Genomic DNA, 54656 nt, shown 5'->3' on the forward strand with positions numbered 1-54656 from the left:
GGCTCGACCGCGAGGGGTAAGACGGGCATGTTTATGCAGGTTCATTCGGGGCTCCTGGAAGGCTTGGTTGGTCGCACTTCCAGAATTCCGGGAATGCCCCGGATGAACAACCTACTGAGAGATCACACCTAGCGGCCTGCCAGTTTCCTTGCGGCGCAATGGCGCCGCCACTGCTCAGCGCAGCTCGAGGCGCCCCTCCGTGAACTGCTCCGGCCAGTCGCGGCGGGTGAACACCTGGCCCTGCTCGCGCACGCGTCGTACCCCATCCAGATCCAGCTCGCAGTGCAGCCACTGACTCGCCGCCGGGCACAGTTCGGCGCTCTCGGCGAGCACCCCGTTGGCCGGCAGGCCATAGTCCGGCGGCAGGTACAGGGCGGCGCGACCGATGTTCTCGTCCAGCGCCGGCGACCAGGGCGCCAGGCCGACCGTGGGCGACTGCAGCACGGCGATCTGGTTTTCCAGGGCGCGGGCCTGGGCGCCGATGCGCACCCGGTGGAAGCCGGCCTCGGTGTCGGTGCAGCTGGGCGCCAGGATCAGGTCGACGCCGGCCTCGGCCAGCTGGCGCGCCAGCAGCGGGAATTCGTTGTCGTAGCAGATCAGGATGCCCAGCTTGCCCAGAGCGGTGTCGAACACCCGCAGGCCGCTGCCGGCCTCGATGAGCCACTGCTCGCGCTCGAAACGGGTCATGATCAGCTTGTCCTGGCTGCCCAGATTGCCCTCGGGACCGAACAGCCAGGCGCGATTGCGGTAGCGACCGTCGGCGTCCAGCACCGGCAACGAGCCCGGCTGCAGGTAGATGCCCAGGCGCTTGGCCAGCGCCTCGCAGAGCGCCAGCCAGGCCGGCAGCAGCGGCTGGATGCCGGCGATCGAGGCCTGCAGGTCGCCGCGCTGGGCGGCCGGCAGCTGGCCACTGAGCACCAGGCCGGCGTATTCGGGCAACAGCAGCAGCTGCGCGCCCTGCCCGGCCGCCTCTTCGCACAGGCCGGACAGGTGCTCGACGTAGGCCGGCCAGCTCTCCAGCAGGTCGATATGGTACTGGCAGGCGGCGAGCCGGATCATGGACGAATGTCCTTGACCCAGAACGACATCGGCTTGGCCGACTGGCCAGACTCGTCCAGGTCCTGCCAGCTCAGCTCGGTGCGCAGCTCCGGATGGTGGCTGTAGCCGCGGTGATTCCAGAACGCGTCCAGCGGCTCGTAGTCCGCCGGCCGCCGCGGGTGGTCCAGCGGCCGCTCGACCGATGCGAAGGCACAGAAATCGAAACGGCCCAGGCGCCGGGCATAGCCCTCGCGCTTGGCGAAGAAGCCGACGCCCAGGCCATGGCCGCGGTATTGCGGCAGCAACACCGACTCGCCGTAGTAGAAGACCCGGTCGACATCCCAGCCGGCCTCGGCGAAGGGCCGCTTGAACTCGTCGATCTCATCGCTCAGCGGCAGGCCGGTGGAGGCGCCGACCACCTGGCCCTCCTCCAGCACCAGCACGAACAGGCTGTCGGGTGAGCGGGCGTAGGTCTGCAGGTACTCGGCCTCGTACTCCAGCGAACCGTCGTAGAGGTAGGGAAACTCACGAAAGACTTCGATGCGCAAACGCGCCAAGTCATCGATGTAGGGCGCAATCGCAGCGCCGTGCAGCAGCCGGAGGTCCATAGGCAGGTCGTTCCGTCGCAGGGAGGTGACGCAGGCAGCTAAGCCAGCATGAAGACCCGACCCTATCATGTCGCCTCATTCGGACTTACCCCATTGCGACTGGAGCATTGCCATGACCGCTACCGAACTGGTGCAGGCCTACTACGACGCCTTCAACGCCGGCGACATGCCCGCCTTCCTCGCCCTGCTCAGCGAGGACGTGGTGCACGATATCAACCAGGGCGAGCGCCAAGTCGGCAAGGCCACCTTCGCCGCCTTCATGGACAAGATGAACCGCTGCTACCGCGAACGCCTGAGCGACATCGTGGTCATGCAGAACCAGGACGGCAGCCGCGCCGCCGCCGAGTTCGTGGTGCATGGCGAATACCTGGCCGACGACGAGGGCCTGCCGCCGGCCCAGGGCCAGACCTACCTGCTGCCGGCCGGCGCCTTCTTCGAGATCGAAGCAGGCAAGATCAAGCGCATCAGCAACTACTACAACCTCAACGACTGGATCGCCCAGGTCGCTTGAGCCCTGGCCCTGGCTCGGGCAAGCTGCCGGCAGCGACCCCGAGCGAATCCCGATGTCCGACAGCGACTTTCCCGACGGCCCCGAGCAATCCGCGCTGACCCGCGAGGTGGTGCTGCGCTATCACCAGAGCTGGAAGCAGCGCGACCTCGAGGCAGTGCTGGCGCTGTACCACCCGGACGTCGAGTACCACGACTTCTTCCTCAACCGCTGCCTGCGCCTGGCCGACTTGCGCGACTATGTGCGCAGCAGCATGCCGCGCCAGCCGGACGAAGCCCTGGAACACTGCGACCGCATCCGCGTCGACGGCCACAGCGCCTTCATCCAGTACCGCATCAGCCTGCACGCCGGCGAGGGCCTGACCTCGTTCCGCGCCAGCGAAGCGATCACCGTGCGCGACGGGCTGATCTGGCGCATCCATGAATACGCCTCGCTGCTGCGCGGCGAGTCCACCGCGGCCGCCAGCCGCGCGCCGGCCCTCGGCAAGCTGGGCCTGTCGGCGCGCCAGCTGGGTTTCATGGCCCGCGACCTGCAGGACTACTTCCAGCAGCACCAGCCCTTCCTCGATCCCGAGCTGAGCCTGCAGCAGGTGGCCGATGCCACCGGCTACAGTCGCAACCAGATGTCCTACCTGCTCAACCAGGTGCTCGGCCAGAGCTTCTACCGCTACCTCAACCAGGCGCGCCTGCAGTACCTGCTGGCCGGCCTGGAACAGGGCCACGACCCCAGACGTGACGACGCCCGACGCATCGACGAGCTGGCCTTCGCCGCCGGCTTCAATTCGCTGTCGGCCTTCTACAGTTGTTTTCGCCGCCACACCGGGCTGTCGCCCAAGGCCTACCTCAAGCAGCGTTCCGCGCGGACCCGCACGCACGACAGCGACTGAGCCGAGCGCCTAGGCTGCGCTCATCTTCCGTTTGCCGTGGAGCACCGAGATGAACGACTGGCGCCGCATCAGCCTGTGGATGGAGCAACTGGAGGAACCGCTGCGGCCACGGGCGAGCCTGGCGGCCGAACTGCAGGCCGACGTGGCGATCGTCGGCGCCGGCTACAGTGGCCTGTGGACCGCCTACTACCTCAAGCGCCAGGCGCCGCAGCTGCGCATCGTCATCCTCGAGGCGCAGATCGCAGGCTTTGGCGCCTCCGGGCGCAACGGCGGCTGGCTGATCGGCGACCTGCTCGGTTCCGAGCGCCTGCTCGCCGGCCTGCCCAGCGAACAGCGCCAGGCCAGCCACCAGCTGCTGCACGGCATTCCCGACGAGGTGGCGGCGGTGCTGCGGCGCGAGGCCATCGCCTGCGACTACCGCAAGGGCGGCGTGCTCTATTGCGCGGCGCGCTACCCGGAACAGCGCGAGCGCCTGCAGCAACAGCTGCAGGATCATCGCCAGGCCGGCCTCGGCGAGGACGACTACCGCTGGCTGGAACCGGCCCAGCTGGCCGAGCAGCTGCGCATCGCCGGCGGCCTCGGCGCGCTCTACTCGCCGCACTGCGCGACCATCCAGCCGGCGCGCCTGGCCCGAGGCCTGGCGCGCTGCGTGGAAGACCTGGGCGTGCAGTTGTTCGAGCTCAGCGCCGTGACCGACTGGCAACCGGGCCTGCTGCGCACCGCCGAGGGCAGCGTGCGCGCCGACTGGATAGTGCCGGCGCTGGAAGGCTACGCCGCCAGCCTGCCGCCGCTGGGTCGCCACCAGCTGCCGGTGCAGAGCCTGCTGGTGGCGACCGAGCCGCTGCCGGCCGAGACCTGGGCCGAGCTCGGCCTGGAACGCGGCCAGGCCTTCTGCGAGAACAGCCGCCAGGTCACCTACGGCCAGCGCACGGCCGACGACCGCCTGGTGTTCGGCGCCCGTGGCGGCTACCGCTTCGGCGGCCGCCTGCGCCAGGACTTCAACCTCAGCGAGGCCGAGCGCGACCTGCGCCGCTACCTGTTCGGCGAGCTGTTCCCCCAGCTCAGGAACGTGCGCCTGAGCCACGCCTGGGGCGGCAACCTGGGCATGGCCCGACGCTTCCACCCACACATGCTCGCCGACCGGCGCAGCGGTATCGCCCTGGCCGGCGGCTATGGCGGCGAGGGGGTGGGCGCCAGCAACCTCGGCGGGCGCACCCTGGCCGACCTGATCCTCGGCCGCGACAGCCTGCTGACCCGCCAGCCCTGGGTACTCGCCGATACCGCCCTGGACAGCCTGCCGCGCTGGGAACCGGAGCCCTGCCGCTGGCTCGGCTACAACGCCGTCATCCAGAGCTTCGTCCACGAGGACCGGGTGCTCGCCGACCCGCACAGCCCGCCCTGGCGCCGCCGCCTGGCCGCGCGCCTGGCCGCCGCCATGGAAGGCCTGATGCGCTGACCGGCGCCTTTTAGCAGAGCCAGCAATCCCCCGGGCCGGCCACCGCCGGCCCGGCTTGTCCAGCCCATGCCCAGCCGCTGGGCCCACCGCCCCACCGGAGACGCCATGACCATCAGCCACTTCAAGCACACCGCCAGCTGCCCGCTGGCCGAAGCCAACCCGGTCGCCGTGCCGCTCAGCCAACCGCCGGCGGTCACCCGGGTGACCGCGGTGGAACGCAGCGACGGCGTCGAGACCGGCATCTGGGAATGCAGCCCGGGCCGCTGGCGCCGGCAGATCCTGCAGCAGGAGTTCTGCCACTTCATCAGCGGCCGCTGCACCTTCATTCCCGATGAGGGCGAGCCCCTGGAGATCGAGGCCGGCGACGCCGTGCTGTTCCCGGCCAACACCAGCGGCATCTGGGACATCCAGGAGACCCTGCGCAAGAGCTACGTGCTGATCTTCTGACGGTCGCCGCGCCCGAGGCACCCCGCGCCGGGAGTGCCCGGTTGCATTTATCCAGCGCGCTTAATTCTGCGTTAAGACTCAGCGGCGACACTCACACCCAAGCTAAACGATGAGGTTTTCAAAATGGACCTGGCTTGGGTGCATCAGCACAAACCCTTGGCCCAGATCGGCCGTGAGCGGCCGCTGAGCCTGTTCCTTGCGCCACCCGAGAGCCCGCGCCGGGCCGTCTTCGAGACGTTCATCCGCGAGCGCTTCGCCGCCCAACATGGCGCCCGCGTGCGCCATTTCATGCCCTGCCTGCTGGGTCTGGAGGACAGCGACGGGCAACTGCTCGGCGCCGTCGGCCTGCGCAGCGGGGCGATTCGCCCGCTGTTCCTCGAGCGCTACCTGCAGCAGCCGGTCGAGACGGTGATCGCCGCCCAGCACGGCCTCACCCCGCCGGCCCGCGAGCAGCTGGTCGAGGTCGGCAACCTGGCTGCCGGCAACCCCGGCGCGGCGCGCCTGCTGATAGTCGCGCTGACCGACCTGCTGGTGGCCCTGGGTTATCGCTGGGTGTGCTTCACCGGCACCCTGGGCCTGCTCAACAGCTTCCAGCGCCTGGGCCTGCAGCCGCTGCCACTGGGCGCGGCCGATCCGGCCTGCATGGGCGAGGAGCGGGTCGACTGGGGCCACTACTACGACAACCAGCCGCAGGTGATGGCCGGCGACATCTATGCCGGGCACCAGCGCCTGCTGCAGCTGGGCGTGTACCCGCGCCTGGGCCTGCAAACCTTCTATGCCACGGAGGGCCTGCCGGATGTGGCCTGCCGCTGAAACCCTGTTCAGCGCCCTGCAGCAGCAGGGCGAGCGCCCTGCCTTGAGCGAAGGCGAACGGTGCCTGAGCTATCGCCAACTGCTCGATGCAGTCGACCAGCGCAGCCAGCTGCTGCAGCACCTGGGCGCCCGGCGGGTGGCCCTGGCCCTGGACAACGGCATCGACTGGCTGCTCTGGGACCTGGCGACGCTGCGCGCCGGGCTGGTCTGCGTGCCCGTGCCGGGCTTCTTCTCCGAGGCGCAGCAGCGCCATGTGCTGGACAGCGCCGGCGTCGACTGCCTGATCGGCGCGCCCAGCCCCCGGCTGCAGGCACTGGGCTTCGCCGAGAGCCACAGCGGCCTGCTGCAGCGCCCGCAGCCCCAGGCCGCCGAGCTGCCGAGCGGCACCTGCAAGATCACCTACACCTCGGGCACCACCGGCCAGCCCAAGGGCGTCTGCCTGGACGCCGCAACCCAGCTGCAGGTGGCCCTGAGCCTGGTCCGGGCCAGCGCCAGTTGCGCGGTCGAACGGCACCTGTGCGTGCTGCCGCTGGCCACCCTGCTGGAGAACATCGCCGGGGTCTACGCGCCGCTGCTGGCCGGCGCCCGCATCGACCTGCTGGCGCTGGCCGAGGTCGGCCTGCAGGGCGCCAGCGGCTTCGACCTGGCGCGCTTTCTCGGTGCCCTGAACCGGCTCCAGCCGCACAGCCTGATCCTCCTGCCACAGCTGCTGCTGGCGCTGGTCAGCGCCGCCGAACGCGGCCTGCCGCTGCCCAGATCACTGCGCTTCATCGCAGTCGGCGGCGGCCGGGTGGCGCCGCAACTGCTGCAGCGCGCCGACGCCCTGGGCTTGCCGGTGTTCGAAGGCTATGGCCTGTCCGAGTGCGCCTCGGTGGTCTGCCTGAATACCCCGGAAAACCGCCGCATCGGCACGGTCGGCGCGCCGCTGGAGCACCTCGAGGTGCGCCTGGCCGAGGACGGCGAGGTGCTGGTCAAGGGGCCGCGCATGCTCGGCTATCTGGGTGAACCGGCGCCCGCCGGCGACTGGCTGGGCACCGGCGACCTTGGCCATTTCGACGGCCTGTTCCTGGTCCTGCATGGGCGCAAGAAGCACCAGTTCATCACCGCCTACGGCCGCAACGTCAACCCGGAATGGGTGGAGGCCGAGCTGGTCCAGCAACTGCCGATCGCCCAGGCCTGGCTGCATGGCGAGGCGCTGCCGGCCAATGTCGCGGTGCTGGTGCCGCGCTTCGCCGAGACCGGCGACGAGGAACTGGCCGAGGCGGTCGAGCGGGTCAACCGCCAGCTGCCCGACTACGCCCGGGTGCACCACTGGCTGCGCGCCGAACAGCCGTTCAGCGCCGCCAACGACCTGGCCACCGCCAATGGCCGCCTGCGCCGCGGCGCCCTGCTGCAACACTACCAAACGGCCATCGGCAAGCTGCTGGCCGACGAATCCTGCTACGGAGATGCCCGATGAGTTTCTATGACAGCCTGCTCGAACAGACCCGCGCCGAGCGCGACTACCTGCTCGGCGCCCCGATCATCCAGCAGGCCATGGCCGGCACGGTCGCGCTGCCCAGCTATGTCGCCTTCCTCGGCGAGGCCTACCACCACGTCAAGCACACGGTGCCGCTGCTGATGGCCTGCGGCGCGCGCCTGCCCGAGCGCCTGGAGTGGCTGCGCGAGGCGATCGCCGAGTACATCGAGGAGGAGTACGGCCACCAGGAGTGGGTGCTCAACGACATTCGCGCCTGCGGCGCCGACGCCGAGGCGGTGCGCGCCGGCACGCCGAAACTGGCCACCGAGCTGATGGTCAGCTACGTCTACGACCGCATCGCCCGGCACAATCCGGTGAGCTTCTTCGGCATGGTCCAGGTGCTGGAAGGCACCAGCATCGCCCTGGCCACCCAGGTCGCCGGGATCATCCAGGACAGGCTGCAACTGCCGGCCAAGGCCTTCAGCTACCTGAGCTCCCACGGCAGCCTCGACCTTGAGCACATCGAACTGCTCAAGGGCCTGATGAACCGCCTCGAGGAGCCCGCCGACCAGGCCGCCGTGGTGCACACCGCCAAGGTGGTCTACCGCCTGTATGGCGAGATGTTCCGCAGCCTGCCACTGGCCAGCGGGGAACGCCCATGAAGCTGTCCGACTGCCGGGCCCTGATCACCGGCGCCAGTGGCGGCATCGGCCAGGCGCTGGTCGAACGGCTGGTCGCCGAGGGCGCCCGGCTGCTGCTGGTGGGTCGTCAGCTGCAGCCGCTGCAGGCCCTGGCCCAGCGCTTCCCCGGCCAGGTCGAGGTGCTCCAGGCCGACATCGCCGAGCGCAGCGGACGCGAGGCGGTGGTGACCGCCGCGCAGCGCTTCGGCGGCCTGAACTGCCTGATCAACGGCGCCGGGGTCAACCGCTTCAGCCTGCTCGAGCAGCATGACGAGCAGGCCATCGCCGAGCTGATCGGCCTCAACGTCACCGCCACCCTGCAACTGACCCACCGCCTGCTGCCGCTGCTGCGCCAGCAGGGTCGGGCCCTGGTGATCAACCTCGGCTCGACCTTCGGCTCGATCGGCTACCCCGGCTTTGCCGCCTACTGCGCCAGCAAGTTCGCCCTGCGCGGCTTCTCCGAGGCGCTGCGCCGCGAGCTGGCCGACACTCAGGTCAAGGTCCTCTATTTCGCCCCCCGCGCCACCCGCACGACGATGAACGCGGCCAACGTGGTGGCGATGAACGACGAGCTCAACGTCGCCATGGACGACCCGCAGAGCGTCGCCGGCCAACTGGTCGCGGCGATCAAGCGCGAACAGGACGAGTCCTACCTCGGCTGGCCGGAGAAACTCTTCGTACGCATCAACAGCCTGCTGCCGCGCGTGGTCGATCAGGCACTGCGCAAGCAGCTGCCGATCATCCAGCGCTTCGCCAGGAGCAAGCATTGAGCGGGTCGACCATCGCGCCTGCGCACGCCCCTAACAGCCGCCTGCTGCCGCGCGTGGTTGATCAGGCGCTGCGCAAGCAGTTGCCGATCATCCAGCGCTTCGCCCGCAACAAACACTGACAAGGAGCCTTCCATGAACCTCATTCGTAACGCCCTGTGCAGTCTGCTGTGCCTCGCCAGCCTGCCGTCCTTCGCCTTGAGCGAGCAGGGTCAGCAACAATTGCAGCAGCTGCAGAGCCGCTGGGCCGAGATCAACTACCAGCTGCCGGAGAAGCAGCGCGAGGCCGCCTTCGCCAAGCTCAGCGAGCAGGCCCAGCAGGCGGTCAGCGCCGAGCCCAAGGCCGCCGAGCTGCTGATCTGGCGCGGCATCATTCTCAGCACCTACGCCGGCGCCAAGGGCGGCCTCGGCGCCCTGGGGCTGGTCAAGCAGGCCAAGGCCAGCCTGGAACAGGCGCTGGACGCCGATCCCGAGGCCCTCTCCGGTTCGGCCTATACCAGCCTGGGCAGCCTCTACTATCAGGTGCCGGGCTGGCCGATCGGCTTCGGCGACGACGACAAGGCCGAGGCCCTGCTCAAGCGCGCCCTGAGCATCAACCCCAACGGCATCGACCCCAACTACTTCTACGGCGACTTCCTGCAGCGCAACAAGCGCTACGACGAAGCCAGGGCGGTGCTGCAGAAGGCCCTGCAGGCGCCAGCCCGCCCCGGCCGGGCGCTGGCCGACCAGGGCCGGCGCAAGGAAATCGAGGCCCTGCTGGCCAAGGTGCAGAGCAAGCTGGACTAAGTGCCGGGCGGCGGGCTTGAATAGGGAAAAAAGGGAGTAGCCCGATGCGCATTCTGCTGGTCGAAGACGACAAGGCCCTCGGCGAGGGCATTCGCACCGCCCTCAAGCCCGAGGGCTATACCGTCGACTGGGTCCAGGACGGCGCCAGCGCGCTGCATGCCCTGAGCCACGAAAGCTTCGAGCTGGCGGTGCTCGACCTCGGCCTGCCGCGCATGGATGGCCTGGAGGTGCTCAGGCGCCTGCGCGCCGCCGCCAACCCGGTGCCGGTGCTGGTGCTGACGGCGCGCGACGCCACCAGCGATCGCATCGCCGGACTGGACGCCGGCGCCGACGATTACCTGGTCAAGCCCTTCGATGTGGCCGAACTCAAGGCGCGCCTGCGCGCCCTGCTGCGGCGCAGCTTCAACCGCCCGCAGCCGGCCCTGGAGTACCGCGGCATCAGCCTCGACCCGGTCAGCCAGGCGGTGGCCTTCCAGGGCCAGGCGGTCAACCTGCCGCGCAAGGAGTTTCTCCTGCTGCACGAACTGATCGCCCAGCCGGGCCGGGTGCTGACCCGCGACAAGCTGCAGCAGGCCCTCTACGGCTGGGGCGAGGAAGTCGAGAGCAATGCCCTGGAGGTACACGTGCACCACCTGCGCAAGAAGTTCTTTCCCGAGCTGATCCGCACCGTGCGCGGGGTCGGCTACCTGGTGGACAAGGCCTGATGCGCTCGATCCGCGCACGCACCCTGCTGCTGGTGCTGGGCCTGCTCGGCCTGACCACCAGCCTGATTTCCTACAAGAGCTACCGCGACGCCCAGCACGAGATCGAGGAGCTGTTCGATGCCCAGCTGGCGCAGACCGCGCGTCTGCTCGAGGGCATGGTCAGCCGCGAGATGCCGGCCGATGCGCGCCAGCTCATCCAGGCGGCGCTCGATCAGGCGGTGCAGGCGCCGGTGGACGACGAGGACGACGATGAGGGCAGCCCCGGTGGCCATCCCTACGAAGGCAAGCTGGCCTTCCAGGTGCTCGATGGCCACGGCCAGGTGCTGCTGCAATCGGCCAGCGCCCCGGCCGGGGTGCTCGAGCAGATGGTCGGCGATTTGCAACGCCAGGATCACCAGGCGCCGGTACTGGCCCCCGGCGAGCCACTGGCGAAGATCGCCGAGCACCTGGCCGGCTACCACCGCGTGCGGGTGGGCCAGTACCGCTGGCGCCTGTTCATCCTCCACGACCTGCGCGACAGCCACTGGATTCTGGTCGGCGAACGCGCCGACGTGCGCGGCGAGCTGGTGGCGAAGGTCGCCCTGCGCAGCCTGCTGCCCGACCTGATCGGTCTGCCGCTGCTGGCCCTGCTGGTGTGGCTGGCGGTGGGCTGGGGCCTGCGCCCGCTGCAGCGCATGGCCGAGCTGATCAAGGCGCGGGCGCCGGACAACCTGGCGCCGCTGGTGCTCTCGCCGCTGCCGGTCGAGCTGGAGCCTATGGGCGCCGCGCTCAACCGCCTGCTGTTGCAGGTCAATCAGCTGCTCGACCAGGAAAAGCGCTTTATCGCCGATGCCGCCCATGAGCTGCGCACACCGCTGGCGGTACTGCGCATCCACGCGCAGAACGCCCAGGACGCCCGTGACCCGGCCGACCGCGAAGAAGCCCTGCAGCAGCTGGGCGGCGGCGTCGAGCGCGCCACCAGGGTGGTGACCCAGCTGCTGACCCTGGCGCGCCTCGATCCCAATGTGGCGCCGCTGGCCATGGTCGAACTCGACCTGCTCGGCTACCTGCGCAACGAGCTGGCCGAGCTCACCCCGCTGGCCCTCGAACGTCAGCAGGAGCTGACCCTGGAGGCCGCCGAGCCGGGCGATTATCGCCTGCTCGCCGACGCTCCCAGCCTGGGCACCCTGCTGCAGAACCTGGTGGGCAACGCGCTGCAGTACAGCCCGAGCGGCGGGCGCATCCAGGTGCTGCTCGAGGCCCAGGCCGACGAGCTGGTGCTGCGGGTACAGGACAGCGGTCCCGGGGTGGCCGAGGCGCAGCGCGAGAAACTGTTCGAGCGCTTCTACCGCCAGGGCCAGGGCCAGGGCCAGGGCGCCGGCCTCGGCCTGTCGATCGTGCGGCGGGTGATCGAACTGCACCGTGGCAGCATCCGCCTCGACGACTCGCCGCTGGGCGGGCTGGAGGTCTGCGTGCGCCTGCCACGCAGGCGTTCCGAGCAGCGCTAGCGGCGAGCCAGAGCCGCCGACGACCACCTGGGCTATTCGCCGATTCCTTGACCCACGTTATGACTTGCACTGAAAAGGTGCAGGACAATTCGGCGCGTACCGGCTGCCTGCCCGGCCCATCGCCCCATCACAGCGTCCAAGCGCATGAAACGACTCGTCCTGCAAAGAAAATTCTGGCCACTGCCGCTGCTCCTGTGGAGCGCGCTGGTGCTGGCCTCCTTCATCTGGAACTGGCAAAGCCTGGATAGACACACCCTGGACCTGGCCGCCAGTCAGTCGAGCTTCGTGTTCAAGGTGGTGGAATCGGTGCGCCTGTGGAATGCGCGCCACGGCGGCGTCTACGCCCTGGTCGACGACAACAACCAGCCCAACCCCTACCTGAAGGTTGCCGAGCGCGACCTGACCTCCACCAGCGGCCGTGCCCTGACCCTGCTCAATCCCGCCTACATGACGCGCCAGCTGGCCGAGGTGGTCAACGAGTTGAGTGGCGTGCGCATGCACCTGACCAGCCTCAAGCTGTTGAACCCCGGCAATGCCGCCGACTCCTGGGAAACCGGCGCCCTGCAGGCCTTCGAGCGCGGCGAGCAGAGCCGGCTGGAGCTGGTCGGCGACAGCGACCAGCAGCTGGTGCGCTACATGGCTCCACTGTACGTCGAGCCCGAATGCCTGCAGTGCCATGGGCACCAGGGCTACCGGCTCGGCGATGTCAGCGGCGGCCTCAGCGTCAGCTACTCCGCCGCCCCGCTGTTGCAAAGCGCGCAACCCGGTCGGCGCAACCTGATCTGGGCCCATGGCGGCACCTGGCTGCTGGTGTCGCTGATGCTGCTCCTGGGCCTGGCGCAGGTGCGTCGGCAGATGCGCTCGCTGGAGGCGGCCAGGCAGCAGCTGGATAACCAGGTGCAGCAACGCACCGCCGAGTTGCACACCCTGTCCAAGGCGGTCGAATTCAGCCCGACCTCGACCGTCATCACCGACATACGCGGATGTATCCAGTATGCAAACCCGAAGTTCAGCGAAATCACCGGCTATGCGCTGGCCGAGGTCGTCGGTCGCAACCCACGCCTGCTGCAATCCGGCCAGACCCCGCAGCGCGTCTACCAGGAGCTGTGGCAGACCATCAGCAGCGGGGGGATCTGGCGCGGCGAACTGCTGAACCGCAGGAAGAATGGCCAGCGCTACTGGGAGAACACCTCCATCTCGCCGATTCGCGATGCCCACGGCCAAATCAGCCACTTCGTCGCGCTGCAGGAGGACATCACCGAGAGCAAGGCCCACGCCGAACAGGTCTACCATCAGGCCAACTACGACGACCTGACCGGCCTGCCCAACCGCAAGCAGTTTCGCGAGCGCCTGCAGCAGCAGATCGAGCATGCCGCCCAGACCGGCAGCAGCTTCGCGCTGATGTTCATCGACCTGGACGGCTTCAAGAAGATCAACGACAGCTTCGGCCACGATGCGGGCGACCAACTGCTCCGGGAGTCGGCGCGGCGCATCGCCGACAGCGTGCGCAGCAGTGACTTCCTCGCCCGCCTGGGCGGCGACGAGTTCACCCTGATCCTGCAACACGCCTGTTCTCCGGAGGCGATCGCGCAGATCGCCGAGAAGATACTGCAGCAGTTGACCCGCCCCTTCCAACTGGACGGGCAGCAGGGCCAGGTGGGCGCCTCAATCGGCATCGCGCTCTACCCCGACAACGGTCGCGACGCCGAGCAGCTGACCAAGCGGGCAGACCACGCCATGTACCGGGTGAAGAGCTCGGGGCGGCAGAACTACTGCTTCTATGGCCGCACGCTGATGGCCGTGAATACCGCCATGCCGGCCGCATCGGACAGTGCCCACGCCGAGCCCTCCTGAGGCGCCCCAGCGCCTTCCGGTCGGCGCCCGCGCTATTGGGCCGGCGCCCAGCGGCGCGGTCCTGCCGGGCCACCAGCAGAGGCCGGTGGCGCTCAGGCCTCGGCCAGTTGCGCGCCGCGGGCCAACAGCAGCTCGCGCAGCACCGAACGATGGCAATGCCGCTCATCCTCGCAGTAGCAGCCGATGGCCAGCGAAGTCTGCTGCGACAACGCGGCCAGCAGGTCGAGCAACTGGCTGGGCGCCGGTGCGCTCATCTCGGCCTTGAACTTGCGCAGGAACGCGGCCCAGGCCTTGTCATCGGTCGCCGCCTTGCCTTCGGCCATCAGCGCGGCGCTGGGCGACAGCAGCGGCAGCCAGAGGTCATAGAAATCCCGACGGGCGAATTCGGCCTTGGGCACCCCGCGCGGCGGCCGGCGCACCGTACCCAGGCGCAGGCCTTCGTTGGCCTGGCGCGGCGACCCCAGGCGGACAATATGGATAGCCATGCTCGACTCCTCGCCGGCGTGTTACTTGGGACGGGCGGACCGCCATATCGCCCCGGTCGGCCAGCGACTGGGGCGCGTCCATGCCACGCCCGGGCACTATTTCACTGTAGTCGGCCAGCCGCGGCATTCGCGCGATCCGGGCAAGCCGCTCAGCCGTCCAGGTCGCCATGCGGCGCCGCCAGCCAGCGACGTTGCTTGCGCAACAGGCAGGCGCCCCACAGCAGCGCGGCGCACATGATGCCGATGCCCAGGACGAAGTCGAATCGGGCGAATGCCTGGGCCGAATCCAGACTGCCGGTCATGGACAGCAGATTGCCCCAGTCATGCGACTCCTCCCCGCCACCGCCGACCAGGGGCAGCGCCCGGTAAGGCGCATCGGCGATATAGGGCGCCAGGTCCACCAGGCTTTGCCCGCTCCACCAGAGCGTCACGCTGGCCGCGTAGTTGTCCTGGTGAAAGAAGCTGAAGGCCACCAGCAGGATCAACGGCAGCAGTACCTGGAACAGGCTGCCGCCGAGGATGGCCATGAACCGGCCCAAGGGCGAGAACAGCAGGTGGCCGAACTCATGGAACGGCAGATTGATGTTGTGCATGAACGAGCCACCGATGCTGGCCCAGTCGATGCCGTGCGCCATGAACCACAGCGTCCACAGCGACAAGGCCAGCGACAGCACCGCGCGCCCATACAGGCTGGCCTGGTCGCTGCGCCCCGGCAGCCGCATGAAGTGTTCGCCCAGGCCCATGGGCGGTGCCTCGTCGGCGGCCGGCGAGCCGATCGTGACGGCCGCGGTGCTGCCGCGCGCCAGCCACTTGTTGATCGCAATACCGCAGGCGGGGCAGATATCGGGGTGAACGGGCGCGTCCTTGGCGGTGCGCCGGTAGGCGCATTTGGGGCACTGGCTCATGGCTTCACGGGTCCATTGGCTGAGGCGCGCATTGTTGCGGCTTTTGCCCGCTGGCGCACCTGCGGCGGGCAACAGCCGCAACGGCGTCCCTCGGCCCGCCCGCGGCTGCGCCCATGGCGCAGCGCTCACTCGGGGCCCTGGGCACCTTGCCTTTGCGGGCCGGCGGGACGGTTGCGCCGCGCCAGGGCATGACTGGCGATGGCGATGACCAGTGCAATGACGATCAGCAGCGTGGCGACGCCGAAGGTGCTGCGCATGCCGACGGCGACCGCCTGGGCAGAGGCGCGGGTGATGTCGCTGGTCGCCGCCCCCAGGGCGAACACCGCGCCCATCAGCGATGCCCCGGTGATCAGGCCGAGGTTGCGCGACAGGTTGAGCAGCCCGGCGACCACGCCACGCCGCTCCGGGCGCACATCGGCCATGACCGCGGTATTGTTGGCCGCCTGGAACAGCGCGTAGCCGGCGGTTAGGACGACAAGCGGGGCGACGTAACCCGGGACGCCGAACGCCAGCGGCAGCAATGGCAGGATGCCGGCACCGACCAGCATGGCGCCGAGGCCGACCAGGGTCATGCGCTGGGCGCCGCAGCGATCGACGAGACGGCCGGACGGCACCCCGGCCAGCGCGGACACCATAGGGCCGCAGGACATGGCCAGGCCGACACGGGCCGCATCGAGCCCGAGCGCGGCGCCGAGGTAGAAGGGACCGACCACCAGCGTGGCCATCATCACGGTCATCACCAGGGCGCTCATCGCGAAGCTGGCGCCCAGGCGCGAGTCGCGGAACATCGTCAGGCGGATCAAGGGCGACGCCGCCCGGCTTTCGACCCGCAGGAACAGGCCGGCGGTGCAGGCCGCGCCCAGCAGCAGCGCCGCATTGAGCGGACCGAAGCTGCCGTGCCCCAGCGTCATGGCCAGCGCATAGGCGCCCAGCGTCGCGACGAGCAACAGCGTTCCCGGGTGGTCGAAACCCACGCGCTCGGCCGTCGCTGCCGGCGGGTCGGCGGGCAGGTGGCGAATGGCGAGGATGAAGGCCAGCAGCCCCAGCGGCAGGTTGATGAAGAACAGGGCCCGCCAGCCGAACCCGGCGATCAGCACACCGCCCAGCGTCGGGCCGAGCGCGGTGCCGACCGCCGACAGGGTGCCGAGCAGCCCCATGGCGCTGCCGGTCTTCTCCTGGCTCACGGTCGCGCCTATCGAGGCCATGGTCAGGGCCATCATGATGGCGGCGCCGAGGCCCTGCAGGGCGCGGCCGGCGAGCAGCAGCCAGAGCGTGGAGGCGGCGCCGCACAGGGCCGAGGCGCCGGTGAACAGCAGCATCCCCGCCAGCAACAGGCGCCGGCGACCGAGCAGGTCGCCGAGTCTCCCCACGCTGACGATCAGGGTGGTGATCGCCAGCAGGTAGACGAGGAGCACCCACTGGACGTCCTGGAAACTGGCGCCGAAGGCCTGGGCCAGGGTCGGCAAGCCGATGTTGACGATGCTGCTGGCCAGCGAGGACAGCAGCATGCTGAGTGCGAGGGCGACCAGCGCCCACTGTGACGAGGGCCGGCGTTTGGCCTGTTCGGCGGCCAGCCCGGGCACTCGGAGGTCGATTGGCCTGGATGTACTGCTCATGTTGGCGACTCCCTGGAGGTTGCTGTCAGGAGCCTAATGCGCTATCAGAAGTGGCGGAAGGCGCAGCATTTGCACTTTATTCATGCATCTGACGCCATGTATAAAACAGCGCCTTGCGAGGATTCAGGCATGTCGACACCGGATCTCAATTTACTGATCACCCTGGATGCGCTGCTCGCCGAGGGCTCAGTCGCGCGCGCGGCGCAACGGCTGCGGCTGAGCCCCTCGGCCATGAGCCGCGCCCTGGCGCGACTGCGCGAAACCACCGGCGACCCGCTGCTGGTCAGGGCCGGACGCGGCCTGGTGCCCACGCCGCGGGCGCTGGAGTTGCGCGAGCGGGTCGCTCCGCTGGTGCTGGAGGCGCAAGCGGTGCTGCGCCCCGTCGAGCTGCTCGATCTCGCGCAGCTCGAGCGCACCTTCACCCTGCGCACCGGTGATGGCTTCGTGGAGAACTTCGGCGCGCGCCTGCTGGCCCGCATCGCTGCCGAGGCGCCCGGTGTGCGCCTGCGCTTCGTGCACAAGGCCGACAAGGACAGCACCGCGCTGCGCGACGCAAGCGTCGACCTGGACACCGGTGTGGTCGGCGAGACGACCAGCCCGGAACTGCATATGCGGCCCCTGTTCCACGACCGCTTCATTGGTGTGGTGCGCAGGGGGCATGCGCTGAGCCGGGGCGAGATCACCCTGGCCCGCTACATGGCTGGGCGCCACGTGCTGGTCTCGCGGCGGGGCCAGGACCTGGGGCCGGTCGCCGAGGCGCTGAGCGCGCTCGGCCTGCAACGGCAGATCGTCAGCATGGTCGGCGGCCTGTCGGCCGCCTTGGCCCTGGCACGCGCCTGCGACCTGATCGCCACCGTCCCCGAACGCCATAGCGCCAGCCTGAGCGAGGGCATGTTCAGCTTTGCCCTGCCGTTCAGCACGCCGCCGATCACCGTAGCCCTGTTGTGGCACCCGCGCATGCATGCCGACCCGGCGCATCGATGGCTGCGCGAGTGCGTCCGCCACGCCTGCAGTGAACAGCCGGATACGCCAGTGCCACGCTAAGCCGCTGCCGAGCCCCGGTTGCGCGGCGGCATCGGCCAGCGTCGAGATCGGCCCCTCAAGGCCTGACGCGCGCCCGCACCCGACTCAGCTCGACAACGCGCTCGGGACGCTGGGCCAGGTAGCGGGTGCAACTGACCCGCAGGAAGGAGGCGAAGTTGACCACCTCGCCGCGGTAGTCCATCACTTCCTCGTAGAGCTTGCCGATCAGCTGGTTGGTGCTCATGCCGTCGACTTCGGCAATCTCCCGGAGGATGTCCCAGAACTGGTTTTCCAGGCGCAGGGTGGTCACCACCCCGCGGATGCGCAGCGAGCGCGAGCGGGACTCGTAGAGAATCGGATCGGCTTTGACGTACAGCTCGCACATGGCCCAGTTCCCTTGCAGAAGCGGAGGGACGCTGGGCCCCGTATCCGCGTTGAAATGCTCGTCCTCAGCCTACAGGCTGATCTTGGTGCCCAGCAGGGTGAGGAAGCCGGCCAACCAGATCGGGTGCGCCGGCCAGGCCGGGGCGGTGACCAGGTTGCCCTGCACGTGGGCATGGTCCACGGCGATGTCCATGTACTCGCCGCCGGCCAGGCGTACTTCCGGGGCACAGGCCGGGTAGGCGCTGCACTGGCGGCCCTCGAGCACGCCGGCGGCGGCCAGCAGCTGGGCGCCATGGCAGACCGCGGCGATCGGCTTGTTGGCGGCGTCGAAGGCCCTGACCAGGGCCAGCACCTCCTCGTTCAGGCGCAGGTATTCCGGGGCGCGACCGCCGGGAATCAGCAGGGCATCGTAATGCTCGACCCTGACCTTGGCGAAGTCGAAATTGAGGGCGAAGTTGTGGCCCGGTTTCTCGCTGTAGGTCTGCTCGCCCTCGAAGTCATGGATGGCGGTGCGCACGGTCTGGCCGGCGGTCTTGTCCGGGCAGACCGCATGCACGCAGTGACCGATCATCTGCAGGGCCTGGAACGGCACCATCACCTCGTAGTCTTCGACGTAGTCGCCGACCAGCATCAGAATGTTTTTCGCTGTCATGGGCTTTCTCCGGGCAGTTGGGGACGGGAGGAGTATCGAACGCCTCGTCGGCGCCTAGGTAATAGCCTAGAACTACAGGCGCGGAAAAACCCTGCAGGGCGCCGTGCCGTCCCTAGCGGCGACGATCCAGCAGGTTGACCACCAGCCGATCCAGCCAGCTCCACAGGCGCTGCTGCAGGCGCCGCCACAGTGGCCGCGCGCGCCACTGCGCCCGGGTGATCTCCTCGCTGACGGCGAAGTCGGCCTGAAAGCTGGCCGCCACCGCCGCAGTCAACTGGGGGTCGAGCGCCTCCAGGTTGGCATCGAGGTTGAACTGCAGGTTCCAGCGGTCGAAGTTGCAGGAGCCGAGGCTGATCCAGTCATCGACCAGGGCCATCTTCAGGTGCAGGAAGCGCGGCTGGTATTCGAAGATGCGCACGCCGGCCCTGAGCAGCTTGGGGTAGTAGCGTTCGCCGGCGAAGCGCACCGGCGGGCTGTCGCTGTGTCGACCACTGAGCAGCAGCCGCACGTCGACGCCGCGCTCGGCCGCCTTGCGCAGGGCGCGGCGTACCTTCCAGGTGGGCAGGAAGTAGGGCGTGGCCAGCCAGATGCGGCGGTCGCTGCCGCGCAACGCGCGCATCAGCGACTGCAGGATGTCGCGGTGCTGGCGGGCATCGGCGTAGGCCACCCGCCCCAGCCCCTGGCCCAGCGGCGGCGCGGTCGGCAGGTGCATGAGCCCCAGCACCGGCTGCGGGCGCCAGGCCAGGCGGGTGCGGCAGGCCTGCCACTGGCGATCGAACAACTGTTGCCAGTCGGCCACCAGCGGCCCGCTGACCTCCACCATCACCTCACGCCAGGCGCTGTCGGCGGCGCCCGGCAGCCAGAATGCATCGCTCGAGCCGGAGCCGCCGACGAAGGCGCTCCGGCCATCGACCAGCAGCAGCTTGCGGTGGTCGCGGTAGAGGTTGCGCAGGCCCCGGCGCAGGCGCAACGGGTTGTACCAGCGCAGCTGCACCCCCGCCTGGCTCAGGCGCAGGCGGTCGACCTGGCGCAGGCCGCGGCAACCGAAGTCATCGAACAGGCAGCGCACCGCCACGCCCCGTTGCGCGGCCTCGCACAGGGCCTGGGACAAGGCCTCGGTGCACGCGCCGCTCTCCACCAGGTAGAGCTCCAGTTCGACCCGCTGGCGGGCCGCGGCGATCGACGCGAGCATGCGCGGGAAGAACACCGGCCCGTCATTGAGCAGCTCGAAGCGGTTGCCGGCACGCCAGGGAAAGGTCGCCCCCTGCATCAGCGGCGCCCGGCCCGCGCAGGTCCTGCGCACGGGATGAAGGCACTGCAGCTACTCGACAGGCGGGGGCGCGTTGGCATGGGACCTCGGGCGACAGACGGTTGAGCCGCCACAATAGCCGTCCACCCACGCCTTGCAAACCCGGCGCCGCGCTCAGGGCGCCTCGACGCGCAGCCGGCAGCCCTGGCGCTGCCCCTGCCATTGCGCGACCTGGGTGTTGCCCAGGCCGCGCGCGCTGACGCGGCGGCGCTGCTCATCGTCGACCAACTCGCTGAGCGGCAGGTACTGCTCGACGTAGGCGGCGCAGTAACCGGCCGGGTGGCCCATCACATAGCGGCAGGAGCAGTACTCCTTGGCCGAATAGGCCGCAAGGATCCGGCTGAAGGCCTGCAGGTGTACCCGGTTGGTCCAGGCCAGGGTCGCCAGCAGGAGCCCGAGCAGCACCAGCAGGCAGGCGAACGGATGGCGCCGGATCATGGCTGGGGCGCCTCACCGAAGGCCGCCAGCACCCGTTTGAGCAACTGGTTGTGGCGGAAGCTGGCATCGCGGTCATCGGCGTAGCGCACCACCACCAGGCGCTGGCTGGGCAGCACATAGAGCGCCTGCCCCCAGTGGCCGAGGGCGGCGAAGGCATCGGCCGGCACGTCCGCCCAGGGCCGCGGCGCGCCGGACAGTTCGGCGTTCAGCCACCAGTGCCCGCCCGGCACCGCCTCGCCGGCCTGCTCCGGTTGCGCCCGGTAGTGGGCAAAGGGCATGCGGTTGAACGCGACCCAGGTCCTGGGCAGCAGCTGGCGCTCGCCCCAGCGGCCGTCGCGCTGCATCAGCAGGCCGACACGGGCCAGGTCGCGGGCACTCATATAGGCGTAGGACGAGCCGACGAAGGTGCCGGCGGCATCCGTTTCCCAGACCGCCGAGGCGATCCCCAGCGGCTCGAACAGCGCGTCCCAGGGGTAGTCCGGGTAGGCGTCGGCGCCGACCATGCCGCGCAGCGCCGCGGCCAGCACCGTGCTGTCGCCGCTGGAATAGACGAAGCGCGTGCCCGGCGGTGCGGCCGCCGCGTGGCCGGCGGCGAAGGCGGCCATGTCGCCTCGTCCGCGGGTATAGAGCATGGCCACCACCGAGGACTTGAGCGGCGCGTATTCGTAGTCCTCCTGCCAGTCCAGCCCCGAGGCCCAGTTGAGCAGGTGGCCGAGCCTGATCCGCGGGTGTGCGGCGAAGCCCGGGTAGTAGCGCGCCACCGGCGCATCGAGCTGGAAGCGGCCCTGGGCGTAGGCCACGCCCAGCACGCAGGCGAGCAGGCTCTTGCTCACCGACCAGGTCAGGTGCGGGGTATCGACTCCGGTGGGCCCGGCGTAGCGCTCGTACACCACTCGGCCGTCCTGCACCACCAGCAGGGCATCGGTGCGCACCCCGCGGCGACTGACATCGTCGCGAACCGGAAAGGCGTAGGCCTGCAGCTCGGCCAGCGCCGGGCTGGGGGCCGCGGGTGCCAGGCTCCAGTCGCGCTGCGGCCAGGCTTCGCCGCGGGCCAGGGTGCAGGCGCCGAGACAGGCCAGGGCCAGGGCCAGCGGGCGAACAACGGGAAGTGGCATGGCGGCGCCCCGTGCTGAAAGGTCGACCGGCACGCTAGCACGGCGTCGATGACGCTATGAAGGCAGCCCCAGGACGCCGAGGGCTTTGTCCAGGCGCTTGGCGCGCGCCGTCGCGGCGATGCCCAGCAGCCCCTTGTCGCGCCGCCACAGCGCCGCCCAGGACGCGGGGCCGGCGGCGAAGGCGGCCTCCAGCTCGCCGTCGAGCGCGCTCATCTGGGCGAACAGCCCCGCCAGCAGCACATGGGTCGCGGCCTGCGTCGGCGCTTGCCGGGCGGTTTCCGCGCAGCCGGCGAGCAGGGCCAGCAGGCGCAGCTGCAGTGCCTGCGGCCAGGCCGACTCCTGGCCGACGCCATACAGCCAGGCACCGACCGCGCTCAGCACATGCAGGTCCTCGATGCTGCGGAAGGGTTTGACGTAGGCATCCCAGCCGTCGCCGGGCAGGCGCTCGCAGTGCGCGCCGTCCAGGTGCAGGCGGGCGTGACCGATGTCCGGCATCAATGCCAGGGCCGGCAGCGCCTCGAGGCGCACCCCCGGCGTGCCCTGGCGCACCACCCCGACGGCCAGGCGCGGCGCCTGTTGCGGCGGCTCCTCGCGGGCCGCGACCAGCCACCAGTCGGCGGCCTCGGCAGCGGTGACGAAGTCCTTGCAGCCGCTCAGGCTCAGGCCGCTGAGACGGGTGTGCAGGTCCGCCGGGCGGGTGCTGCGGTTCTCGGTCACGCAGAGCGCCCCCGGCGTCCAGGGTGCCGAGGGCCAGAGCGCGCGCAGGGCCGCCTGGTAACCGGCGAAGAAGGCCAGGCCCGGGCTGCTCGCCAGGCGCCCGCCGAGCATGGCCAGCTCCAGCGGCACCGGGCTGCCGAGACGCGCCAGCAGGGCCGCGTACCAGTCATCCAGGCCGGCGGCGGACAGGCGCGCTTGGGGTTGCAACAGGGGTTGCCAGGACATGCACGGCTCCTCGGTGTTGTTCTAATTGGGGGCTGTCATACAAGCATCACCGAAGCGTCATGGCGGTGACACCGGTGCGACCTAGCCTGAGCTTGCCCAACAAGATCGACCGGCTGCAAGTGACAAAGCCGGCTATTGGAGATGACGGCATGACCCAGATGACGCTTACCCGCGACCGCACCACCCCCGCCCGTCGCCTGCAGGCCGAGCGCCTGATCGGCCCGGCGGCCCTGCGTGAGGCCCAGGCGCTGCGCTTTCGCGTATTCAGCGCGGAGTTCGATGCCAAGCTCAAGGGCGCCGAGTTGGGCCTGGACATGGACGACTACGACGGCCACTGCCAGCACATCGGCGTGCGCGACCTCAACAGTGGCGCGCTGGTCGCCACTACCCGCCTGCTCGACCATCGCGCCGCCGCCGACCTGGGCCGCTACTACAGCGAAGAGGAGTTCAGCCTGCACGGCCTGCCGCACCTCGAGGGGCCGCTGCTGGAGATCGGTCGCACCTGCGTCGACGCCGCCTACCGCAACGGCGCGACCATCGCCGTGCTCTGGGGCGAACTGGCCGAAGTGCTCAACCAGGGCGGCTACCGCTACCTGATGGGCTGCGCCAGCATCCCCATGCAGGATGGCGGCATCCAGGCCCAGGCGATCATGCAGCGCCTGCGCGAGCGCTACCTGTGCACCGAGCACCTGCGCGCCGAACCGAGGACTCCGCTGCCGGCCCTGGACGTGCCGGGCAACGTGATCGCCGAGCTGCCGCCGCTGCTCAAGGCCTATATGCGCCTGGGCGCGAAAATCTGTGGCGAGCCGTGCTGGGACCCGGACTTCCAGGTCGCCGACGTGTTCATCCTGCTCAAGCGCGACGAACTCTGCCCGCGCTATGCGCGGCACTTCAAGGCCGCCGTCTGACCTGGGGGGCATTGCCCCCTGCGCACAACGCAGTTGCGCGCGGTGCCGGCACTCGGTAAACAGTGCCGGCGTCTTGTCCTCTGCCCGCCGCTGGAGCCTCCGATGAACAAACTGCGCCTGTCCCTGCGCCTGCTGCGCCTGCTCGCCGTGCTTGCCCTGGGAGCCCTGCTCGGCGCCGCCGTGGGCGTGCTCGAACGCCTGGTGCGGCACGACCTGATGGCCACCCGGCAACGCCTGACCCGCTGGTTCCTGGCCCGCCTGGCCGCCGCCCTGCCGTTCCGCCTGCAGGTGCAGGGCGAGCTGCCGCGGGCGCCCATGCTGTGGGTCAGCAATCATGTGTCCTGGACCGACATCCCGCTGCTGGGCATGCTCACCCCGCTGTCGTTCCTGTCCAAGGCCGAGGTGCGCACCTGGCCCCTGGCCGGCTGGCTGGCGCACAAGGCCGGCACCCTGTTCATCCGCCGCGGCTCGGGCGACAGCAGCCTGCTCAGTCAGCAGCTCGGCCGCCACCTGCGCGGCGGCCGCTCGCTGCTGATCTTCCCCGAGGGCACCACCAGTGACGGGCAGAGCCTGCGCACCTTCCACGGCCGCCTGCTGAGCAGTGCGATCGACAGCGGCGTGGCCGTGCAGCCCGTCGCCATCCGCTACCTGCGCGATGGCCAGATGTGCCCGGTGGCGCCCTTCGTCGGCGACGACGACATGCTCTCGCACCTGCTGCGCCTGCTGCGCAGCGACCTCGCCGAGGTGCAGATCCAGCTGCTGGCGCCCATCGCCAGCGGCGAACTGAACCGCAACCAGCTGGCCCGGCGCGCCCAGGCCGCCGTCGCTGGTGCACTCTACGGCGAGGCCGATCTGCAGCGCGCCGCCTGAGTCATGCCTGCGGCGGCACGCACAGGATGTCGCCCTGCAGGTCGTTCAGCAGGCCGCTGGCGACGCTGCCCAGCACCAGCCGCGACAGGCCCTTGCGGGCATGGCTGCCGATCACCAGCAGATCGGCCTGGGACTGCTTGAACACATCGGCGATGACCTGGCGCGGCTGGCCCTGCTCCACCCGCACCTGCGCATCGGGCAGCCCCAGCCCGGCCTCCTTCAGTTCGCCGCGCAGCATCTGCAACACCTCGCCGGCCTTCAGCTCGAGCTGCCGATAATCGATCCCGGCTTCGGCCAGCGTGCCCATCGGCACAGGCTCGAGCACCCGCAAGGCGTGGCACTGCTCGGGCTCGACCAGGCCCAGTTTGCGCACGCTGGCCAGCGCGTGCAGCGAGGTCGATGAGGCGTCCAGGGCCACCAGGGCCTTGTGGTAGTCGCCGTTGACCGGCGCCGCGACCCGCAGTACCGGCCGCTGGCTGCTGCGGATCAGGCGCTCCACGCTGCGGCCGACGAAGAAGTCGCGCAACGCCGAGCGGCGCTGGGCGCCGACCAGTATCAGGTCGATGCCCTGCTCTTCGGCCGCCTTGGCGACCACCTCCTCGACTTCGCCACTGCCGACCAGCACCTGCGGCCGGCTGCCCGCGTCCTCGGCCAGCTGCGGCGCCTCCTCCTCGAGCAGGGCCTGCACCCGCTGCACGTGCTCGGCGACATAGGCCTGCGGCGCCTGATCGTCGACCACGTGCAGCAGGCACCAGTCGCCGCCGCCCTGCTGCCTGATCAGGCGCACGGCACGCTGCAGGGCAAGCGCCGAGCGGTCGGACAGGTCGGTCGCCACCATGATCTTGATCATCTCGTTCACCTCCACCGGCTGACTGACTTCCATTGAATACCCGACAAACGCCTGCCGGCCTTGATGCATATCAGTCCGCCGGCGATCAATCGCGCTACCGTTGCAACAGCAGATCCATGGAGGCGCCGCGATGGACCAGTCAACGCCTGCCGCGCCGGCGACCGCCTGGCACGCCCTGGAACCCCAGCAGGCCATCGACCTGCTGCGCAGCGCCGCCGACGGCCTGAGCCAGGGCGAGGCCGGCGCCCGCCTGCAACGCCATGGTGCCAACCGCCTGCCCGCACCCAGACGGCGCGGCCCGCTGCGGCGTCTGCTGCTGCAACTGCACAACCTGTTGCTGTACCTGATGCTCGCCGCCGCCGGGGTCACCGCACTGCTCGAACACTGGGTGGATACCGCGGTGATCCTCGCCGTGGTGGTGATCAATGCGCTGATCGGCTTCATCCAGGAGGGCAAGGCCGAGCATGCCCTGGATGCCATTCGCCAGCTGCTGTCGCCCCAGGCCATGGTCCTGCGCGACGGCGAGCGGCGCGAGATCGCCGCCGCGCAACTGGTGCCCGGCGATGTCGTCATGCTGGTCGCGGGCGACAAGGTGCCGGCCGACCTGCGCCTGCTGCAGGTGAAGAACCTGTACATCGACGAGGCGGCACTGACCGGCGAATCGCTGCCGGTGGAGAAGTCGATTGCCCGCGACGGCGTCGACGCGGTGCTCGCCGACCGCCGCAGCATGGCCTATTCCGGCACCCTGGTGAGCAGCGGCCAGGGCCTCGGCCTGGTGGTGGCCACCGGTGCGGCCAGCGAACTGGGCCGCATCGGCGCCCTGCTCGAGCAGGTGCACAGCCTGACCACCCCGCTGCTGCGGCAGATGGATGCGTTCAGCCGCGGCCTGAGCCTGGCCCTGCTGCTGTTCGCCCTGGCCACCTTCGCCCTCGGCACCCTGTGGCGCGGCCAGGACGCCGCGGAGATGTTCATGCTGGTGGTGGCGCTGACCGTCGCGGCGATTCCCGAGGGGCTGCCGGCGATCATGACCGTGATCCTCGCCCTCGGCGTGCAGCGCATGGCCCGCCAGAACGCCATCGTCCGTCGCCTGCCGGCGGTCGAGACGCTCGGCTCGGTGACCCTGATCTGCACCGACAAGACCGGCACCCTGACCCGTAACGAGATGACCGTGCAGCGCCTGGTCAGCGCCGCGCGGGTGCTGGAGGTGAGCGGTGTCGGCTACGCCCCCGAGGGCGGCTTCCACCTGGACGGCGCGCACCTGGAGGTCGACCCGGCCCTGCGCGAAGTCGCCCGCGCCGCCCTGCTGTGCAACGACGCCCGCCTGGAGCAGCAGGCCGATGGCAGCTGGCGCCTGCACGGCGACCCCACCGAGGGCGCGCTGCATACCCTGGCGCTCAAGGCCGGCCTCGAGCCCTCCAGCGAACAGGCGCAGCGGCCGCGCAGCGATGTGATCCCCTTCGAGTCCGAGCACCGCTTCATGGCCACCCTGCACCATGACCACCGCGGCCATGGCCTGATCTACCTCAAGGGCGCCCCCGAGCGCATCCTCGAGATGTGCAGCCAGCAGCGCGGCCCGCTCGGCGACCAGCCGCTGGACCCGGACTACTGGCGCCGCCAGGCCAGCGACCTGGCCGCCCGCGGCCTGCGCCTGCTGGCCATCGCCAGCCGCCCGGCCGATCCCGAGCGGCGCACCCTCAGCTATGCCGACGTGGAGAGCGGCTGCACCCTGCTGGCCTTGCTCGGGCTGATCGACCCGCCGCGCGAGGAGGCCATTGCCGCCGTCGCCGAATGCCGCCGCGCCGGCATCGCGGTGAAGATGATCACCGGCGACCACGTCGAGACCGCCCGCGCCATCGGTGCGCGCCTGGGCATCGGCCTCGCCCGCCCGGCCCTGACCGGCGCCGAGATCGAGCTGCTCGACGAGCGCCGCCTGCGTGAGCTGCTGCCGCAGGTCGAGGTCTTCGCCCGCGCCAGCCCGGCGCACAAGCTGCGCCTGGTCGAGGCCCTGCAGGCCGGCGGCGAAGTGGTGGCGATGACCGGCGACGGGGTCAACGATGCGCCGGCCCTGAAGCGCGCGGACGTCGGCGTGGCCATGGGTCGCAAGGGCACCGAGGCGGCCAAGGAAGCCGCCGAGGTGGTGCTCGCCGACGACAACTTCGCCAGCATCGCCACGGCCGTGCGCGAGGGCCGGGCGATCTACGACAACCTGCAGAAGTTCATCCTGTTCGTGCTGCCGACCAACGGCGGCGAGGCGCTGATCGTGCTGGCGGCGATCCTGTTCCAGCTGACCCTGCCGCTGACCCCGGTGCAGGTGCTGTGGATCAACATGGTGACCTCCATCACCCTCGGCCTGGCGCTGGCCTTCGAGCCCGCCGAACGCGGCCTGATGAGCCGCCCGCCAAGGCCGCCGGGCCAGGCCATGCTCTCGCCGCTGTTCGTCTGGCGGGTGCTGATGGTCTCGCTGCTGATGATGATCTGCGCCCTCGGCCTGTTCCTCTGGGAGCTGCAGCGCGGCACCAGCCTGGAGAGCGCGCGGACCATGGCGGTCAACACCGTGGTGATCTGCGAGATGGCCTACCTGCTCAGCAGCCGGCATATCTATGCCTCGGTGCTCGACCGCGAGGGCCTGCTGGGCAACCCCCTGGTGCTGCTGGCGATCGCCGCCTGCCTGGGCCTGCAATTGCTCTACACCTATGCCCCGCCACTGCAGCGGCTGTTCGGCTCCACCGCCCTGGCGGCCGGCGAATGGCTGCGGGTGCTGCTGGCCGGTGTGCTGCTGCTCGCCGCGGCGGAGCTGGAAAAGCGCCTGATCCGCCGCTGGCGCCTGCATCCCGGAAAACCCGCCCGGCAGCAGTCGGCCTCGGGCTAGGCCTCGGCCCGCAGTCGCCGGGCGAACTCGACCAGCTCGGGGTAGAACTGGCGAAAATCCTCGCTCAGCGGCTGGTACAGGCGCTCCAGCTCGATCAGGCTGCCGTCCAGCAGGCCGGGACGCGACAGGCGCCGACCGATGCCCGCCAGCACCTGCTCGAGCACGGCGAACTCGCGGTAGCTGCCCAGCCAGTCCTGGGCGGCCATGCGCGGAGCTATCAGCGCCAGGCGCCCGGGCAGGGCCGGCTCGGCGTCCAGCACCCGGTAGACCCGGCCGGTGAACTGCTCCAGCGGCTCGGCGGCGTAGTCGCTCCAATGCAGGGCCAGGCAGTGGTCGAAGAACAGGTCGAGGAGAATCCCGGCGTAGCGCCGCCGTTCGACGGCAAAGCGCGCCCGCGCCTGGGCCTGCAGCGGATGGCTGTCGGTGAAGGCATCGATGCGCCGGTGCAGGCGGATGGCCGCCTCGATATCCGCCGGCCACTGCCCGGCCAGCGGCCCCTTGACGAAGTCGCCATAGAGGCTGCCGAGCAGTTGCGCCGGCGCGTCGCCGCCGAGGTGCAGGTGGGCGAGATAGTTCATACCCCGCAGCTTACACATCAGGCGGGTCGATGATCACTATCGGCGCGAACGATCTGTATATCGCCAGGCATCGATATACAGTTCGTCCCATCGCGATTTGGCGCGACAGCAACCCTGGAACCCGAACGTGCAAACACCCGACCTGCCCCTGGACATCGACGAAGTGATCAAGGCCCTGGCCCACCCGGTGCGCCGCGACATCCTGCACTGGCTGAAGACCCCGGAAGCCTTCTTCGCCGACCAGGAGCACCCGCTGGAATTCGGCGTCTGCGCCGGCAAGATCGACCAGCGCACCGGCCTGTCGCAATCGACAGTATCGGCGCACCTGGCGACCCTGCAGCGCGCCGGCCTGGTGACCAGCAGGAAGGTCGGCCAGTGGCACTTCTTCCAGCGCAACGAAGCGACCATCCAGGCGTTTGTGCGCCATATCAGCCAGCAACTCTAGCCCCGCAACCCCCTGACCGAGGATTACCCGATGCCTAGCCTTTTCGACCCGATCAAGATCGGCGAGCTGGAACTCGCCAACCGCATCATCATGGCGCCGCTGACCCGCACCCGGGCCGACGCCGGCCGCGTGCCCAACGCGCTGATGGCCGAGTACTACGTGCAGCGCGCCTCGGCCGGGCTGATCATCAGCGAGGCCACCGCGGTCACGCCGATGGGCGTCGGCTACCCGGACACCCCCGGCATCTGGTCGGACGAGCAGGTGCGCGGCTGGAGCAACATCACCAAGGCGGTGCACGCCCACGGCGGCAAGATCGTCCTGCAACTGTGGCACGTCGGCCGCATCTCCGACCCCATCTATCTCGATGGCGAGCTGCCGGTCGCGCCCAGCGCCATCGCCGCCAAGGGCCACGTCAGCCTGGTGCGGCCGCTGAAGGACTACGTCACCCCGCGCGCCCTGGAAACCGAGGAGATTGCGGACATCGTCGAGGCCTATCGCCAGGGTGCAGAGAATGCCAAGGCCGCCGGTTTCGACGGCGTGGAGATCCACGGCGCCAACGGCTACCTGCTCGACCAGTTCCTCCAGGACAGCACCAACCAGCGCAGCGACCGCTACGGCGGCTCCATCGAGAACCGCGCACGCCTGCTGCTGGAAGTCACCGATGCGGCCATCTCCGTATGGGGTGCCGGCCGGGTTGGCGTGCACCTGGCACCGCGCGCCGATGCCCACGACATGGGCGACAGCAACCGCGCCGAGACCTTCACCTACGTCGCCCGGGAACTGGGCAAGCGTGGCATCGCCTTCATCTTCGCCCGCGAGAAGGAAGCCGACGACAGCCTGTCGCCAAGCCTGAAGGAGGCCTTCGGCGGCGTCTTCATCGCCAACGAGCGCTTCACCAAGGACCAGGCCAACGCCTGGCTGGCCGCGGGCAAGGCCGATGCGGTGGGCTTCGGCATCCCCTTCATCGCCAACCCCGACCTGCCGGCGCGCCTGGCCCAGGACGCCGCGCTCAACGAGCCGCGCCCGGAGAGCTTCTACGGCGCAGGCCCGGTGGGCTATATCGACTACCCGCAGCTGTAACTTCCGAACGCCTCGAAGCGGTCGACAAGCCCCAGTGCCTCGCTCCTCGCGGGGCACTGGGGCTCACGCCATGGCCCCTCTCGATCACCGGCGGTTTTCTGCTACTGTCAGCGCCCCGCGGAACCACTCAATAGACAAGGATTTCCCCCGTGAAGCTGACCGCCCCCCTGCTGTGCACGCTTGCCCTGAGCATCAGTCCATTCACCCTGGCCGGCGCGGCCGGCCCGCTGGTGATCGACCGCGTTCAGTTTGCCGAAAACGTGGAGTTCAAGAAGGCGCAAAGCGAATGCGCCCTGCAGCAGCGCTTCGCCACCGCCCTGGACAAACACCTGCGCAAGCAGGGCTTCGATCCGCTGGAGGTCGACGCCGCCGGCGCTACACCAGCACCGCGCCTGTCGGTCGTCATCGAGAGCATCTGGGCCCCTGGCGGCGGCGCCTGGAGCGGTCCGAAACGGGTCAACATCAGCGGCGAGCTGAAAAACCAGGGCGAAGTCCTTGGCAGCTTCGTCGGCCAGCGCAGCTCCACCGGCGGCGTCTTCGGCGGCTTCAAAGGCACCTGCGGGATTCTCGCGCGGGATGTGGAGGCGTTGTCCCGGGATATTGCCCGCTGGATCGACAAACCAACCCGGGACGCTCGACTGGGCGAGCGCTAGCAGCCCTCGCACAGAGCACACCCGGATAAAAAAAGCCCGCAGTCGCTGCGGGCTTTTTTCTTGGCCGGTGGCGAATCAGCGGGCGTCTATCTGCGCCTGCAGGTTCTGGATCTGCGCCTGCAGGGTATTGATATTGCGGGTCATCTGAGCACGGAAGGCGTCGAACTCGGCGGTGTTGCTCTTCGCCGCCGGGCGATTCTCCAGATCGCTTTTCAGCACCAGCACGTCCTGTTCCAGGCGGGCGATGGCCGGGTTGGGATTGCCGATCTTCTTCAGAGCGTCCACTTCGGCGGCCAGACTCTTGAGCTGAGCGTCGAACTTGGCGGCTTCGCCCTGGGCACTCTTGAGCGCGGCCTGAGCGGTTTTCAATGCCGCCTGCTCGCCGCTCAGGCTCTTCAGCTGGCCCGCAACCTCGCCGCTCGTTGCCTGCTGGGCCTTCAGTCCGCTGGCCAGCTGCTCGAGCTGCTTGGCCTGGCCGGCCTGCTGAGCGGCGACAGCCTGCTGCTGCTTGGTCAACTCGGCCAGCTTGTTCTCCAGCTGCTTGACCTGCAGTTTCAGTGCTTCGCTGCCGCTGACCACCGTCGACTCGGTGGCCACCACCTTGCCGGAGATGTCCTGCAGACGGCCGGCGGCCTCCTCGCTGATTCGGGCGAAGCTTTCCTGGGTGGCGACCAGCTGCTGCTCCATCAGGCCGATCTGCTGGAAGCTCCACCAGCCCAGGCCGCCGAGGGCGATGGTCAGGGCGCCGACCAGCGCCCACAAGGGCCCGGTGCTGGCGCTCTTGGCCGGGGCGGCGGCGGCACGGCCGTAGGCTGGAACACGCGAGTGATCGCCATCGAACTCATCGCGATCACGCACGTCGGGCGTCAGGCTGGGCACATGATCGACTTCGTCGTAGGCATCGTTACGCATGGGTAAACCTTCAAGAAACGCATCGGGGGCTGGGTGCCGCGCAGTATACCGGTTCGCGCGCAGCGCATCAGTGACGGGCGCCGCCGCTCGAGCATGCACCGCAGCGGCGCGCGATCGCCAAGGTTGGACCCACTGCAGGCCGCACAGTTGCGCATTTGGTGAACTGGTATGCACTTTGCAGCTGACTCCGGGCGCCGCCCGCACCACGCCTCGCAAGCCGACCCGGGCGGCGCCCCGCCTGGCCAGCCGCCGGCGGGACGGGCCGAAGGCGTGCTAGCCGGCCCACTTCCACTCACCGGAGGATGGCCCATGGAACTGACCCGAGAAGTGTTGGACTGCATGAAGACCCTGCGGCGCAAGATCCGCGAGGAACAGGCGCTGGATATCCGCATGAGCCAGCCGGACGCGATCACTGCCATGCTCAGCGCCTGCCTGGCCTCGAGCGACGAGGAAATCCGCCGACTCGGTCAGCGCCTCGCCCAGTTCAGCGAGCGTCCCTTCGAGCGCGGCGAAGAGCGAGCGGCCAAGGTCCTGCAGCCTGCCCAGCCGCCGGCGGCGCCAGCCGGCGGTTCGGTACGTATCTACCGCGGCCAGCGGGTCTACGCCTGAGGTTGACCCTCACCCCGGGTGATGGGCCCGCCACCACTGGCTGAACTCATCCAGCGCCGTCCACAGGCTGACCTGGGGGTCGTAATCCAGGTACTGCCGGGCACGGCTGATATCCAGGGAAAAGTCCTTGGCCATCATCGCCACCCCCAGGCGGAACAGGGTCGGCTCCGGCTGGCCGGGCAGCACCTTGCATACCGCCTCGTTGAGCGTCGCCGCAGTGTAGGCCAGGGCGAAGGGCAGGTGGCGGGTCACCGGCGGCAGCTCCAGCTGGCGCAGCACATAGTTGATCGCATCCCAGATCGGCACAGGCGCGCCGTTGCTGATGTTGTAGGCCTTGCCCAGCGCCGGCCCGCCGGCCAGCAGTGCGGCGAACAGGGCGTCGTTGAGGTTGTGCACGCTGGTGAAGTCGACCCGGTTCAAGCCGTTGCCGATGATCGACAGGCGGCCCTTGCGCTGCATGTTGATCAGCCGCGGAAAGATGCTCACGTCGCCGGCGCCGGTGACCGAGCGCGGACGCAGCGCCAGCACCTCGAGGCCGAACTCCTGGGCACCGAACACCTGCTGCTCGGCCAGGTACTTGGTCTTGCCGTAATGATCGAAGAAGCGCTTGGGCACCTGTTCTTCCTTGATCCCCACGTGCGAGCGGCCGTCGAAGTAGATCGACGGCGAGGACAGGTGCACCAGGCGCCGTACCTTCTGCTTCAGGCAGGCCTCGATGACGTTCTCGGTGACCACCACATTGGCCTGGTGGAAATCCTGGTAGCGGCCCCACACGCCCACCGCACCGGCGCAGTGCACCACCGCCTCGACGTCGTGACACAAGCGCTGCACCAGTTCGGCATCGCCCAGGTCACCCTGAACGAATTCGGCACCGCGCCTGACCAGATGCTCGACGCCCTCGGCCCGCCGCCCGTTGACCCGCACCACCAGGCCCTGTTCCAGGGCGAAGCGGGCAAAGCGTCCGCCGATAAAGCCGCTGGCCCCGGTCACCAGAATCTTCATTGCGCGCCTTCCTCGATCGTCTGTGATGCGCCCACTCTAGCAGCGCCTGTGCCGCGCCACCGTGGCGCAACACGCCAGAACAGCGACCCTGCGTCCCTGGGCGAGCGGAAAAAAAGCGACCAACGGTACCCTGGCGGCGAGAGCGACTACGCTGTTATCCACCGCCCCCGACAGGAATCGACCATGGCCAAGCGACACTGGATGATTTACGGCGCCAACGGTTATACCGGCCACCTGCTGGCTGCCGAGGCTCAGCGTCAGGGCCTCAGGCCGCTCCTGGCCGGACGCAATCCGGCCGCGGTGCATGCCCTGGGCAGCCTGCTCGGCCTGGAGTGCCGGGTCTTCGACCTGCACCAGCGTGAAGCAGTCGTCGAGGCGCTGGCCGATGTGGCGGTGCTTGCCCATTGCGCCGGCCCCTTCTCCGCCACCAGTGCGCCGATGCTCGAGGCCTGCCTGGCCAGCGCCACCCACTACCTGGACATCAGCGGCGAGATCGACGTGTTCGAGGCCGCCCATGGCTACCACCACAAGGCCCATCAACTGGGCCTGGTGGTCTGTCCCGGAGTCGGCTTCGACGTGATCCCCAGCGACTGCCTGGCCGCCTGCCTGCACCAGGCGCTGCCGGATGCCTGCGAGCTGGCGCTGGGCTTCGACAGCGCCGGCGGCCTGTCGCCGGGCACCGCCAAGACCCTGGTCGAGGGCCTCGCCCTTGGCGGCAGGGTGCGCCGGCGCAGCATGCTCGACCCGGTGCCGCTGGGCTACAAGCGCCAGCGCATCGACTTCGGCCGAGGTGCCAAGCCGGCGATGACCATTCCCTGGGGCGATGTGGCCACCGCCTATTTCTCCACCGGCATCGGCAATGTCGAGGTCTATGTGCCGGCGCCCCCGGCCTTGGCCATCGGCCTGCGCCTGCTCGACCCGCTGCGCCCGCTGCTCGGCCTGGATGCCGTGCAGCGCTGGCTCAAACACCTGGTCGACAAACGCGTGCAAGGGCCCGATCAGGCCAGCCGTGAGCGCCAGCGCACCTGGCTGTGGGGCGAGGCGCGCAACGCCGCCGGCAGCCGCAGGACCGCGCGCCTGGAGACCGCCAATGGTTACCAGGTAACAGTGCATGGCGTGTTGCTGGCGGTGGGGCATCTGCTCGACTACAGCGGCCCCGGCGGCTACTTCACGCCGTCGCGGCTGCTCGGCGAGCGCTGTGTGGAACAGTTGCCCGGCTCGGGCAAGATCGTCATTTCCTGAGCCCAAGGCGGCGCCGGCGCGGGACCTATTTCTCGACCCAGTCGCCGGCGTCGTTCTTCTCGTAAACCGCCTTCACCGCCGCCCAGGCGACCTTGTGCGCCACCGCCTCGCGGCTGTCCTCGCCGCGCCTGTCGTCGGCATCGCGGTACTGCTCCCAGGCGCTGTTGAAGGCCTTGCGATAGATCTCCTGGGCGTGTCGCGGCAGGTTGTCCCGGACCGGCGCCGGCAATTCTTCGCAGCTGCCATAGGGCATCTGGCCACCTCCTTCAGGGGCGCCGTGACCAAGCCGTCGGCTGACGGCCCGGACGCGCCCATGCCTACCTCCTCAACTATAGGTCGCACGCTCCGGGTCTCCGCCCCGGCGATCTTTATTTTTAACGACTCGTCAATTTATTTGCACGAATCTTGCAGAATATTCAACAGCCCTTCCCCTGTGTAACCCTTCTACCCGCGGAGCCACCTCGATGCCGCTACGTCTCAAACTCGCGCTCAGCTATCTGGCCATCGGCCTGATCCCGGTTCTGGCGATGGCCTTTACCGCCTATCACCAGGCCAGCCAGGCGCTGCAGGAGCAGACCCTCAACGCCCTGGAAGCCGTGGCAAATATCAAACAGCGGCAATTGCTGGACAACTGGCAATCGCGGCACAACCAGCTCAGCACCCTGGCCAGCAACCTGGCCACCAGCTACCAGGGCCTGAACGGCGCGCCCCTGGTCAGCGCCGCCAACTACGACCGGCCGATCTTCGAGAACTTCATCAAGACCTTCGGCTTCAGCGAGCTGAAACTGATCGACGGCAAGGCCGACGTGATCTTCAGCGTGCAGCGCGGCGCCGACTACCAGCACAACCTCAACGATGCGCAATGGCGCGACACGCCCATGGCCCGCCTGGCCAACGCCGCCCTGAGCAGCCAGCAGGTGCAGATCGGCGACCTGCGGGTCAACCCACAGACCGGCGAGCCCAGCCAGTTCCTGGCCGCCCCCATCATCGCCGATGGCGAATTGCTCGCCCTGCTGATGCTGGAGCTGCCAATCGCCCCGCTCAACGACGTGATGCAGACCCGCCAGGGCCTGGGTGAAGCCGGGGAAACCTATCTGGTCGGGGCCGATGGCCTGCTGCGTTCCGACTCGGTGCGCTTCGCCGAGCAGCGGGTCAGCCGCGGCGAACAGCCAGGCGCGGCGCTGGCCGGCGAGGCCATCGCCCAAGCCCTGCAGGGCCAGCAGGGCCGCCTGGCCGAGCCGGGCCTGGACGGCCAGCCGGCGCTCAAGGCCTTCGTGCCCCTGGAGTTCGGTGGCCAGCACTGGGCGCTGATCGCCGAGATGGACCAGGCCCAGGCCTTTGCCGCGGTGCGTCAATTGATGCTGCAGATGCTCCTGCTCGGCCTGCTAACCGTTGCCGCGGTAGCCCTGGCGACCTGGCTGGTCAGCCGTAGCGTGATGCGCCCCCTGGGCGGCGAACCGAGCAGCATGGCCGCCCTGGCCCGGCGCCTGGCCGCTGGCGAACTGCGCCTGGCGGCCAGCGAGGGCACGCCCAGCGGCCTGATGCAGGCGCTGCACGAGATGGCCGGCGCCTGGCGCGAGGTGATCGAGCGGCTGCGCCAGGCCAGCCAGGCAGTGGGCGACGCCAGCGGCGACATCCTCGGCGCCGCCGGCCAGACCAGCAGTCGCCTCGATCAGCAGCAGCAGGCGCTGGAGATGGTGGTCAGCGCGGTCGACCAGATGGCCGCCACCGTGCAGGAGATCGCCGCCAACGCCAGCCAGAGCGCCGACGGCAGCGCCGCGGCGCGCGAGGCCTTCACCCGCATGCAGGACACCCTGCAGCGCATGATCGGCCGCCAGGACCAGCTGCTCGCCGGTCTGCGCCAGGCCGACGGGGTGGTGCGCACCCTGGCCGACAGCAGCCAGCAGGTCGGCTCGGTGCTGGCGGTGATTCGCGGCATCGCCGAGCAGACCAACCTGCTCGCCCTCAATGCCGCGATCGAAGCGGCCCGCGCCGGCGAGCAGGGTCGCGGCTTCGCCGTGGTCGCCGACGAGGTGCGCAGCCTGGCCCTGCGTACCCGCAGCGCCACCGAGGAGATCGAACAGACCATCGCCAGCATCGGCGCCTCCTCCAGCGAGGCGCAGAGCTGCATGCAGGGCTCCACCGAACAGGCCCATACCCTGGAAGAGCAGACCCAGGCCGTACTCGGCTCGCTGGCCCACCTCGACGACTCGCTGCAGGGCGTGCACGCCCTGGCCTTCCAGATCGCCGCGGCCGCCGAGCAGCAGGCGGCCACCACCCAGGAGGTCAACCAGCACATGCACCAGCTGCACCAGATGACCGGAGAAAACCGCCAGACCGCGGCCCACACCCGTGAATGCGGCGAACACCTGCAGCAGGTCGCCGGCAGCCAGCAGCAGCTGGTGGCGCACTTCCAGCTCTAATCGGCGGGCGCCACCAGCCAGGCCCGCGCCGCGCGCTGCAGGTGGCGGGTCAGGGTCGCCATCAGCTCGCCGCCATTGCGCCAGTGATGCCAGTACAGCGGCACGTCCAACGGCTGGCCGGGCAGCATCTCCTGCAGGGCGCCGCTGGCCAGCGCCTGCTCGACCTGCAGCTCGGGCACCAGGCCCCAGCCGAAGCCGGCACAGGCCAGGCGCACGAAACCCTCGGATGACGGGCACAGGTGGTGGGCGAAGCCGCCGGCCACGCCCAGCGCGGCCAGGTAGCGGTGCTGCAACTGGTCGTCCGGACCGAACACGATCGCCGGCACCCGCGCCAGTTCCTGCGCCGCGACGCCATTCGGGAAGTGCCGGGCGATAAAGGCCGGGCTGGCCAGCGCCCGGTAACGCATGGCGCCCAGCGCCAGCGAGCGGGCGCCGGCCAGGGGACGCTCGGCGGCGCACACGCAGCCCGCCACCTCACCGGCGCGCATGCGCTTGAGGCCGACTTCCTGGTCCTCCACCAGCAGGTCCAGCAGCACCCGCTGCTCGGCGCAGAACTCGCCCACCGCCGGAGCCCACCAGGTCGCCAGGCTGTCGGCATTGAGGGCGATGCGCAGGCGCTCGGGCGCACCGCCCTCGTCCAGCGCCGGCACCTGATCCTGCAGGTCGCGCTCGAGCAGACGCACCTGCTGTACGTGATTGAGCAGGCGTCGGCCGATTTCCGTCGCCGTCGGCGGCGTCGCCCGCACCAGCACCGGCTGGCCGACCCGCGCCTCGAGCAGCTTGATCCGCTGCGACACCGCCGACTGCGACAGGCCCAGCACCTGGGCGGCGCGCTCGAAGCCGGCCTGCTCCACCACGGCAGCCAGCGCGGCCAGCAACTTGTAGTCGAACAAATCACTTCTCCTAATGGGTGATAAGCAATATTGCTTTTTCTTATACAACCAAAGCCAGCAGACTGGCCACATCCAAACCCATCACCCAAGGACATCCCCATGGCCGGCGAAACCGCGTTACCCACCCTGCTACGTCAGCTGCAACCGCTGCTCAATCCCGGCGAGTACGTGTTCTGCAGCATCGGCGACCCGAGCCGACTGCAGGGCGTGCAGCCCCTGGGCAGCTTCCGCGAACGCGAGGGGTTGACGGTGATAGTGGCGCGTGATGAAGCTGAGCGCCTGGGCCTGGACTTCGACTACGTCGCCGCCTGGCTGACCCTCCAGGTGCACTCGGCGCTCAGCGCGGTGGGCCTGACCGCCGCGGTGGCCGGCGCCCTGGCCGAGGCCGGGATCAGCTGCAACCTGATCGCCGGCTACTACCACGACCACCTGTTCGTCGCCACCGCCGACGGCCCGCGGGCCCAGGCGGTGCTGCGCCGGCTGGCCGAGCAGGGAGCCTGAACGCCATGTGGCAGAGCTATAGCAACGGTCTGTTGATCGCCGCCGGACTGATCATCGCCCTCGGCGCGCAGAACGCCTTCGTCCTGGCGCAGAGCCTGCGCCGCGAACACCACCTGCCGGTAGCCGCGCTCTGCGTGCTCTGCGATGCCCTGCTGGTCAGCGCCGGGGTATTCGGCCTGGCCGCCCTGCTGGCGCAAGACCCGCTGCTGCTGGGCATCGCCCGCTGGGGCGGCGCCAGCTTCCTGCTCTGGTACGGCGGCCGGGCGCTGTGGCGCGCCTGCCGGCCCCAGGGGCTGAGCAAGGCCGGCGAGAACGCTCCGCGCTCGCGCCGTGCCGTATTGCTGGCCGCCCTGGCGGTGACCCTGCTCAACCCCCACGTGTACCTGGACACCGTGCTGCTGATCGGTTCGCTCGGCGCCCAGCAGAGCGAGCCCGGCGCCTATGCCTTGGGCGCCGCCAGCGCCTCGCTGCTGTGGTTCTTCAGCCTGGCCCTGGGCGCCGCCTGGCTGGCGCCCTGGCTCGCGCGGCCGACGACCTGGCGCCTGATCGACCTGGCGGTGGCCCTGATGATGCTCAGCATCGCCTGGCAGCTGATGATGCCAGGCACGCCCTCGGCCGTTCTCGCAGCGACCGGCGAGGGCCCTGGAGCCGGCTTTTCCACACAGTTGGCGCGTGGTTATGGTGCGGGGGCGGTGCTATGATTCCGGGTCTGCGGCCCGAGGAGGACAAACTCCCGCCGCTAGTCTGGCCGCCCGTGATCGGCCTTGCGCTCACCGCACCTGACCCTTAGTAGGAGATAAACCATGGCTTTCGAATTGCCGCCGCTGCCATACGAGAAGAACGCCCTCGAGCCGCACATTTCCGCCGAGACCCTCGAATACCACCACGACAAGCACCACAACACCTATGTCGTGAACCTGAACAACCTGGTGCCGGGCACCGAGTTCGAAGGCAAGACCCTGGAAGAGATCGTCAAGACCTCGTCGGGCGGCATCTTCAACAACGCCGCTCAGGTGTGGAACCACACCTTCTACTGGAACTGCATGAGCCCCAACGGCGGCGGCCAGCCGACTGGCGCCCTGGCTGACGCGATCAACGCGGCCTTCGGCTCCTTCGACAAGTTCAAGGAAGAGTTCAGCAAGGTTTCCATCGGCACCTTCGGTTCCGGCTGGGGCTGGCTGGTGAAGAAGGCCGACGGTTCCCTGGCCCTGGCCAGCACCATCGGCGCCGGCAACCCGCTGACCAGCGGCGACACCCCGCTGCTGACCTGCGACGTGTGGGAACACGCCTACTACATCGACTACCGCAACCTGCGTCCGAAGTACGTCGAGGCGTTCTGGAACCTGGTCAACTGGGACTTCGTGGCGAGCAACTACGCCGCCTAAGACCGCGTCCCCGTACACAAGAAACCCGGCCGATGCCGGGTTTCTTGGTTTTCCAGGCGCCAAAAGCCCGGACGCGGCCCGGTTCACGGGCCGATGCACGCGCCGCCAGCCTTAGCCGCACGTCACCTCAGGCACCACAAGCGGCGCCGATCGTCGAGCCGGCGTCGCCAAATCCGCCCGCCTGAAGCACAGTAGCCAGCCGATAAATCGCGCCAATCGCGCTCAAGTCCCGGGGCCCTCGCACCGATACAGTGACAGGTAACGCCGAAGCCAAGCTCAGACGTACTCCTTGTGTTCACCGCAAACATCGATAATGGCCCTTTGACGGCAACTGCGAGTTTGCCAATACTCTCAATCGGTCTGACGCCTCCAGCATCGAACAAGGAATCGCCACTTGAAGTTGGAACTCAAGAACAGTCTGTCCCTGAAGTTGCTGCGCGTCGTGCTGCTCTCGGCACTGGTGGTCGGCGTGGTATTGAGCTGCGCCCAGATCGTCTTCGACATCTACAAGACCCGCCAGGCGGTGAGCAACGATGCCCATCGCATCCTCGGCATGTTCCGCGACCCCTCCACGCAGGCAGTCTACAGCCTGGATCGGGAGATGGGCATGCAGGTCATCGAGGGCCTGTTCCAGCACGAGTCGGTGCGTGAAGCGGCCATCGGCCACCCCAACGAACCCATGCTGGCCGAGAAGAGCCGCGAACTGGCGCAGCTGCCGACGCGCTGGCTGACCGACCTGATTCTCGGCCAGCAGCAGCACTTTTCCACCCAGCTGGTCGGCCGCGGCCCCTACAGCGAATACTACGGCGACCTCAGCATCACCCTCGATACCGCCCCCTATGGCCAGGAATTCGTCACCAGCTCGGTGATCATCTTCATCGCCGGGGTCCTGCGCGCCCTGGCCATGGCCCTGGTGCTGTACCTGGTCTACCACTGGCTGCTGACCAAGCCGCTGTCGAAGATCATCGAACACCTCAGCCAGATCAACCCGGACCGGCCCAGCGCGCACAAGCTGCCGATGCTCGTGGGCAACGAGAAGAACGAACTGGGGCTGTGGATCAACACCGCCAACCAGCTGCTGTCCTCCATAGAGCGCAACACCCACCTGCGCCGTGAAGCGGAGAACAGCCTGCTGCGCATGGCCCAGTACGACTTCCTCACCGGCCTGCCCAACCGCCAGCAACTGCAGCAGCAACTCGACCATATTCTCGAGGACGCCGGTCGCCTGCAGCGCCGCGTCGCCGTGCTCTGCGTGGGCCTGGATGACTTCAAGGGCATCAACGAACAGTTCAGCTACCAGACCGGCGACCAGCTGCTGCTGGCCCTGTCCGATCGTCTGCGCAGCCACAGCGGCCGCCTCGGCGCCCTGGCCCGGCTCGGCGGCGACCAGTTCGCCCTGGTTCAGGCCGACATCGAGCAGCCCTACGAGGCGGCCGAGCTGGCGCAGAGCGTACTCGACGACCTGGAGATCCCGTTCAGTCTCGACCAGCAGGAGGTGCGCCTGCGCGCCACCATCGGCATCACTCTGTTCCCGGAAGACGGCGACAGCACCGAGAAGTTGCTGCAGAAGGCCGAGCAGACCATGACCCTGGCCAAGAGCCGCTCGCGAAACCGCTACCAGTTCTATATCGCCAGTGTCGACAGCGAGATGCGCCGGCGCCGCGAGCTGGAGAAGGACCTGCGCGACGCCCTGGCGCTGAACCAGTTCCATTTGGTCTATCAGCCCCAGGTGGACTACCGCGACCACAGCGTGGTGGGTGTCGAGGCCCTGCTGCGCTGGCAGCACCCCGAGCACGGCTTCGTGCCGCCGGACCTGTTCATCCCCCTGGCCGAACAGAACGGCACCATCATCCCGATCGGCGAATGGATTCTCGACCAGGCCTGCCGGCAGCTGCGCGAATGGCATGACCAGGGCTTCGACGAGCTGCGCATGGCGGTCAACCTGTCTACCGTGCAACTGCACCACGCCGAATTGCCGCGGGTGGTCAACAACCTGATGCAGGTCTATCGCCTGCCATCGCGCAGTCTGGAGCTGGAAGTCACCGAGACCGGCCTGATGGAGGACATCAGCACCGCCGCCCAGCACCTGCTCAGCCTGCGCCGCTCGGGGGCGCTGATCGCCATCGACGACTTCGGCACCGGCTACTCCTCGCTGAGCTACCTGAAGAGCCTGCCGCTGGACAAGATCAAGATCGACAAGAGCTTCGTCCAGGACCTCCTGGAGGACGAGGACGACGCCACCATCGTGCGGGCCATCATCCAGTTGGGCAAGAGCCTGGGCATGCAGGTGATCGCCGAAGGGGTGGAGACCATCGAGCAGGAGGCCTACATCATCGCCGAGGGCTGTCACGAGGGGCAGGGCTACTTCTACAGCAAGCCGCTGCCGGCCCGCGAGCTGACCCTCTACCTCAAGCAGGCCCGACGCCTGAGCGGCGCGGCCAGCAATCCGGCAACCCTCTGAGTCACCACCGCAGCCCCCGCCGATCGGCGGGCAGACCGTTCGACCTGCCGCCCCACACGCCCCAGCGCCGGGTCCTCGCGAAGCCCCGCCCCTGCTAGAAAGTACCGACGCCCAGCAGCCAGGCCGTGGCCAGGGCACCGCCCAGGCACAGGCATGCGCCGGCGGCCGCCTGCCAGTAGAAGCTGCGGGCCAACTCGTCCTCGCCGGCGCAGGAGAGGATGAAGGGCTGTGATGCTTGTGGCGCGGCCATGTGATGCCGGGCCGGTTGCACGCTTTGCTGGCGATGCCGGTCCTCGGCCTCCAGTTGCGCGGCCAGACGCACCCGATTCCACTCCTGCTCGTCCAGCTGGCCATTGCCGTCGCCGTCGAAGCGCTGCAGCAACCCGGCGAAGTCGCCCTTCCACTGGCGAATCACCGCGCTCTGCGCCGTCGCCAGGTCGAGCCCCTGGCGACCGCCTCCGCTGCTGCGAAAGTCGCCAATCGCATACAGTGGCTGACCGGCGTGCAGGCGCTCCTCGCTGTAGCGATAGTTCTTGCCGGCCGAGAATAACCCCGCCCAGCCTGCCGGCTGCGGACCGCGCGGATGGCGCAGGTTGCCCCGCCAGACCTCGCGGGTGGCCGGGCGCACCTCGGCGCCGCGCGGATTGATCAGGCACTGACCGGTGCCATCGTCCAGCAACAGCCAGGCTTCGCTGCTACCGCTCTCGATCGGACGCCAGCTGCGCGTCTTGTCGTCGGACTGGTACTCCTCGATGCTGTAGCGCCACCACAGGCAGGGCTTGCCGGTCAGCGGGCCGGCGATGGCGGTCCCGGCTTGCGCCGCCAGCACGCCATAGAACTCGGCGTAGCCCTGCGCCGCCGAGCGGATCTTCGAGGTCGGCGTATCCAGCAGGTGACGGGCCTGGGCCAGGCGACGCAGGCCCCACCAGCCACCGCCCAGGGTGGCGGCGACGCTGAACGCCAGGCCGACCAGTTGTTCCTCGAGCACCATGACTCAGCCGAACAGCGACTTGAGGTCGACGTCGGCCTTCTGCGCCTCGCTGAACTGCAGCAGCGGCGCCGCGCCGAAGGCGAAGGCCCGCGCGATCAGCACATCGGGAAACTGCTCGATACGCACGTTGTTCAGGTTGACCGCCTCGTTGTACAGCTCGCGGCGGTCGGCGATGCCGTTTTCCAGGCCGCTGATGCGCTGTTGCAGATGCTGGAAGCTGTCATTGGCCTTCAGCTCCGGGTAGTTCTCGGCCAGGGCGAACAACTGGCCAAGACCGGCGCGCAGACCGCTTTCGGCTCGGCCCAGGGCACCGACGTCGCCCTGCTCGCGGGCGCTGGATACGGCCTGGCGCGCGGCGATGACCCGCTCCAGGGTGGTGCGCTCGTGCTGCATGTACTGCTTGCAGGTCTCCACCAGCTTGGGCAGCTCCTCATGACGCTGCCTGAGCAGCACGTCGATGTTGGCCCAGGCCTTGCTAACCCCGTGCTTGAGGCGCACCAGGCCGTTGTACAGGATCACCGCGAAGGCGGCGACGAGCAGCAGGATGACGATCAGGGCGACACTGGCAAGACTCATGAGCTGTTCTCCATAACGACGAGCCTGTACGACTGCAGGCAGTAGGCGAGCCGGCATTCTAACGGCATCACGCAGCCGTTGCGCAGACCCGGCGCACGGCGACGATGGCAGTCGGTGGCAATTACCCTTTGCGCTTAATGCAAATCTTTCGCATTATACTCACCTTTCCGGTCGACTCCGCTCACCGCTTTCCACCTCTAATACGCAAAGGACTCGTCATGATTCGTATGCCCCTGGCTTCCGCCAGCCTGCTGGCCATCGCCATCTCCCTCGCCGGTTGCGGCGACGACCAGGCCACCGTCAGCCAAGCAGCTACGCCCGCCGCCACTGCAGCCAGCGTAGCGACCACCCGCTTCGACGACGCCGCCGGCAAGGCCGTGGTGGCCCACTATGCGGACCTGGCCCTGGCCGTGTTCAGCGACGCCGCCAGCACCGGCAAGTCCCTGCAGAGCGCCATCGATGCGCTGCTGGCCAATCCCGACGAACAGACGCTGCAAGCCGCTCGCCAGGCCTGGCTGGCGGCACGCGTGCCCTACATGCAGAGTGAAGTGTTCCGCTTCGGCAACAGCGTGGTCGACGACTGGGAAGGCCAGTTGAATGCCTGGCCGCTGGACGAAGGCCTGATCGACTACGTCGCCGCCGATTACCAGCACGCCCTGGGCAACCCCGGCGCCGCCGCCAACATCATCGCCAACACCCAGATCCAGGTCGGCGAAGACCAGCTCGACGTTTCCACGATCACCCCACAGACCCTGGCCAGCCTGAACGAACTGGGTGGCTCCGAGGCCAACGTCGCCACCGGCTACCACGCCATCGAGTTCCTCCTCTGGGGCCAGGACCTCAATGGCAGCAACCCGGGTGCCGGCGAGCGTCCTGCCAGCGACTTCGTGGTCGGCGAAGGCGCCACCGGTGGCCACAACGAACGCCGCCGGGCCTACCTCAAGGCCGCCGCCGACCTGCTGGTCAGCGATCTGGACGAGATGGTCGGCCAGTGGCAGGCCGGGGTAAACGACAACTACCGCGCCAGCCTGCTGGCCGACACGGCCGAGAACGGCCTGCGCAAGATGCTGTTCGGCATGGGCAGCCTGTCGCTCGGCGAACTGGCCGGCGAGCGCATGAAGGTCGCCCTGGAGGCCAACTCCACCGAAGACGAGCAGGATTGCTTCAGCGACAACACCCACAACTCGCACTTCTATGACGGCAAGGGCGTGCGCAACGTCTACCTGGGCGAGTACCAGAAAGTCGACGGCAGCGTACTGAGTGGCCCGAGCCTGTCCGCGCTGGTGGCGCAGACCGACGCCGAGGCCGACAGCACCCTCAAGGCCAACCTGGCGACCACCGAGACCAAGCTGCAGGCCCTGGTCGACAGCGCCAACAACGGCCAGCATTTCGATCAGCTGATCGCCGCCGACAACGCCGCCGGCCAGCAGATCGTGCGCGACGCCATCGCCGCCCTGGTGGTGCAGACCGGCGCCATCGAGCAGGCCGCCGGCAAGCTGGGGATCGACGACCTGAACCCGGATAGCGCCGACCACAGCTTCTGATTCGACGTCGGCTTGCCCGAGCCGGTGTTCCCTCCAGGGGCGCCGGCTTTTTTTCGCCTGCGACCTTCGGTCACCACGCTAACGCTAATCGGTCTTATTTGAATTCACACAATCTGCTAAGATCCCTCGCCTCTCCCGACCTGGACCCGGATCGCCTGTGATGCTGCCGCCCCTTCGTCTGCTGCTGCCCGTGCTGGCCCTGACCCTGAGCGCCTGCGACCAGGGGCCGCGCTTCACCCGGGCCGAGCCTGGCGAGGCCCTCTCGGCCGGCAGCGCCACGGTGTTCAAGCGCGATCACAATGCCTTTTCCCAGCCCTCGGCCAACCTCTCGCCATCGCGGCGCCTGGACTTCAGCGTCGGCAACAGTTTCTTTCGCAATCCCTGGGTGCCGGCCCCCGCTACCACCACGGCGCGCGACGGCCTGGGGCCTCTGCTCAACACCAATGCCTGCCAGAACTGCCACATCAAGGACGGCCGCGGCCACCCGCCCGCGGCACAGGCGCCCAGCGCCGCCTCGATGCTGGTGCGCCTGTCGTTGCCGGCCAGCGCCGAGCAGGCCGAGACCCTAAAGCGCCTGGGCGTGATACCGGAGCCGACCTACGGCGGCCAGCTGCAGGACATGGCCAATCCCGGCAGCGTCCCCGAGGGCAAGGTGCGCATCGCCTACCGCCCGCTGCCGGTGACCTTCGCCGACGGCTATCGGGTCGAACTGCGCCAACCCAGTCTGGAAATCAGCCAGCTGGGGTACGGCCCCATGCACCCGGACACGCTGTTTTCCGCCCGCGTGGCCCCACCGATGATCGGCCTGGGCCTGCTCGAGGCCATTGCCGAGGACGCCATCCTGGCCAACGCCGACCCGCAGGACGCCGACGGCGATGGCATCTCCGGCCGCGCCAACCGGGTCTGGGACGATGCCCGCGGCCAGACCGTGCTTGGCCGCTTCGGCTGGAAGGCCGGGCAACCTACGCTCAACCAGCAGAATGCCCACGCCTTCGCCGGCGACATGGGCCTGACCAGCAGCCTGTTACCCGCCGACGACTGCACGGCCGCGCAGAGCGCCTGTCGCGCGGCGAGCCAGGCCGACGAGCCGGAGGTCAGCGACAACATTCTCGCCAGCGTGTTGTTCTACAGCCGCAACCTCGGCGTGCCGGCACGCCGTGATGTCGACTCGGCGCAGGTGCTGCAAGGCAAGGGCCTGTTTCACCAGGCCGGCTGCCAGGGCTGTCACACCCCCCGCTTCACCACCGCCGCCGATGCCGCCGAAGCGGAGCTGGCCAACCAGCTCATTCGCCCCTACAGCGACCTGCTGCTACATGACATGGGCGCCGGCCTGGCCGACAATCGCGGCGAGTTTCTCGCCGACGGTCGCGAATGGCGCACCCCGCCGCTGTGGGGGATCGGCCTGACCGAGGCGGTCAACGGCCATACCCAGTTCCTCCATGACGGCCGCGCGCGCAACCTGCTCGAGGCCATCCTCTGGCATGGCGGCGAAGCCGAGACGGCCAAGCAACAGGTCCTGACTTTCAACGCCGACGAGCGCGCCGCGCTCCTGGCCTTCCTGAACTCGCTGTAAGGAGATGCGCATGCTTCGCTCCCCCGTTTCCCTGGCCGTACTGGGCCTGGCGCTCAGCGCCTGCACCGCCGCCGACCCGCGGCAGCAGGTGGCAACCGCCCTCACCGACGGCGTGCTGCTGCCCGCCTATAGCGCCTGGGCCGAAACCGACCGCCAGTTGGCCAGCAGCGGCCAGGCCTTCTGCAGCGGCGAACAGATCCTGGCCGAGGCGCGCCAGGCCTTCCTCGGCGCACAGAGCGCCTGGGCGGGCTTGCAGCCCCTGCTGGTCGGCCCCATGGCCGAGGGCAACCGCGCCTGGCAGGTGCAGTTCTGGCCAGACAAGAAGAACCTGGTGGCCCGCCAGGTGACCGCCCTGCTGGCCAGCAAGCCGCAGCTGAGCGCCGCCGACCTGGACAAGTCCAGCGTGGTGGTCCAGGGCCTGACGGCCTACGAGTACCTGCTGTACGACGCCGACATCGACCTCAACGATGCCGCGCAGAAGGCCCGCTACTGCCCGCTGCTCACCGCCATCGGCCAGCATCAGCAGCAGCTGGCCGCCGACGTGCTGGGTCTCTGGCAAGCCGATGAGGGCATGGCCGCCCAGCTCAAGCACTTCCCCAATGCCCGCTATGCCGACGCCAACGAGGCGGTCACCGAACTGCTGCGCGCCCAGGTCAGTGCGCTGGAGGTGATGAAGAAGAAACTCGGCACCCCGCTCGGCCGGCAAAGCAAAGGCCAACCACAGCCCTACCAGGCCGAAGCCTGGCGCAGCAACAGCAGCCTGGCCAACCTGGCGGACGCCCTGGCCAGCGCCGAGCGCAGCTGGCACGGTGCGGCGCAGGACGGCTTCCAGGCGCTGCTGGGCGACCAGCAGCAAGAGCTGAAACGGCGTATCGACGACGCCTTCTCCGCCACCCGCCAGCAACTCGCCGCCCTGCAGCGCCCGCTCGGCGAGCTGCTCGGTGACGAGGCCGGACGCGCCGAGCTGAATGCGCTGTACGACAGCCTCGGCGCCCTGCACCGCCTGCATGAAAGCGAGCTGGCCAAGGCCCTGGGCGTTCAACTGGGCTTCAACGCCCACGATGGTGACTAGATGCAACGCAGAGCCTTTCTCGGCCTCGGCGCCGCCCTGGCCGCCACAGCCGCCGCCGCCACCCTGGGCGGCTGGACCCTGAGCGCCGGCGGTCCGCAGCCGCTGCTGCTGTCGGCGCGCAACGGGGCCGATGGCCAGCATTTCGCCGTCGGCTACCGGCTGGACGGCAGCCAGGTGTTCGCCACCCCCGTCACCGAGCGCTGCCACGACGTGGTGCCGCACCCCAGCCTGCCCCTGGCGCTGTTCGTCGGCCGCCGGCCAAGCACCCAGAGCTACCTGATCGACACCCGCGACGGCCACCTGCTGCAGACCCTGGAGTCGCAGGCACAGCGACACTTCTATGGCCATGCGCTGTTCCACCGCAGCGGCGCCTGGCTGTACGCCACGGAGAACGACACCCGCGAGCCGGGCCGCGGGGTCATCGGCGTCTACCGCCTCGAAGGCGATCAGCTGCAGCGCGACGGCGAGCTGTCCAGCCACGGCATAGGCCCGCACCAGCTGCTCTGGCTGGCGGACGGCGAAACCCTGGTGGTGGCCAATGGCGGCATCCGCACCGAGGCCGACAGCCGGGTCGAGATGAACCTCGACAGCATGCAGCCCAGCCTGGTGCTGCTCAGGCGCGACGGCAGCCTGGTCAGCCAGGAGCAGTTGCCGCAGCCGCAGAACAGCGTGCGCCACCTGGCCGTGGCCGCCGACGGCACCATCGTCAGCGGCCAGCAGTACATGGGCGACGCCAGCGACGCCGTGCCGCTGCTGGCGATCAAGCGCCCCGGCCAGGCCTTCCAGGCCTTTCCCCTGGGCGAGCCCCAGCGCCTGGCGATGAACCAGTACACCGCCAGCCTGGCGATCCACGATGAACTGCGCCTGCTGGCCGTCACCGCCCCGCGCGGCAACCGCCTGTTCATCTGGGACCTGGATAGCGCCGAGCTGCGCCTGGACACGGCCCTGGCCGATTGCGCCGGCGTCGGCGCGGTGGCCGAAGGCTTCGTGGTCAGCGCCGGCATCGGCCGCTGCCGCCTGTATGACTGCCGCCAGCGGCGCATCCTCAGTCAGCCGCTGCAACTGCCCGCCGGCCTCTGGGACAATCACCTGCGCCTGGCCTAGGCGCCCACCCGCGACACTCAAGATCGGCGGCACGCTGCCGATCTCTTATTCACCTGGTCTCAACGCCTGGTTTTCGCCACAGGGATGTAACAGCCGGCTGCCAGCCTGGATTGGTGCTTCAGCCAACCTCCATCCGCTCACTCGAGGCGTCGAACATGCCCCTTCAAAGCTCATTGCGCGCGCAGCTTCTCGGCCTGCTCGGTGGCAGCCTGGCGCTGATCCTGATCATCGCCGCCGCCTGCTTCAACTTCCTGTCCAATGACATCCAGGCCTATCGCGGCCTGATCGACGGTCCGCTGCAGACCTCGCGCCTGGGCGAGCAGGCCAACCTGGAGTTCAAGGTCCAGGTGCAGGAATGGAAAAACGTCCTGTTGCGCGGCCAGGATGCAGAGAACCTGAGCAAGTACTGGGCTCAGTTCGAAGCCCAGGAGCGCAAGGTTCAGGAGCTGCTCGGCCAGATGGCCAGCCAGGCCAAGGGCGATGCCGGCCTGCGCAGCGAGATCGAGAGCCTGCGTAGCGAACACCTGAAACTGGGCCAGAACTACCGCAAGGGCCGCGATGCCTTCCTCGCCGCGGGGGCCGACGCCAAGGCCGGCGACGCCGCCGTCAAGGGCATCGACCGCGCCGCCAGCGAACAGATGAGCAAGCTGGTCGAGCGGCTGCGCGACAGCGGCAACGCCCAGGCCCAGCAGATCAGCGCCAGCGCCGACAGCACTGTGCTCTACGGCAGCCTGGTGATGCTGGCGTCGGGCCTGCTGATCGGCTGGTTCAGCCTGATGCTGGTCAACCGCAACCTGATCGCGCCGATCCGCCAATTGATCGAACACATCGGCCAGCTCAGCCGCGGCAACTTCGGCCAGCATGTCGATACCAGCCGCCGCGACGAACTCGGCCACCTGGCCCAAGCCGCCAACACCCTGCGCGACTTCCTCGCCGACACCTTCAGCCGCCTGCAGCAGAGCACCGCCAATCTGGACAGCGCCAGCAGCGAGCTGGGCTCGATCGCCAGCCAGATGTCCCAGGGCACCCGCGATCAGTTCTCGCGCACCGACCAGGTGGCCACGGCCATGCACGAGATGTCCGCCACCGCTCAGGAAGTCGCCCGCCACGCCGCCGAGGCGGCAAACGCCGCCGACGATGCGGACAAGTCCGCCCAGCAGGGCGAACAGGTGATGCAGGCGACCATCCACACCATCACCGGCATGCGTGGCGAGATCGCCAACACTGCCGAGGTGATCCGCCGCCTCGAAAGCGACAGCGGACGCATCGGCAAGGTCCTCGAGGTGATTCGCGGCATCGCCGAGCAGACCAACCTGCTGGCCCTCAACGCGGCCATCGAGGCGGCCCGTGCCGGCGATGCCGGCCGTGGCTTCGCCGTGGTCGCCGACGAGGTACGCACCCTGGCCCAGCGCACCGCCGAATCCACCGCCGAGATCCACCAGATCATCGATACCGTGCAGACCGGCGCGGTCAACGCGGTGCGCGCCATCGAAAGCGGCCAGCAGCGCAGCGACGAGGGCGTCGAGCAGGTCACCCAGGCCGGCGCCATGCTGCAGCGCATCACCGGCGCGGTGGAGGCCATCCGCGACATGAACCGGCAGATCGCCACCGCCGCCGAAGAGCAGACCTCGGTGGCCGAGGACATCTCGCGCAACCTCACCGAGATCACCGCGATCGCCACCACCAACCAGGAAAACGTGCAGCGCACCGAAACCGCCAGCCAGAGCCTGAATGCGCTATCCGGCCAGCTCGGCCAGGTGACCCAGCGCCTCAACGGCTGAGCCCCGCAGACGTCCAGGCCAGGCTGCCACGCCCGTGGCCGGCCTGGCACCTGGCCAGGCTGGCCTGACGGCAGATCGCCGATCGTCGGACGCCCAGGCGGCGAGCGGAAAAACCCGCCACCCTCTGTCTAATCTCGAAACCTGAAGCGCTTTGACTTGCCCCCGGCAAGGGTACTAAGGTGCCTGTCTGCCTATTCCCAGGCCCCATTCGCCTTGCCAAGGAACCGGAATATGTTGCTCCGCCGCATGTTGATCATGCTGGGCGTGGTCGCCCTCGTGGTACTCGCCCTCGCCGCCTACAAAGGCTGGACCATCTACCAGCAGGTCCAGCAGTTCTCTGCCCCCCAACCCGCCATCAGTGTCTCCGCCGCCGTCGCCCAGCAGCGTCCCTGGCAGAGCCGCCTGCCGGCCATCGGCACGCTCAAGGCATTCCTCGGCGTCGACCTGGCCGCCGAAGTCGACGGCATCGTACGCGACGTGCTGTTCGAGTCCGGGGAGAAGGTCGCACTCGGCCAGCCGCTGATCCAGCTCGACAATGAAGTCGAGCGCGCCAGCCTGGCCACCGCCGAAGCCGAGCGCGGCCTGGCCCGGGTCGAGTTCGAGCGCGGGCGCAGCCTGGTGCGCCGCTCGAACATCTCCAAGAGCGAGTTCGACCGGCTCTCGGCCGAACTGCAGAAAGCCACGGCCAGCGTCGCCCAGCTCAAGGCCACCCTGGACAAGAAACGCATCCTCGCCCCGTTCGCCGGCACCATCGGCATCCGCCAGGTGGATCCCGGCGACTACCTGTCGCCCGGCGCGACCATCGCCACCCTGCAGGACCTGTCCCGGCTGCACGTCGACTTCTTCCTGCCCGAGCAGAACGCGCCGCAGGTGGCGCTCGGCCAGCGGGTCAGGGTCAGCGTGGCGGCCTACCCGGGCGAGTGGTTCGAGGGCAGCATCAGTGCGATCAACCCCAAGGTCGAGGATCAAACCCGCAACCTGCAGGTGCGCGCCACCCTGGCCAACCCCGAGGAAAAACTCCTGCCGGGCATGTTCGCCAACCTCAACCTGATCCTGCCCGGCGATCAGCCGCAGGTGCTGGTACCGGAAACCGCGATTACCTACACCCTGTACGGCAACTCGGTGTACGTGGTCGACGAACGCAAGGATCAGGACGGCCAGGTCGAAAAGGACGCCAAGGGCCAGGCGCAACTGGTGGTCGAACGACGCTTCGTCGAGACCGGCGAGCGTCGCGACGGCCTGGTGGTGGTGCTCAAGGGCCTGGAGGCCGGCGAACGGGTGGTCACCGCCGGCCAGCTCAAGCTGGACAACGGCGCCCACGTCACCCTCGTCGATGACCGGGCCCTCACGCCCCAAGCCAACGCCGCCCAATAGGCGCGGCCGCCAAGGAATTGCACATGGCTTTTACCGATCCCTTTATCCGCCGCCCGGTGCTGGCCACCGTGGTCAGCCTGCTGATCGTGCTGCTCGGCCTGCAGGCGTTCAACAAGCTGGTGATCCGCCAGTACCCGCAAATGGAGAACGCCCTGATCAAGGTGACCACCGCCTACCCGGGGGCCAACGCCGAGACCATCCAGGGCTACATCACCCAGCCGATGCAGCAGAGCCTGGCCAGCGCCGAAGGCATCGACTACATGACCTCGGCCAGCCAGCAGAACCTGTCGGTCATCTCCATCTATGCACGCATCGGTGCCGACAGCGACCGCCTGTTCACCGAGCTGCTGGCCAAGGCCAACGAGGTCAAGAACCAGCTGCCGCAGGACGCCGAAGACCCGGTGCTGTCCAAGGAGGCCGCCGACGCCTCGGCGCTGATGTACATCAGCTTCTTCAGCGACGAGCTGTCCAACCCGCAGATTACCGACTACCTGTCCCGGGTCATCCAGCCCAAGCTGGCCACCCTGCCGGGCATGGCCGAGGCGCAGATCCTCGGCAACCAGGTGTTCGCCATGCGCCTGTGGCTGGACCCGGTGAAGATGGCGGCCTATGGCGTCACCGCCAGGGACCTCGACGACGCGGTGCGCCAGTACAACTTCCTCGCTGCCGCCGGCGAGGTGAAGGGCCAGTACGTGGTCACCAGCATCAATGCCGACACCGACCTCAAGTCGGCCGAGGCCTTCGCCGCCATTCCGGTGAAGACCGACGGCGATCGCCGGGTGCTGGTGAGCGATATCGCCCGGGTCGAGATGGGCGCGGCCAACTACGACTCGATCAGCTCCTTCGACGGCACCCCCTCGGTCTACATCGCCATCAAGGGCACCCCCAGTGCCAACCCGCTGGATGTGATCAAGGAAGTGCGCGGCCTGCTGCCGGAGCTCGAGGCGCAACTGCCACCTAACCTCAAGGTGGCCATCGCCTATGACGCCACCCAGTTCATCCAGGCCTCGATCGACGAGGTGATCAAGACCCTGCTCGAAGCCGTGCTGATCGTCATCGTGGTGGTGTTCCTGTTCCTCGGCGCCCTGCGCTCGGTGCTGATCCCGGTGATCACCATCCCGCTGTCGATGATCGGCGTGCTGTTCTTCATGCAGCTGATGGGCTACTCGATCAACCTGCTGACCCTGCTGGCCATGGTTTTGGCCATCGGCCTGGTGGTAGACGATGCGATCGTGGTGGTGGAGAACATTCACCGCCATATCGAGGAAGGCAAGACGCCCTTCGACGCCGCCATCGAGGGCGCGCGCGAGATCGCCGTGCCGGTGGTGTCGATGACCATCACCCTGGCCGCGGTCTACGCCCCCATCGGCTTCCTCGAGGGCCTGACCGGTGCCCTGTTCCGCGAGTTCGCCCTGACCCTGGCCGGGGCGGTGATCATCTCCGGGATAGTCGCGCTGACCCTGTCGCCGATGATGTGCGCCAAGCTGCTGCGCCACGACGAGAACCCCAGCGGCCTGGCCCACCGCCTCGATGTGCTGTTCGAGCGCCTCAAGCAGCGCTACCAGAAGGCCCTGCACGGCACCCTGAACACCCGCCCGGTGGTGGTGGTGTTCGCCCTCATCGTCATGGCGCTGATCCCGGCCTTGCTCAGCTTCAGCCAGAGCGAACTGGCGCCCGAAGAAGACCAGGGCATCGTCTTCCTCTTCGCCAATGCGCCGCAGCCGACCAACCTCGACTACCTGAACGCCTACACCGACCAGTTCGTGCCGATCTTCAAGTCCTTCCCGGAGTACTACCGGTCGTTCCAGATCAACGGCTTTGACGGCGTGCAATCGGGCATCGGCGGCTTCCTGCTGAAACCCTGGGACGAGCGCGAGCGCACCCAGATGGAGCTGCTGCCGCAGGTCCAGGCCAAACTCGATCAGATCCCCGGCCTGCAGGTGTTCGGCTTCAACCTGCCGTCGCTGCCAGGCACCGGCGAGGGCCTGCCGTTCCAGTTCGTGATCAACACGCCGAACGACTACGAGTCGCTGCTGCAGGTGGCCGAGCGGATCAAGCAGCGCGCCCTGGAGTCAGGCAAATTCGCCTTCCTCAACATCGACCTGGCGTTCGACAAGCCCGAGGTGGTGGTGGAGATCGACCGCGAGAAGGCCGCGCAGATGGGCGTGTCCATGGAAGACCTGGGCGCCACCCTGGCCAGCCTGCTCGGCGAGGGCGAGATCAACCGCTTCACCATCGACGGGCGCAGCTACAAGGTGATCGCCCAGGTCGAGCGCGCCTACCGCGACAACCCGGGCTGGCTGAACAACTACTACGTGAAGAGCGACAGCGGCGCCATGGTCGCCCTGGGCACCCTGATCCGCCTCAGCGACCGCGCCCGGCCGACCAGGCTCAAGCAGTTCCAGCAGCTCAACTCGGCGATCATCGAGGGCGTGACCATCGTCAGTCAGGGCGAGGCGATCGACACCATCGGCCAGATCGCCGACGAGGAGGCGCCGCGCGGCTATGCCTTCGACTATGCCGGCGCCTCGCGCCAGTACATCCAGGAAGGCAGTGCGCTCTACGTCACCTTCGGCCTGGCCCTGGCGATCATCTTCC

General features: G+C 68.8%; 52 protein-coding genes and 3 pseudogenes (1 of these 55 running past the window's edge). 36 read left to right on the top strand and 19 right to left on the bottom strand.

What is annotated here, in order from left to right; translation table 11 throughout:
- Nucleotides 1–174: 174 nt before the first annotated feature.
- Together AB5S05_RS09300 and AB5S05_RS09305 are read right to left on the bottom strand one after the other, a co-directional pair.
- Nucleotides 175–1059, bottom strand: a complete 885-nt coding sequence (locus AB5S05_RS09300) for a carbon-nitrogen hydrolase family protein (protein WP_369287229.1) — start codon at nucleotides 1057–1059, stop codon at nucleotides 175–177.
- The gene (locus tag AB5S05_RS09305; RefSeq protein WP_369287230.1) at nucleotides 1056–1646 is read right to left on the bottom strand and encodes a GNAT family N-acetyltransferase; all 591 of its coding nucleotides are present in this window, start codon (nucleotides 1644–1646) and stop codon (nucleotides 1056–1058) included. Before AB5S05_RS09305 ends, AB5S05_RS09300 begins: the two co-directional genes overlap by 4 nt.
- A 112-nt stretch (nucleotides 1647–1758) precedes the next feature.
- Here AB5S05_RS09305 and AB5S05_RS09310 point away from each other — a divergent pair, with 112 nt between their 5' ends.
- The 13 genes from AB5S05_RS09310 (at nucleotide 1759) to AB5S05_RS09370 (ending at nucleotide 13493) form a co-directional block, all read left to right on the top strand.
- A complete protein-coding gene (locus AB5S05_RS09310; protein ID WP_369287231.1) occupies nucleotides 1759–2157 on the top strand; it encodes a nuclear transport factor 2 family protein in 399 nt (132 codons plus the stop codon).
- A gap of 52 nt (nucleotides 2158–2209) precedes the next feature.
- On the top strand, nucleotides 2210–3040 hold the full coding sequence (locus tag AB5S05_RS09315; protein ID WP_369287232.1) for a helix-turn-helix transcriptional regulator: 831 nt from the start codon (nucleotides 2210–2212) through the stop codon (nucleotides 3038–3040).
- Nucleotides 3041–3089: 49 nt separating this feature from the next.
- Entirely contained in the window at nucleotides 3090–4496 is a 1407-nt protein-coding gene (locus tag AB5S05_RS09320) for an NAD(P)/FAD-dependent oxidoreductase (protein ID WP_369287233.1), read from the top strand.
- Nucleotides 4497–4601: 105 nt separating this feature from the next.
- Nucleotides 4602–4943, top strand: coding sequence for a cupin domain-containing protein (locus AB5S05_RS09325; protein WP_369287234.1), 342 nt, complete (start codon nucleotides 4602–4604; stop codon nucleotides 4941–4943).
- Nucleotides 4944–5066: 123 nt separating this feature from the next.
- Nucleotides 5067–5756, top strand: a complete 690-nt coding sequence (locus tag AB5S05_RS09330) for a thermostable hemolysin (protein WP_369287235.1) — start codon at nucleotides 5067–5069, stop codon at nucleotides 5754–5756.
- The gene (locus AB5S05_RS09335; protein ID WP_369287236.1) at nucleotides 5740–7215 is read left to right on the top strand and encodes an AMP-binding protein; all 1476 of its coding nucleotides are present in this window, start codon (nucleotides 5740–5742) and stop codon (nucleotides 7213–7215) included. Before AB5S05_RS09330 ends, AB5S05_RS09335 begins: the two co-directional genes overlap by 17 nt.
- Nucleotides 7212–7877, top strand: a complete 666-nt coding sequence (locus tag AB5S05_RS09340) for an iron-containing redox enzyme family protein (protein WP_369287237.1) — start codon at nucleotides 7212–7214, stop codon at nucleotides 7875–7877. The genes AB5S05_RS09335 and AB5S05_RS09340 overlap by 4 nt, the downstream gene beginning before the upstream one ends.
- Nucleotides 7874–8665 (top strand): SDR family oxidoreductase, encoded by a 792-nt coding sequence (locus AB5S05_RS09345; RefSeq protein WP_369287238.1) that lies wholly within the window; start codon nucleotides 7874–7876, stop codon nucleotides 8663–8665. The genes AB5S05_RS09340 and AB5S05_RS09345 overlap by 4 nt, the downstream gene beginning before the upstream one ends.
- Nucleotides 8662–8784, top strand: a complete 123-nt coding sequence (locus AB5S05_RS09350) for a hypothetical protein (protein ID WP_369287239.1) — start codon at nucleotides 8662–8664, stop codon at nucleotides 8782–8784. Before AB5S05_RS09345 ends, AB5S05_RS09350 begins: the two co-directional genes overlap by 4 nt.
- A 13-nt stretch (nucleotides 8785–8797) precedes the next feature.
- Nucleotides 8798–9448 (top strand): tetratricopeptide repeat protein, encoded by a 651-nt coding sequence (locus tag AB5S05_RS09355; RefSeq protein ID WP_369287240.1) that lies wholly within the window; start codon nucleotides 8798–8800, stop codon nucleotides 9446–9448.
- 44 nt (nucleotides 9449–9492) lie between these two features.
- Nucleotides 9493–10152: a response regulator gene (locus AB5S05_RS09360; protein WP_369287241.1), complete on the top strand. Its 660-nt coding sequence runs from the start codon at nucleotides 9493–9495 to the stop codon at nucleotides 10150–10152.
- Nucleotides 10152–11639, top strand: a complete 1488-nt coding sequence (locus AB5S05_RS09365) for an ATP-binding protein (protein WP_369287242.1) — start codon at nucleotides 10152–10154, stop codon at nucleotides 11637–11639. The genes AB5S05_RS09360 and AB5S05_RS09365 overlap by 1 nt, the downstream gene beginning before the upstream one ends.
- 144 nt (nucleotides 11640–11783) lie before the next feature.
- Nucleotides 11784–13493: a diguanylate cyclase domain-containing protein gene (locus tag AB5S05_RS09370; RefSeq protein WP_369287243.1), complete on the top strand. Its 1710-nt coding sequence runs from the start codon at nucleotides 11784–11786 to the stop codon at nucleotides 13491–13493.
- A 92-nt stretch (nucleotides 13494–13585) separates the two neighbouring features.
- On the opposite strand, the gene AB5S05_RS09375 is transcribed toward AB5S05_RS09370, so the two are convergent.
- The 3 genes from AB5S05_RS09375 to AB5S05_RS09385 form a co-directional block, all read right to left on the bottom strand.
- Nucleotides 13586–13978, bottom strand: a complete 393-nt coding sequence (locus AB5S05_RS09375) for a DUF488 domain-containing protein (RefSeq protein ID WP_369287244.1) — start codon at nucleotides 13976–13978, stop codon at nucleotides 13586–13588.
- Nucleotides 13979–14127: 149 nt separating this feature from the next.
- Nucleotides 14128–14883, bottom strand: a complete 756-nt coding sequence (locus AB5S05_RS09380) for a hypothetical protein (RefSeq protein WP_369287245.1) — start codon at nucleotides 14881–14883, stop codon at nucleotides 14128–14130.
- Nucleotides 14884–15008: 125 nt separating this feature from the next.
- Nucleotides 15009–16499: an MFS transporter gene (locus tag AB5S05_RS09385; RefSeq protein WP_369287246.1), complete on the bottom strand. Its 1491-nt coding sequence runs from the start codon at nucleotides 16497–16499 to the stop codon at nucleotides 15009–15011.
- Nucleotides 16500–16628: 129 nt separating this feature from the next.
- Between AB5S05_RS09385 and AB5S05_RS09390 the strand changes: the two genes are divergently transcribed.
- The gene (locus AB5S05_RS09390; protein WP_369287247.1) at nucleotides 16629–17543 is read left to right on the top strand and encodes a LysR family transcriptional regulator; all 915 of its coding nucleotides are present in this window, start codon (nucleotides 16629–16631) and stop codon (nucleotides 17541–17543) included.
- A gap of 55 nt (nucleotides 17544–17598) precedes the next feature.
- On the opposite strand, the gene AB5S05_RS09395 is transcribed toward AB5S05_RS09390, so the two are convergent.
- From AB5S05_RS09395 to AB5S05_RS09420, 6 genes are all read right to left on the bottom strand, one after another.
- Nucleotides 17599–17907 (bottom strand): ribbon-helix-helix domain-containing protein, encoded by a 309-nt coding sequence (locus AB5S05_RS09395; RefSeq protein ID WP_369287248.1) that lies wholly within the window; start codon nucleotides 17905–17907, stop codon nucleotides 17599–17601.
- Between the two features lie 69 nt (nucleotides 17908–17976).
- Entirely contained in the window at nucleotides 17977–18558 is a 582-nt protein-coding gene (locus AB5S05_RS09400; RefSeq protein WP_369287249.1) for a DJ-1/PfpI family protein, read from the bottom strand.
- 112 nt (nucleotides 18559–18670) lie between these two features.
- Complete coding sequence (locus tag AB5S05_RS09405) at nucleotides 18671–19828, bottom strand: phospholipase D-like domain-containing protein (protein ID WP_369287250.1); 1158 nt, start codon at nucleotides 19826–19828, stop codon at nucleotides 18671–18673.
- 153 nt (nucleotides 19829–19981) lie between these two features.
- Complete coding sequence (locus AB5S05_RS09410; RefSeq protein ID WP_369287251.1) at nucleotides 19982–20305, bottom strand: amidase; 324 nt, start codon at nucleotides 20303–20305, stop codon at nucleotides 19982–19984.
- On the bottom strand, nucleotides 20302–21420 hold the full coding sequence (locus AB5S05_RS09415) for a serine hydrolase domain-containing protein (RefSeq protein WP_369287252.1): 1119 nt from the start codon (nucleotides 21418–21420) through the stop codon (nucleotides 20302–20304). Before AB5S05_RS09415 ends, AB5S05_RS09410 begins: the two co-directional genes overlap by 4 nt.
- A gap of 54 nt (nucleotides 21421–21474) precedes the next feature.
- Nucleotides 21475–22362 (bottom strand): acyl-CoA dehydrogenase, encoded by an 888-nt coding sequence (locus tag AB5S05_RS09420; protein ID WP_369287253.1) that lies wholly within the window; start codon nucleotides 22360–22362, stop codon nucleotides 21475–21477.
- A gap of 149 nt (nucleotides 22363–22511) precedes the next feature.
- Here AB5S05_RS09420 and olsB point away from each other — a divergent pair, with 149 nt between their 5' ends.
- Nucleotides 22512–23270 (top strand): L-ornithine N(alpha)-acyltransferase, encoded by a 759-nt coding sequence (gene olsB, locus AB5S05_RS09425; RefSeq protein ID WP_369287254.1) that lies wholly within the window; start codon nucleotides 22512–22514, stop codon nucleotides 23268–23270.
- Between the two features lie 102 nt (nucleotides 23271–23372).
- Complete coding sequence (locus AB5S05_RS09430) at nucleotides 23373–24140, top strand: lysophospholipid acyltransferase family protein (RefSeq protein ID WP_369287255.1); 768 nt, start codon at nucleotides 23373–23375, stop codon at nucleotides 24138–24140.
- A gap of 1 nt (nucleotide 24141) precedes the next feature.
- Here the strand turns inward: AB5S05_RS09430 and AB5S05_RS09435 are convergent, their stop codons facing one another.
- Nucleotides 24142–24990 (bottom strand): universal stress protein, encoded by an 849-nt coding sequence (locus tag AB5S05_RS09435; protein WP_369287256.1) that lies wholly within the window; start codon nucleotides 24988–24990, stop codon nucleotides 24142–24144.
- Between the two features lie 130 nt (nucleotides 24991–25120).
- On the opposite strand from AB5S05_RS09435, the gene AB5S05_RS09440 reads away from it, so the two are divergent.
- A complete protein-coding gene (locus tag AB5S05_RS09440; protein ID WP_369287257.1) occupies nucleotides 25121–27859 on the top strand; it encodes a cation-transporting P-type ATPase in 2739 nt (912 codons plus the stop codon).
- On the opposite strand, the gene AB5S05_RS09445 is transcribed toward AB5S05_RS09440, so the two are convergent.
- Nucleotides 27856–28437, bottom strand: a complete 582-nt coding sequence (locus AB5S05_RS09445) for an acyl carrier protein phosphodiesterase (protein ID WP_369287258.1) — start codon at nucleotides 28435–28437, stop codon at nucleotides 27856–27858. The two genes, AB5S05_RS09440 and AB5S05_RS09445, sit on opposite strands and share 4 nt — an antisense overlap.
- 142 nt (nucleotides 28438–28579) lie before the next feature.
- Here AB5S05_RS09445 and AB5S05_RS09450 point away from each other — a divergent pair, with 142 nt between their 5' ends.
- The 3 genes from AB5S05_RS09450 to AB5S05_RS09460 all read left to right on the top strand — a co-directional run bounded on the left by AB5S05_RS09450 (nucleotide 28580) and on the right by AB5S05_RS09460 (nucleotide 30615).
- Entirely contained in the window at nucleotides 28580–28882 is a 303-nt protein-coding gene (locus AB5S05_RS09450) for an ArsR/SmtB family transcription factor (protein WP_369287430.1), read from the top strand.
- A 30-nt stretch (nucleotides 28883–28912) separates the two neighbouring features.
- On the top strand, nucleotides 28913–29962 hold the full coding sequence (locus AB5S05_RS09455) for an alkene reductase (protein ID WP_369287259.1): 1050 nt from the start codon (nucleotides 28913–28915) through the stop codon (nucleotides 29960–29962).
- A gap of 149 nt (nucleotides 29963–30111) precedes the next feature.
- Nucleotides 30112–30615, top strand: coding sequence for a hypothetical protein (locus tag AB5S05_RS09460; RefSeq protein ID WP_369287260.1), 504 nt, complete (start codon nucleotides 30112–30114; stop codon nucleotides 30613–30615).
- Between the two features lie 75 nt (nucleotides 30616–30690).
- On the opposite strand, the gene AB5S05_RS09465 is transcribed toward AB5S05_RS09460, so the two are convergent.
- Complete coding sequence (locus tag AB5S05_RS09465) at nucleotides 30691–31527, bottom strand: ATPase (RefSeq protein WP_369287261.1); 837 nt, start codon at nucleotides 31525–31527, stop codon at nucleotides 30691–30693.
- A 309-nt stretch (nucleotides 31528–31836) separates the two neighbouring features.
- Between AB5S05_RS09465 and AB5S05_RS09470 the strand changes: the two genes are divergently transcribed.
- Nucleotides 31837–32136: a hypothetical protein gene (locus AB5S05_RS09470; protein ID WP_369287262.1), complete on the top strand. Its 300-nt coding sequence runs from the start codon at nucleotides 31837–31839 to the stop codon at nucleotides 32134–32136.
- Nucleotides 32137–32145: 9 nt separating this feature from the next.
- Here the strand turns inward: AB5S05_RS09470 and AB5S05_RS09475 are convergent, their stop codons facing one another.
- Nucleotides 32146–33138 (bottom strand): NAD-dependent epimerase/dehydratase family protein, encoded by a 993-nt coding sequence (locus AB5S05_RS09475; protein WP_369287263.1) that lies wholly within the window; start codon nucleotides 33136–33138, stop codon nucleotides 32146–32148.
- 183 nt (nucleotides 33139–33321) lie between these two features.
- Between AB5S05_RS09475 and AB5S05_RS09480 the strand changes: the two genes are divergently transcribed.
- On the top strand, nucleotides 33322–34380 hold the full coding sequence (locus AB5S05_RS09480) for a saccharopine dehydrogenase family protein (RefSeq protein WP_369287264.1): 1059 nt from the start codon (nucleotides 33322–33324) through the stop codon (nucleotides 34378–34380).
- Nucleotides 34381–34405: 25 nt separating this feature from the next.
- On the opposite strand, the gene AB5S05_RS09485 is transcribed toward AB5S05_RS09480, so the two are convergent.
- Nucleotides 34406–34633, bottom strand: coding sequence for a ChaB family protein (locus AB5S05_RS09485; RefSeq protein WP_369287265.1), 228 nt, complete (start codon nucleotides 34631–34633; stop codon nucleotides 34406–34408).
- A gap of 274 nt (nucleotides 34634–34907) precedes the next feature.
- On the opposite strand from AB5S05_RS09485, the pseudogene AB5S05_RS22150 reads away from it, so the two are divergent.
- Together AB5S05_RS22150 and AB5S05_RS22155 are read left to right on the top strand one after the other, a co-directional pair.
- Nucleotides 34908–35717, top strand: a pseudogene (locus AB5S05_RS22150) (cache domain-containing protein); the annotation flags it as partial.
- A gap of 486 nt (nucleotides 35718–36203) precedes the next feature.
- Nucleotides 36204–36803 (top strand): methyl-accepting chemotaxis protein, encoded by a 600-nt coding sequence (locus tag AB5S05_RS22155; protein WP_438943563.1) that lies wholly within the window; start codon nucleotides 36204–36206, stop codon nucleotides 36801–36803.
- Here the strand turns inward: AB5S05_RS22155 and AB5S05_RS09495 are convergent.
- A complete protein-coding gene (locus tag AB5S05_RS09495) occupies nucleotides 36800–37696 on the bottom strand; it encodes a LysR family transcriptional regulator ArgP (protein WP_369287267.1) in 897 nt (298 codons plus the stop codon). The two genes, AB5S05_RS22155 and AB5S05_RS09495, sit on opposite strands and share 4 nt — an antisense overlap.
- Nucleotides 37697–37795: 99 nt before the next feature.
- On the opposite strand from AB5S05_RS09495, the gene AB5S05_RS09500 reads away from it, so the two are divergent.
- From AB5S05_RS09500 to AB5S05_RS09515, 4 genes and pseudogenes are all read left to right on the top strand, one after another.
- Complete coding sequence (locus AB5S05_RS09500; RefSeq protein ID WP_369287268.1) at nucleotides 37796–38197, top strand: ACT domain-containing protein; 402 nt, start codon at nucleotides 37796–37798, stop codon at nucleotides 38195–38197.
- Nucleotides 38198–38202: 5 nt separating this feature from the next.
- Nucleotides 38203–38802 (top strand): annotated as a pseudogene (locus AB5S05_RS09505) (LysE/ArgO family amino acid transporter); the annotation flags it as partial.
- Nucleotides 38803–39000: 198 nt separating this feature from the next.
- Nucleotides 39001–39582, top strand: coding sequence for a superoxide dismutase (locus AB5S05_RS09510; RefSeq protein WP_369287269.1), 582 nt, complete (start codon nucleotides 39001–39003; stop codon nucleotides 39580–39582).
- Between the two features lie 394 nt (nucleotides 39583–39976).
- Complete coding sequence (locus tag AB5S05_RS09515) at nucleotides 39977–42043, top strand: putative bifunctional diguanylate cyclase/phosphodiesterase (protein WP_369287270.1); 2067 nt, start codon at nucleotides 39977–39979, stop codon at nucleotides 42041–42043.
- 94 nt (nucleotides 42044–42137) lie between these two features.
- Here AB5S05_RS09515 and AB5S05_RS09520 read toward each other — a convergent pair whose 3' ends face one another.
- Together AB5S05_RS09520 and AB5S05_RS09525 are read right to left on the bottom strand one after the other, a co-directional pair.
- Nucleotides 42138–43031, bottom strand: coding sequence for a GIDE domain-containing protein (locus AB5S05_RS09520; protein ID WP_369287271.1), 894 nt, complete (start codon nucleotides 43029–43031; stop codon nucleotides 42138–42140).
- A gap of 6 nt (nucleotides 43032–43037) precedes the next feature.
- Nucleotides 43038–43610: a LemA family protein gene (locus AB5S05_RS09525; RefSeq protein WP_369287272.1), complete on the bottom strand. Its 573-nt coding sequence runs from the start codon at nucleotides 43608–43610 to the stop codon at nucleotides 43038–43040.
- Nucleotides 43611–43828: 218 nt separating this feature from the next.
- Here AB5S05_RS09525 and AB5S05_RS09530 point away from each other — a divergent pair, with 218 nt between their 5' ends.
- From AB5S05_RS09530 to AB5S05_RS09560, 8 genes and pseudogenes are all read left to right on the top strand, one after another.
- Complete coding sequence (locus AB5S05_RS09530) at nucleotides 43829–45154, top strand: imelysin family protein (RefSeq protein WP_369287273.1); 1326 nt, start codon at nucleotides 43829–43831, stop codon at nucleotides 45152–45154.
- Nucleotides 45155–45314: 160 nt separating this feature from the next.
- Nucleotides 45315–46727 (top strand): di-heme oxidoreductase family protein, encoded by a 1413-nt coding sequence (locus AB5S05_RS09535; RefSeq protein WP_369287274.1) that lies wholly within the window; start codon nucleotides 45315–45317, stop codon nucleotides 46725–46727.
- A 10-nt stretch (nucleotides 46728–46737) separates the two neighbouring features.
- A complete protein-coding gene (locus AB5S05_RS09540; protein WP_369287275.1) occupies nucleotides 46738–47799 on the top strand; it encodes an imelysin family protein in 1062 nt (353 codons plus the stop codon).
- Nucleotides 47800–48903 carry a DUF1513 domain-containing protein gene (locus tag AB5S05_RS09545; RefSeq protein ID WP_369287276.1) on the top strand — a complete coding sequence of 368 codons (1104 nt, stop codon included), beginning with the start codon at nucleotides 47800–47802 and terminating at the stop codon, nucleotides 48901–48903.
- Nucleotides 48904–49679: 776 nt separating this feature from the next.
- Nucleotides 49680–49751, top strand: a pseudogene (locus tag AB5S05_RS22160) (hypothetical protein); the annotation flags it as partial.
- A 228-nt stretch (nucleotides 49752–49979) separates the two neighbouring features.
- Nucleotides 49980–50684, top strand: a complete 705-nt coding sequence (locus tag AB5S05_RS22165; protein WP_438943564.1) for a methyl-accepting chemotaxis protein — start codon at nucleotides 49980–49982, stop codon at nucleotides 50682–50684.
- Between the two features lie 231 nt (nucleotides 50685–50915).
- On the top strand, nucleotides 50916–52058 hold the full coding sequence (locus tag AB5S05_RS09555) for an efflux RND transporter periplasmic adaptor subunit (protein WP_369287278.1): 1143 nt from the start codon (nucleotides 50916–50918) through the stop codon (nucleotides 52056–52058).
- A gap of 23 nt (nucleotides 52059–52081) precedes the next feature.
- Nucleotides 52082–54656, top strand: the 5' portion of a protein-coding gene (locus tag AB5S05_RS09560) for a multidrug efflux RND transporter permease subunit (RefSeq protein ID WP_369287279.1). It continues 491 nt past the right edge of the window; 2575 of the gene's 3066 nt are visible here — the first part of the coding sequence; the start codon lies at nucleotides 52082–52084; its stop codon lies off the right edge, out of view.

The sequence above is a fragment of the Pseudomonas zhanjiangensis genome, from assembly GCF_041027545.1.
GTDB classification, from domain to species: domain Bacteria; phylum Pseudomonadota; class Gammaproteobacteria; order Pseudomonadales; family Pseudomonadaceae; genus Aquipseudomonas; species Aquipseudomonas zhanjiangensis.

Excerpts from the sequence above, each read along its gene's own strand:
- AB5S05_RS09300 (WP_369287229.1), bottom strand. The coding sequence starts at position 1,059 with ATGATCCGGCTCGCCGCCTGCCAGTACCATATCGACCTGCTGGAGAGC.
- AB5S05_RS09305 (WP_369287230.1), bottom strand. The coding sequence starts at position 1,646 with ATGGACCTCCGGCTGCTGCACGGCGCTGCGATTGCGCCCTACATCGAT.
- AB5S05_RS09310 (WP_369287231.1), top strand. The coding sequence starts at position 1,759 with ATGACCGCTACCGAACTGGTGCAGGCCTACTACGACGCCTTCAACGCC.
- AB5S05_RS09315 (WP_369287232.1), top strand. The coding sequence starts at position 2,210 with ATGTCCGACAGCGACTTTCCCGACGGCCCCGAGCAATCCGCGCTGACC.
- AB5S05_RS09320 (WP_369287233.1), top strand. The coding sequence starts at position 3,090 with ATGAACGACTGGCGCCGCATCAGCCTGTGGATGGAGCAACTGGAGGAA.
- AB5S05_RS09325 (WP_369287234.1), top strand. The coding sequence starts at position 4,602 with ATGACCATCAGCCACTTCAAGCACACCGCCAGCTGCCCGCTGGCCGAA.
- AB5S05_RS09330 (WP_369287235.1), top strand. The coding sequence starts at position 5,067 with ATGGACCTGGCTTGGGTGCATCAGCACAAACCCTTGGCCCAGATCGGC.
- AB5S05_RS09335 (WP_369287236.1), top strand. The coding sequence starts at position 5,740 with ATGTGGCCTGCCGCTGAAACCCTGTTCAGCGCCCTGCAGCAGCAGGGC.
- AB5S05_RS09340 (WP_369287237.1), top strand. The coding sequence starts at position 7,212 with ATGAGTTTCTATGACAGCCTGCTCGAACAGACCCGCGCCGAGCGCGAC.
- AB5S05_RS09345 (WP_369287238.1), top strand. The coding sequence starts at position 7,874 with ATGAAGCTGTCCGACTGCCGGGCCCTGATCACCGGCGCCAGTGGCGGC.
- AB5S05_RS09355 (WP_369287240.1), top strand. The coding sequence starts at position 8,798 with ATGAACCTCATTCGTAACGCCCTGTGCAGTCTGCTGTGCCTCGCCAGC.
- AB5S05_RS09360 (WP_369287241.1), top strand. The coding sequence starts at position 9,493 with ATGCGCATTCTGCTGGTCGAAGACGACAAGGCCCTCGGCGAGGGCATT.
- AB5S05_RS09365 (WP_369287242.1), top strand. The coding sequence starts at position 10,152 with ATGCGCTCGATCCGCGCACGCACCCTGCTGCTGGTGCTGGGCCTGCTC.
- AB5S05_RS09370 (WP_369287243.1), top strand. The coding sequence starts at position 11,784 with ATGAAACGACTCGTCCTGCAAAGAAAATTCTGGCCACTGCCGCTGCTC.
- AB5S05_RS09375 (WP_369287244.1), bottom strand. The coding sequence starts at position 13,978 with ATGGCTATCCATATTGTCCGCCTGGGGTCGCCGCGCCAGGCCAACGAA.
- AB5S05_RS09380 (WP_369287245.1), bottom strand. The coding sequence starts at position 14,883 with ATGAGCCAGTGCCCCAAATGCGCCTACCGGCGCACCGCCAAGGACGCG.
- AB5S05_RS09385 (WP_369287246.1), bottom strand. The coding sequence starts at position 16,499 with ATGAGCAGTACATCCAGGCCAATCGACCTCCGAGTGCCCGGGCTGGCC.
- AB5S05_RS09390 (WP_369287247.1), top strand. The coding sequence starts at position 16,629 with ATGTCGACACCGGATCTCAATTTACTGATCACCCTGGATGCGCTGCTC.
- AB5S05_RS09395 (WP_369287248.1), bottom strand. The coding sequence starts at position 17,907 with ATGTGCGAGCTGTACGTCAAAGCCGATCCGATTCTCTACGAGTCCCGC.
- AB5S05_RS09400 (WP_369287249.1), bottom strand. The coding sequence starts at position 18,558 with ATGACAGCGAAAAACATTCTGATGCTGGTCGGCGACTACGTCGAAGAC.
- AB5S05_RS09405 (WP_369287250.1), bottom strand. The coding sequence starts at position 19,828 with ATGCAGGGGGCGACCTTTCCCTGGCGTGCCGGCAACCGCTTCGAGCTG.
- AB5S05_RS09410 (WP_369287251.1), bottom strand. The coding sequence starts at position 20,305 with ATGATCCGGCGCCATCCGTTCGCCTGCCTGCTGGTGCTGCTCGGGCTC.
- AB5S05_RS09415 (WP_369287252.1), bottom strand. The coding sequence starts at position 21,420 with ATGCCACTTCCCGTTGTTCGCCCGCTGGCCCTGGCCCTGGCCTGTCTC.
- AB5S05_RS09420 (WP_369287253.1), bottom strand. The coding sequence starts at position 22,362 with ATGTCCTGGCAACCCCTGTTGCAACCCCAAGCGCGCCTGTCCGCCGCC.
- olsB (WP_369287254.1), top strand. The coding sequence starts at position 22,512 with ATGACCCAGATGACGCTTACCCGCGACCGCACCACCCCCGCCCGTCGC.
- AB5S05_RS09430 (WP_369287255.1), top strand. The coding sequence starts at position 23,373 with ATGAACAAACTGCGCCTGTCCCTGCGCCTGCTGCGCCTGCTCGCCGTG.
- AB5S05_RS09435 (WP_369287256.1), bottom strand. The coding sequence starts at position 24,990 with ATGATCAAGATCATGGTGGCGACCGACCTGTCCGACCGCTCGGCGCTT.
- AB5S05_RS09440 (WP_369287257.1), top strand. The coding sequence starts at position 25,121 with ATGGACCAGTCAACGCCTGCCGCGCCGGCGACCGCCTGGCACGCCCTG.
- AB5S05_RS09445 (WP_369287258.1), bottom strand. The coding sequence starts at position 28,437 with ATGAACTATCTCGCCCACCTGCACCTCGGCGGCGACGCGCCGGCGCAA.
- AB5S05_RS09455 (WP_369287259.1), top strand. The coding sequence starts at position 28,913 with ATGCCTAGCCTTTTCGACCCGATCAAGATCGGCGAGCTGGAACTCGCC.
- AB5S05_RS09465 (WP_369287261.1), bottom strand. The coding sequence starts at position 31,527 with ATGCGTAACGATGCCTACGACGAAGTCGATCATGTGCCCAGCCTGACG.
- AB5S05_RS09470 (WP_369287262.1), top strand. The coding sequence starts at position 31,837 with ATGGAACTGACCCGAGAAGTGTTGGACTGCATGAAGACCCTGCGGCGC.
- AB5S05_RS09475 (WP_369287263.1), bottom strand. The coding sequence starts at position 33,138 with ATGAAGATTCTGGTGACCGGGGCCAGCGGCTTTATCGGCGGACGCTTT.
- AB5S05_RS09480 (WP_369287264.1), top strand. The coding sequence starts at position 33,322 with ATGGCCAAGCGACACTGGATGATTTACGGCGCCAACGGTTATACCGGC.
- AB5S05_RS09485 (WP_369287265.1), bottom strand. The coding sequence starts at position 34,633 with ATGCCCTATGGCAGCTGCGAAGAATTGCCGGCGCCGGTCCGGGACAAC.
- AB5S05_RS22155 (WP_438943563.1), top strand. The coding sequence starts at position 36,204 with ATGATCGGCCGCCAGGACCAGCTGCTCGCCGGTCTGCGCCAGGCCGAC.
- AB5S05_RS09500 (WP_369287268.1), top strand. The coding sequence starts at position 37,796 with ATGGCCGGCGAAACCGCGTTACCCACCCTGCTACGTCAGCTGCAACCG.
- AB5S05_RS09510 (WP_369287269.1), top strand. The coding sequence starts at position 39,001 with ATGGCTTTCGAATTGCCGCCGCTGCCATACGAGAAGAACGCCCTCGAG.
- AB5S05_RS09525 (WP_369287272.1), bottom strand. The coding sequence starts at position 43,610 with ATGAGTCTTGCCAGTGTCGCCCTGATCGTCATCCTGCTGCTCGTCGCC.
- AB5S05_RS09530 (WP_369287273.1), top strand. The coding sequence starts at position 43,829 with ATGATTCGTATGCCCCTGGCTTCCGCCAGCCTGCTGGCCATCGCCATC.
- AB5S05_RS09535 (WP_369287274.1), top strand. The coding sequence starts at position 45,315 with ATGCTGCCGCCCCTTCGTCTGCTGCTGCCCGTGCTGGCCCTGACCCTG.
- AB5S05_RS09540 (WP_369287275.1), top strand. The coding sequence starts at position 46,738 with ATGCTTCGCTCCCCCGTTTCCCTGGCCGTACTGGGCCTGGCGCTCAGC.
- AB5S05_RS09545 (WP_369287276.1), top strand. The coding sequence starts at position 47,800 with ATGCAACGCAGAGCCTTTCTCGGCCTCGGCGCCGCCCTGGCCGCCACA.
- AB5S05_RS22165 (WP_438943564.1), top strand. The coding sequence starts at position 49,980 with ATGTCCGCCACCGCTCAGGAAGTCGCCCGCCACGCCGCCGAGGCGGCA.
- AB5S05_RS09555 (WP_369287278.1), top strand. The coding sequence starts at position 50,916 with ATGTTGCTCCGCCGCATGTTGATCATGCTGGGCGTGGTCGCCCTCGTG.